We start from the raw sequence: 55,179 nt of genomic DNA, 5'->3' as shown, positions 1-55,179 counted from the left end.
GATGGCGTCGGCGCAGTGGGCGTTGACCATGTATTCGACGGAGTCGGCGATGATCTCGCGGCTCGGCAGCGAATACAACATGCCGTCGTGACCCATGGCGATGCCATCATCCACGGCGATGGTATTGAATTCTTTCGCGACGCCACCGGCGCGTTCGATCTCACGGGCGACCAGTTGACCGAGGTCTTTGAGGTGCACGTGGCCCGGCACGAACTGGGTAAAGGAGTTGGCAATGGCGATGATCGGCTTCTTGAAGTCGTCATCTTTCATCCCGGTGGCGCGCCACAGTGCGCGGGCGCCGGCCATGTTGCGGCCGTGGGTGGATGTTTTCGAGCGGTAATCTGGCATGGAGCACTCCGGGCGGCTAATCAGGTATCAAAAGGGAGTGAGCTTCTATTGACGTCTGGAACACTCAGAAATGGCCGTGTGTCCTGGATGTTGCCGATGACTTTGCGGGATCGCCGCTTGCCTCAGCCTGAGCTCATAAACCCGCCGGGGGATGAATGGCGATGAATCAGCCGATTCTACACCGCTGGCGTCTGGAGGGAATGGCGCAAAGCGTTGTTCCAGTGCCGACGGTGCGTATGGCATGACGACTGGCAGGCTCAATCGCTGCCAGAGGGCGTGACGGCGCCGTTTTCGATGACGCTGGCGCGATGGCTGATCCGCTTGTTCAACGCCAGCGCGATGCAACTGAGCAGGACAAAACAGTAGCCGAGGGTGGCTTGCAGGTTGCTTGGGCTCAGGCTGATCAAGGCGCTGATCAAGCCACCACAAATGAAAATGATCGTACTGCCGGCCGAAGCCGAGGTGCCGGCATTCTCGGGAAACAGGCTCATGGCCCGCGAGGTGGCTGCAGGGCGTGTGATAGTGGTGCCGGCGGTGCAGATCAACATCGGAATCAGCACTGTGGTCGCTGAGAGCGCAAGGTGCCTGGCCATGAACAGAATCACCAGCCCCGCCAGCAGGATCAGGCTCAGCCCCACCACCATTTGCTGTCCGGGCGAGATTAGCCGGCTCAGCAGAGTGGCGACGATCCCGCCAGCGACATAGGCCGCACCGTAGATCAGCAGGATCAGCGAGAAGTCGTAGGCGGACAACTGCAATTGATCCATGAAGATCAACGGCGAAATGACGATGAACGAGAAGTGGCAGGCGAATGCGAAAGCCGAAATCAGCCAGTAGCCGACGAACTCGAAATCCCTGAGCACCCGTCGATAGGCGCTGAGAAAATTGAGCGGTGTAGCCTTGACGGCTGGCCGCCCACCCTCCAGAAACAGCCAGGCTTTGAGCAACACCACTGCCGCCAAAACGATGAACACCCAGAAGCTGCCGCGCCAGCCCAGGGCCGCTTGCAGGAAGCTGCCAGCCAGCGGTGACAGGGAGATGAAGATCCCGGTGGCGGTCACCATCAGGATCCGCAGGCGATCGCGCTCCTTGCCATCGAACAGGTCCTGTACCAGCGCCTGCGACAGGACAAAACAGCCGCAACCGATGGCCTGCACGATGCGAAAAGCCATGAACAGTATGTAGTCACTGGTCATCACGCAACCGATGGCGCCGAGGATCGAGACTCCCATGCCGGCGAGTAAAAGTCCCTTGCGCCCGATGACGTCGGACAACGGCCCGATCACCAGTTGGGCAAAGGAAATGCCCACGGCGAACAGGCTGATCGACAGGGCAATATCGGCTGGAGTGCGGGCGAAGTGTTCGGCCAGCGCCGGGAACGAAGGCAGCAGAACATCCAGCGGAAACACACCCAGCAGCACCATGGCCAACAGCAGACTGACCGCCCCACGGCGTTGTCGGGTTGTTACTGCCTTTCTTCCTTCATGCATCGATCAGTCCTGCCTTGGCGAAAAGTTTGCGGTTGTTGGGTAGCGCGAAAAATCCGGCCCTTTCGAGTGCGGCAAGCGTGGCCACGGCTCCGGATCTGGCACGCTGGCGGCTGGCGTGCTCGTTGGTCAGGCCGTCGAGGATTTCCTTGATCGCACCTTCGCCGATACCGGCGCGGCGCAGGCTTTGGTGCAGCCATTGCTCGTCCACCTCGAAGAAGGTCGCCAGGGTCTCCAGCAAGGTTCTGGCAACGAAGGCGCGCTGGCGGCTGTTCAGGGTCAACCAGAGGTAGTGGAAGACTTCGGAAAAAAACCGGCTGTGGCGCGCTTCGTCAGCGAGGTGATCGCGCAACATGTCATTCACGCTGCTGACCAGCGTTTCCCGACACACATCCAGCAGCTCCCGTGCAATGATGGTTTCCGAGACGAAACCCAGCAGAAACCATGCCAGTGGGCGTTTACTCTCCGGCGTTCGGGCAATCTGACCGGTCAGGCGGGTGATGCGCAGCGGCATCTGCGGGCGACCGGTAAAACCATGCAGTTCGGCGATCTGTTCGGCCAGATGATGGGAGAACAGCGCGTGATAACCCTCGTCGGTATACAGCTGCAGCGCGGCGGTTTTCATCCGTGAAGGAATGTAGGCGGGCAACTCGCCGTGGACGATGGTTTCCACGGCGCGGTTGACGATGCGGTGTTCAAGCAGCGTGGTGTAGTCCAGGAAGTGCACCAGGTGGCTGGCTGCCAGCCGATGCATGACCTTGCTGCCTGCGGCTTCGATGGCCGGATGGGACAGATACGGCAGGAAGGCCGGCGGGAACCAGAAGCGGGTCTGCAGTTGCAGCTGCAGGTCTTCCGGCAACTGGTAGTCGTGCCGGCTGGTGCGTACCGAAGCGTGGTTGTTCCAGTCGCCGAGGGTGAATCGAAGCGCCCAGGACGTTGGCGCTTCGGGAAGATCCGTGGATGGCACGTTCATGTCCGCGTCTCCAGCAACAGCTCGCGCATTTCCTGACACATTGCCTGACCGTCGCTGGCACCGCAGCCGACAAAGAACAACGGTTGTTCAGCGCTGCCTTCGAGCTTGAGCAGGGCTTCGACCTGCCGATCAGCGAATGCCCCGGTCAGCCACGTTCCCAGGCCCAGCGCCGTGGCCACCAGTTGAAAGGTCTGCGACAGATGACCCGCCTCGACGAACGCCATGCGATAGGCGCGCGAGTGTTCATACTTCCACCAGAGCTTGTCGAAACGAGCGGTGATGAACAGGCCCAGAGGCAGGTTATTGATGAAATGCTGGCCCGCCAGCAAATGGCCGAGCGCAGGTTCGGGCAATGGGTTGACCCGGGTGAGCGCGTGTTCTGCCGGGTGATAGGCGTAGAGGCCTGGTTCAAGACCCTCGATATTGCGTGCCAGAAGAAAGCCTTCACAGGCATTCAGTCCACCCCCGGAGGGACTGCTGCGACGGGCGCCGAGGCCTTCGGCGATGCTTTCGTCGCGGTCATGGTCGCGATGGTGAAGAAAACCCAGTGTGAGATACATCAGCGTGCCGACGTCGCCGAGCGTGATCGCTTCGCCAGTAAAGGAGCGGCAGGTTTTTCTCAAGCGCAGGACATTACCCAGGCTGGCGACGGTCAGGGCCGCAGAGGCGGGGAGGGCGATTCGAGGTGCGTCTTCAAGTATCGGGCGATCTTGAGCGGGTGCCGGTGTGGTCAGCACCGCACTGCAATGGTTCAGGTATTGCCTGGACCACTCATGAATATTCTGGGGCGTCTGTTCGCAGGGAATGTTCTGGGTACCAATATGATAAATCTTCGACAGCTCGTCCCAACCCCATGGCGGACTGTCTATTTTTGCAACGGTTAATATGCCTGCGTTTAGAAGTTGTGAGTCTATTATGTTGCGTCTGTCGAACTGTCCCGGATTATTGATTAGTTGTGCAAGTCGACAAGAGTAATTCAGGTCCAGTTCATGTTGAGTGTGGTCTTTGTAGTTCCAGACTATTTGTCCGGGCGTGCGCGGCAATATGAATAAAAAAGGATTGATGTACATGTTGTATTCATCACTCTGGACGTAGTCGAAAGAACGCTGGGGTGCCGGCACTCCCCAGCGTTCAGGTTTACTTAGCGGGCTTTAGGCGCAACCAGAAAAGCCAGGTTTGCGATTTTGTTGGTTTCCAGAATAATTGCTTTCATAAGTATGAACTCCTTGTTCATTGAGAGTGAATGTCACCGTCGTGGTGACAACTTAATAATAGGTTGTAATGAATTATTGGCAAGCGATACTTGGGTAGGAAATTTCTATTAATTTTGTCGGAGTGGATGTGCTGCAAGGTCAAGTTTGTAAGTTTTGGATCTTGAAATTCAATGCGCAGGGAAATGTCCTGCGTACATGTAGGAAGTTAGTTGTAGGAAAAGGAAAGGAATTCGACGATATTGCATCGCCGTAAAGCAACGGGAAGCCCGCAGGCTCCCCGTTTCATGAGCCAATCAGCTGTTCGGCAGCAGACGGCAGGTGATGCTCTTGATGTAGCGAGTCTCGGCGATAGCCGGGTGTACCGGATGGTCCGGACCTTGACCGCCGCGTTCGAGCAACTGGATGTTGCGGTCCAGGTGACGGGCGCTGGTCAGCAGGATGTTCTGCAGATCGTCTTCCGGCAGGTGCATCGAGCACGAAGCGCTGACCAGAATGCCGTCTTTGGTCAGCAGGCGCATGGCTTGCTCGTTCAGGCGACGGTAGGCGCCTTCGCCGTTCTTCATGTCTTTCTTGCGCTTGATGAACGCAGGCGGATCGGCAACGATCACGTCGAAACGTTCTTCGCTGGCCTTGAGTTCCTTCAGCGCTTCGAAGACATCGCCTTCGATGCAGGTCATCTTGTCGGCGAAGCCGTTCAGCGCGGCGTTACGCTCGACGCCGTCGAGGGCAAAGCCCGATGCATCGACGCAGAACACTTCACTGGCGCCGAACGCCGCAGCCTGCACGCCCCAGCCACCGATGTAGCTATAGAGGTCTAGGACGCGTTTGCCTTTGGCGTAAGGGGCGAGGCGGGCGCGGTTCATGCGGTGGTCGTAGAACCAGCCGGTTTTCTGGCCGCCAATGACCGGCGCTTCGAATTTCACACCGTTCTCTTCCAGGGCCACCCACTCCGGCACCAGGCCGAACACGGTTTCGACGTAGCGGTTGAGGCCTTCGGCATCACGGGCGGCGGAATCGTTTTTGAACAGGATGCCGCTCGGCTTGAGCACTTGGGTCAGTGCAGCGATCACAGCATCTTTATGCGCTTCCATGGTCGCCGAGGCGATCTGCACGACGAGGATGTCGCCGAAACGGTCGACTACCAGACCTGGCAGCAGATCGGAGTCGCCGTAGACCAGGCGGTAGAACGGCTTGTCGAACAGACGCTCGCGCAGTGACAGGGCCACGTTCAGGCGGTGCACCAGCAGCGACTTGTCCAGCGGCAACTTGATGTCGCGCGACAGCAGACGCGCGCAGATCAGGTTGTTCGGGCTCATGGCGACGATGCCCAGCGGCTTGCCGCCAGCGGCTTCGAGGATCGCCTGATCGCCGGCCTTGAAGCCGTGCAGTGGCGTGGCGGCCACATCGATTTCGTTGCTGTAGACCCACAAGTGGCCGTTGCGCAGGCGACGGTCGGCGTTGGCTTTAAGGCGCAGGCTAGGCAGGGACATGACGTCGCTCCGGAAAAAAGAGCGGGAGTATAGCGTGTTGATGCGTGTGCAGGTTCAGCGCTGGACATGTGGCGAGGGAGCTTGCTCCCGCCGGGCTGCGAAGCGGCCCCAATTCATGCCACTCGATTCATCAGGAAGAACCGGTTGGCAGGGCTTGCGACTGCTGCGCAGCCGAGCGGGAGCAAGCTCCCTCGCCACAGAGGCGCGTCAGGCCGACAGTGCGTCGATCAACTCCTTGTTGAACGCCGGAATATCGTCCGGCTGACGGCTGCTGATCAGATGACCGTCCTTGACCACTTCCTTGTCGACCCAGTTGGCCCCGGCATTCACCAGGTCATCCTTGAGTGTCTTGAAACTGGTCATGGTTTTGCCGTTGACCAACCCGGCGGAAATCAGCAACCAGCCGCCATGGCAGATCACCGCAATCGGTTTGCCGGCGGAGGCCCCGGTTTTTACCAGATGCTGGGCGTCCTGGTCGATGCGGATGGTGTCGGAGTTCTGTACGCCGCCCGGCAGGACGATCGCGTCGTACTGCTCGCTGCTGGCACCTTGAAAGGTCTGGTCGACCTTGAACTCATCCGCCGGTTTGTCGTGGTGCCAGCCTTTGACCTTGCCGGCCTCGGCGGAAAGGATGTCGACCTGGGCGCCGGCCTGCTCGAGTGCCTGCTTGGGGCCGGTCAACTCGACCTGTTCGAAACCGTCTGTTACCAAAATGGCAACGCGTTTGCCGGTGAGGGAGGTAGTCATCGATAAGCTCCTGAGTCTGCGGGAAATTACCGCCGAGCCGGTGCTTGATTGTCCGGTCGGCCTTACAGAGTCCGAAGCCTGAGCGCGAATGAAAGTTCCTGACAATTGCCCACTGGTGTGTCGTCGTGCGGTTTTTAGAGGTTAGAATCGCCGCCTGTCCCAGAGTGTGTACTTATGTCCCAAGAGCTGACCACCGAACAGATTCAACAATCCCTGCAAGGCATCAGTGTGCCGGCGCAGCCGCAGATCATGGTGGATCTGCAAATGGAGCAGTACATGCCCGACCCGGACCTGGAGGTGATCGCCAAGCTGATCTCTCAGGATCCCGGCCTGTCCGGTTCGCTGCTGAAAATCGTCAATTCGCCGTATTACGGCCTGAGCAACAAGATCACCTCGATCCAGCGTGCGGTGAACCTGTTGGGCAGCCGTTCGATCATCAACCTGATCAACGCGCAGTCGATCAAGGGCGAGATGAACGACGACACCATCGTCACCCTCAACCGTTTCTGGGATACCGCCCAGGACGTGGCGATGACGTGCCTGACCCTGGCCAAGCGCATCGGCACCCAGGCCGGCGATGAAGCCTACGCCTTGGGCCTGTTCCACGATTGCGGCGTGCCGTTGATGCTGCAGCGCTTCCCCAACTACATGTCGGTACTGGAAAAGGCTTACGCCAACGCCAGCGCCGAATGCCGGGTGGTGGACACCGAGAACAGCGAGTTCAACACCAACCACGCGGTGGTGGGCTATTACACCGCCAAGTCGTGGCGCCTGCCGGAACATGTCAGCACGGCGATCGCCAATCACCACAATGCGCTGGCGATCTTCAGCGACGAATCCTCGCGCAACAGCCAGATGAAGAATCTGCTGGCGATCCTGAAGATGGCCGAACACATCTGTGCGTCGTATCGGGTGCTGGGCAATCAGACCGAGGACCACGAGTGGAACAGCATCGGTGCGCTGATTCTCGATTACGTGGGCCTGTCGGACTACGATTTCGAAACCCTCAAACAGACCATCCGCGACCTCGGCGCGCATTGATTCGAGGACGCCATGCCTGAACTGCCGGAAGTCGAAACCACCCGCCGGGGCATTGCTCCGCACTTGGAAGGCCAGCGCGTCAGCCGGGTGATCGTGCGGGATCGTCGGCTGCGCTGGCCGATCCCCGAAGACCTCGATGTGCGTCTTTCCGGGCAGCGCATCGTGCTGGTCGAGCGGCGGGCCAAGTATTTGTTGATCAACGCCGAAGTCGGTACGCTGATCAGCCACTTGGGCATGTCCGGTAACTTGCGGCTGGTTGAGGCCGGGATGCCGGCGGCCAAGCATGAGCATGTCGATATCGAGCTGGAATCAGGGCTTGCCCTGCGCTACACCGATCCGCGCCGGTTCGGTGCGATGCTCTGGAGTAGCGATCCGCTCAATCACGAACTGCTGATTCGCCTCGGGCCGGAGCCATTGACCGATCTGTTCGACGGCGAGCGCCTGTTCCAGTTGTCACGCGGGCGTTCGATGGCGGTCAAGCCGTTCATCATGGACAACGCGGTGGTGGTCGGCGTCGGCAACATTTACGCGACCGAAGCGCTGTTCGCCGCCGGGATCGATCCGCGCCGCGAAGCCAAAAGCATCTCCCGGGCGCGGTATCTGAAGCTGGCGATCGAGATCAAGCGCATCCTCGCTGCGGCCATAGAGCGTGGCGGCACTACGTTGCGCGATTTCATCGGCGGTGACGGGCAGCCGGGGTACTTCCAGCAGGAACTGTTCGTGTATGGTCGTGGCGGTGAAAACTGCAAGGTTTGCGGCACCGGCCTGCGCGAAGTGAAGCTGGGGCAACGGGCCAGTGTGTTCTGTCCGCGCTGTCAGACCTGAGGCAAAAAGCTGAAAAAGTCCTACGGTCTATAGTGAGTGGTCTCACTGTTCAGCCCGAAGGATCGTGCCATGAAGTCCTTGCAAGCCCTGTTTGTCACACTGCTGCTGTGTTCCAGCCTGGCCGTTCAGGCCACGGAAAACGGCAGCGGTGATCCGCGCTACGCCATCCAGAACCCTCCCGCCTACGCCATGATCGGCGATTTGCTGATTGCCCGACCTTTATTGGTGGTGGCAACGGTGCTGGGTGCGGGGGTGTTTGTGGTGTCATTGCCGTTTACCGCGCTGGGTGGCGGGGTGGGCGATGCGGGGCAGGCGCTGGTGGTGGATCCGGCGAAAGCTGCTTTTGTGCGGTGTCGGGGGTGTACGGGGGAGGGGTTTGAGCAGCGTGAGTGAGCTGATCCGAGATCAGCGGTGTCATTGATGGCCTCATCGCGGGCAAGCCCGCTCCCACAAGGATTTCGGTGTTCACACGATTTGTGTATCACCACACAACCCTGTGGGAGCGGGCTCGCCCGCGATGGCGTCGGAACAGGCGCTGAAGGACTCAGGCCTTGCCGGTGATCTTGCGGTACTTTTCCATCAACTGTTCTTCAGTCTCCGGATGCGCCTCGTCCAGCGGAATGCAATCCACCGGGCAGACCTGCTGGCATTGCGGTTCGTCGTAGTGGCCGACGCACTGGGTGCACAGGTTCGGGTCGATCACATAGATCTCTTCGCCTTGGGAAATGGCAGCGTTCGGGCACTCGGGTTCGCAGACGTCGCAGTTGATGCAATCGTCGGTGATGATCAGGGACATGCTAACTCCAGCCGGGGCGGCAGGCCCGGGCGCAATAAATCAATGCGCGCAATTGTGCCGCATTGGCGCCCGCAGTGCACGCGGGCGCCGTTTGAACGGTCGTTACTTCTTGAAGCGCAGGGTCAGGGCATCGGCCACGGCCGGGTGCACGAACTTGCTGATATCGCCGCCCAGCGCGGCGATTTCCCGCACCAGCGTCGAAGAAATGAACGAATAACGCTCGGACGGGGTGAGAAACAGGCTCTCGACGTCCGGGGCCAACTGGCGGTTCATGTTGGCCAGCTGGAATTCGTATTCGAAGTCCGACACCGCACGCAGACCGCGCAGGAACACATTGGCGTTCTGCTCTTTGGCGAAATGCGCCAGCAGCGTCGAGAAGCCGACCACTTCGACGTTGGGCAGGTGTTTGGTGACCTCGCGAGCCAGCTCAACCCGTTGTTCCAGCGGGAACAGCGGATTTTTCTTCGGGCTGGCGGCGACCGCAATGATCACGTGATCGAACAGGCGCGAGGCGCGTTCGACCAGATCGCCATGCCCTTTGGTAATAGGGTCGAAGGTACCTGGGTACAACACTCGGTTCATCGCGTCGTCCTGGCGGGAGTCCGTTGGGGAGTCGGATGGTATCGCAGCCGTCCCGGTCGGCCAAGTCGCCTGTTGGGTAAGAAAGCACTATAGACGACGCGATAAACCGTTTTTTTCACGGATTTCTCAGCCGATCGGCGAGGGATGTCGCCAGTTGTGCAGTCAGTCCATACACCGACAATTGCGGGTTGGCGCCAATGCTGGTGGGGAACAGCGAGCCGTCGTGAACCGAAAGATTGCTCAGTTGATGATGCCGGCCAAGGCTGTCGGTAACCGCGTTTTTCGGGTCTTCACCCATTGCGCAACCGCCCATCACGTGGGCACTGCCCAGTCGCGTGCGGTAAAGCTCAAGGCTCAGACCGTCGATCAATTTGCGCGCCTCGGCCAGGGTGTTTACGTAGCGCGCATCGGCGTGCATCGGCATTACCGCTTTCGCGCCGCCGGCGAACTGGATCTCGGCCATGCTGTGAAACGCGCGACGCAAGCCCTCCCAGGCGTAAGGCGAGACTTGATAGTCGAGCACTGGTGAGCCGTCGCCGCGCAATTCGACACTGCCGCCGGGGCTGTCCGGATGGAAACCGTCGCGCAGCAGCGCCAGCATCGCGTGGGTGCGCGGCAGATCAGCCATGTGTTCGGCGTTCTGCGTACCGAAACCGCCGAGCAGCGTCGCGGCCAACGCTGGTTGTAGCGGCGGCACTTCGAGTTTGTAGCCCATCGGCCCGCTGGTGCCGTCTTTCCACTGGAAATGATCCGAGTAAATCGACTGCGGCGCGCCGTAGAACGGATTGATCACCTCGTCGAAGCGCCCCGCAGACATGTTAACCAGATGCAAAAAGGTGCGTTTGCCGAGGCGCTGATGCGGGTCCGGCGCGTCTGAACGCAAGAGCAGGGCCGGGCTGTTGATGCCGCCGCCGGCCAGCACGTAATGCCGGGCCTTGACCGTGATTTTGCGTCCGGTCGGCGCGACGCAGCGCTCGTCCATCGCCACGCATTGCAGGCCGGTGATTTTGTCGCCGCTGATCAACAGTTTTTCCGCGCGGGCCAGGTACAGCAGCTCGCCGCCCTTTTCCAGGGTCGCCGGAATGGTCGTGACCATCATCGACTGCTTGGCATTGGTCGGGCAGCCCATGCCGCAATAGCCAAGGTTCCAGCAGCCACGGACGTTGCGTGGGATCACGTGCCAGCTGTAGCCGAGTTGCTCGCAGCCCTTGCGGATCACGTCGTTATTGGCATTGGGCGGGACCCTCCATGGCGCGACGCCGAGGCGCTGTTCCATTTTCTCGAACCACGGCGCCATCTCGGCCGGGCTGTGGCCTTTGACGTTGTGTTCCCTGGCCCAGTGTTCGAGGGTCGGCTCGGGCGTGCGGAAGCTCGACGTCCAGTTGATCAGCGTGGTGCCGCCCACCGCACGACCCTGCAGAATGGTGATCGCGCCGTCCTTGCTCATGCGGCCGATGCCTTCCTGATAGAGGCTGCTGTAGGCCTGGTCTTCAAGCATTTTGAAGTCGGAACTGGTCTTGAGCGGGCCTTCTTCGATCAGCAGCACTTTGTAACCGGCGGCGCTGAGGATTTCCGCCGTGGTGCCGCCTCCGGCACCGCTGCCGATGATGGCCACGTCGGTTTGCAGCGTCAGGTCGTCGGTCAGTTGTGCGCCGTTGTAGGTTTTCCAGCCACGGGCAAGGCCTTCGCGGAACGGGTCGGGTACGGGCATTGATCAGGTTCTCTTTATTATTCTGGGTACGCTGGTGTGCCGACTGGCGCCTTCGCGAGCAAGCCCGCTCACACATTGAAATGCATTCCCTTGTGGGAGCGAGCTTGCTCGCGAACGGCGCGACTCGATTTCAGACCGTGGGCGGGCCGGGGTAACCGCAATGCGCCCAGGACTCGGCGCGGGTGTACCAGGCCATCATCACCATCTGCTGCAAAGAACTGTGGCCCATGCGCAGCAGGCTCAATGAACTGTTCTGCCAACGGTCGAGGAAGTGACGCATCGCCTCGGGGCTGGCGTTTTCCCAACTGCCCCAGATGCCGGTGAGCGGCCCGCGGGTGACGGCCATGCCGAGCACGTCGAACAGTTGTCGGGTGAGTTTGAGCATCTCCGGCGACAGGTGATCGAGGCTGAAGTCCAGCGACTTCAGAGTGGCATCCACCGCACCGGGCATTTTCTCGGTGGCCACGGCGCCTTCGAGCATCACTGGAATCAGTGCGCGCAGAAACAGCAGGTCGCCGTCACGCAAGGTGGCGAAACCATTGGCCGCGACACTCGATGAACAACCACTGAGGCTGGCGCCAAGGCCAGCGGTGGCGAGGAACGCAGTGGCACCGAGGCTGAATTTCAGCAGGCCACGGCGCGACAGGGCAGGTGTTTCGGTCAGGCTTGGGTGCATTGTTGTTATTACCCGGCGGTGACGACGATTAGCGGATGAACAGCGTCTGGATCAGTTTCTGGATCGATTTGCCGTACGGCGGATAGATCAACTTCGCGGCGTTGAAGCGCTGTTTGATCAGTACGCCCTTGGCCTTGCTGAAAGTCAGGAAGCCTTCGTGGCCGTGATAGTGGCCCATGCCCGACGGGCCGATGCCGCCGAATGGCATGTCGTCCTGCGCTACGTGCAGCAAGGTGTCGTTCAGGCACACGCCGCCGGAGTGGGTTTCGTGCAGCACGCGGTTCTGTTCGCGTTTGTCGTAGCCGAAGTAGTAAAGCGCCAGAGGACGCGGGCGCTGATTGATGTAGGCAAACGCCTGATCGAGATCCTGATACGGCACGATCGGCAGCAGCGGGCCGAAGATTTCGTCCTGCATCACGGTCATCTCGTCGGTGACGTTCAGCAGCAGGCTGTGCGGCATGCGCCGGCCCTGGCCTTGTTCGAACAGCGGAATCAGCAGCGCGCCCTTGCTGGTGGCGTCGCTGACATAACTGTTGAGCCGGGCCAGTTGGCGCTCGTTGATGATCGCGGTGTAGTCCGGGTTGTCGGCGAGGGTCGGATAGAAATTGTTCACTACCTGGCGATAGGCTTCGACGAACGCGCCGACACGGTCTTGCGGCACCAGCACATAATCGGGCGCGACGCAGGTCTGGCCGGCGTTGAGGGTTTTACCGAAGGCGATGCGTTCGGCGGCGTCCTTGAGCGGTACGTCTTGGGAGACAATGGCCGGGGACTTGCCGCCCAGTTCGAGTGTTACCGGGGTCAGGTTTTCCGCCGCCGCGCGCATCACATGCTTGCCGATGCTGGTGGCGCCGGTGAACAGCAAGTGATCAAAGCGCAGACGGGAGAACGCCACGCCGATATCGGCCTCGCCGAGCACTACGCAGACCAGGTCTTCGGGGAAAATTCGTCCCAGCAGAGTTTTGAGCAACTGGCCGGTGGCCGGAGTCGATTCGCTGAGTTTGAGCATCACCCGGTTGCCCGCCGCGAGCGCACCGACCAATGGGCCGATGGCCAGATACAACGGGTAGTTCCACGGGACGATGATACCGACCACGCCGAGCGGCTGGTACACGACTTTCGCTGATGCCGGCTGAAAGGCCATGCCGACTTTGCGTCGCGACGACTTCATCCAGCCCTTGAGGTGGCGGCTGGCGTAATGGATACCGTGCAGGCTGGGCATCAGCTCGGCAAGCAGGGTTTCATCGGCGCTGCGATGACTGAAATCTGCGCTGATGGCGTCGATCAAGGCCTGGCGCTCATTGCTGAGCAAGTCGCGCAACGCTTTGAGCCATTGCTGACGCTGGGCCGCCGGTGGCATCGGGTTGGCTGTGTAGGCGGCGCGCTGTGCCGCGAACAGCCGATCCAGCTCTTCCAGGGGCTGTTGCAGCGTTTGCAGATAAGCAATGTCGGCAGTCATCGTCGGCTCCGGATTTATTGTAGTGAGGACTTTTTAGAGTCTATGCTCTAGAAAGTCAAATGACTTCCCGACACAGCTTTGTTTTATCCAATTCCGGTTAAGTCGTAAGATGCCCCTCACCGCACTCTGAATTAAAGCTCAAGCCATGGCCCCACGAATAAAAACCAGCGAGCGCATCGTGCAGAACAGCCTCGAACTGTTCAATCAGCAGGGCGAGCGCAGCATCAGCACCAATCACATTGCCGCGCACATGGAGATTTCTCCGGGCAATCTGTACTACCACTTCCCCAACAAGCAGGCGATCATCGCCGTGCTGTTCAGTGAGTACGAAAGTTTGGTCGACAGCTTTCTGCGCCCGCCGCAGGGGCGTGCCGCCACCGTCGAAGACAAACGCTATTACCTCAAGGAGCTGCTGTCGGCGATGTGGGGCTACCGCTTTCTGCATCGGGATCTGGAACACCTGCTCGACAGTGACCCGGATCTGGCCGCGCGCTACCGGCGTTTTTCCCAGCGCTGCGTGATCCAGGGCATGGCGATCTACGAGGGCTTTGTCGCCGCGGGCATTCTCAAGATGGACCGGGTGCAGATCGAATCCCTGACGATCAATGCCTGGATCATCCTCACCTCGTGGGTGCGCTTTCTGTGCACCACCCGGGAAAACTCCAACCACCTCAGCGAGCAGGCCATCAAGCGTGGCGTGTATCAGGTGTTGGTGCTGGAAGCCGGATTCGTCACCGATCAGGCCCGCGAAGAGGTGAATGCCTTGTTCGACGAGTTCTACGTACCGCTGGCCCAGGCCCTCGAGGAAGGGCGGTAACCCATTTCGAAGTCGCTCACAGGAGTCCGTCATGCCGATTGCGCAACTGCTCAGCCCGACCGCACTGGATGCCCGCAAGGAGCAGCCGGGGCTGGTGATTCTCGATTGTCGTTTTGCCCTCGAAGACCCGGACTACGGGCAGCGCAGCTATGCCGAAGGGCACATCGCCGGCGCCCGCTTCGCCGACCTTGAACGCGACCTCAGTGGCAAAGTGGTCAAAGGCGTGACCGGACGTCACCCGTTGCCCGAGCCGGCGGCGTTGATCGAGCGTCTGCAGGCGTGGGGCATCAATGCCGACAGCGACGTGGTTTTGTACGACGACGGCCCCGGTGCCTATGCGGCCCGGGCCTGGTGGTTGCTGGTGTGGCTGGGCAAGCGCGATGGCGTGTTCATTCTCGACGGGGGGCTCAAGGCCTGGCACGCGGCGGGTTTGCCGCTGAGCCTGGATGCGCCGTCGGTCAGCCGGGGCAACTTCAGTGGTCAGCCAGACATGAAACTGCTGCTGAGCGCCGAGCAATTGCACAAGCGCCTTGCGCAGCCGTCGCTGACATTGCTCGATGCCCGGGCCTTGCCGCGCTTCAAGGGTGAGGTGGAGCCGATCGATCCGATTGCCGGGCACATTCCAGGGGCGCAATGCGCGGCGTTTACCGAGAACCTCGGCAGCGACGGGCGCTTCCTGCCAGCGGAGCAGCTCAAGCAGCGTTTTGCGGCGAAACTCGGCGAGCGTTCGCCGACGGACCTGGTCGCTTATTGCGGTTCCGGGGTGACGGCGTGTCACAACCTGTTTGCGTTGTGCCTGGCGGGGTATCCGCTGGGTTCGTTGTATGCCGGGTCGTGGAGTGAATGGATCAACGAGCCTGCTCGGGGCATTGCCACAGGCGAATAAAATCAAAAGATCGCAGCCTTCGGCAGCTCCTGCATTGGAATGTATTTCCCTGTAGGAGCTGCCGCAGGCTGCGATCTTTTAGCGTTCCACGCGGGCACTGCGATACGCCGCCGGCCCAACCCCGTAAACCTGCTTGAACTGCCGGCTCAGATGACTCTGGTCGGCAAAACCCAACTGCATGGCGACTTCCACCGGCAGGCAACCACTCTGCAATAAACCCCGGGCCGTGGCGATGCGCTGCTGCATCAGCCAGGTGTGCGGCGGCATGCCGGTGGCGCGGCGGAAGACACGGGCGAAGTGGAAGGGCGACAGATTCACCGCAGCCGCCAGTTCTTCCAGCGATGGCGGCGCCGCCAGTTGCGCGTGCAGCAGCTCCTTGGCCATCACCACCGCGCGATGTTCCTTGCCCGGGCTGCCGTTGATCTGCACCGCTGCATGCCGCTGCAACAGCAGCATCATCATTTCGCGCCACACCGTCTGCTGTTGCAGTGCGGTGGCGGGGCTTTCCAGCAAGCGGTGCAACTGACAGAAGCCGTTGACCAGATCCGGGTCGCGGTACAGCGTCGCGCCAAACGCCGGCATCGGCGCGCAGGGCAGTTCCAGTTCTTCGAGCAAGGACACGATCTGTCCGGTATCGGGATAAAACGCCCGGTACAGCCAGCCATCCTCAGTGCCCTTGTGCCCGGTGTGCAATTCGTCCGGATTGATCAGCACCAGCGTGCCGCTGCCGGCCAGGTGTTCGGCGCCGCGATAGCGATAACGCTGGGCACCGGCCATGATCATGCCGATCACATAACCGTCGTGGACGTGCGGGGCGAAGCGATGCTCGATGTAGCGCGCCGACAGCAACTCGACCCCGGCCAGCGGCGCGGTTTGCCAGAAGCGGATCGACTCGCCCTGATCGCTCACGACGTCACACGGGCCAGCCATTGCGGAATGCGCCGTTCCAGGTAATAGCCGGGCTGGCGGAACGTGCCATCGACAAAGCCGACGTGCCCGCCCTTGGCCTGCAATTCGAACTGGGTGCTGGCGGACAGCTCCTCGGCAGTCGGCAAACTGTGCGGAAACACGAACGGGTCGTCAGCCGCCTGAATGATCAGGGTCGGGGTGCGGATTTCACCGAGAAAGTAACGACTCGACGCCCGTCGATAGTAATCCTCGGCATCGGTGAAACCGTGCAGCGGCGCGGTGACCCGGCCGTCGAAGTCCCAGAAGGTGCGCATGTTCTCCAGCGAACCGAGCGCCGCCAGGGCTGCCAGGCCATCCTCACGCCCGTCATGCTGGAACTGGCGCTGCTTGTTCTTGATGTAGGCGACCATCTCGCGCATGAAGTGTGCTTGATAGACCTTGGAGAAACCCTGGCCAATGCGGTCGGCACACTGATCAAGCCGAAACGGCACCGACACGGCCACCGCACCGAGCACGCCGCTGTCGCTGCCGGTCTCGCCCAGATGCTTGAGCAACACATTGCCCCCCAACGAATAACCAACCGCATACAGCGGCGCCAGCGGGCGCTTGGCGCGCAAGTGTTTGATGGCTTCGGCGAGGTCTTCGCTGGCACCGGAATGGTAACTGCGCGGCAGCAGGTTGGGCTCGCCGGAACAGCCGCGCCAGTTCAGCGCGACACTGGCCCAGCCTTGGGCGGCGAGCGCGGCCTGGATCCCGGCGACGTAAGGCGAATTTGAAGAACCGGTCAGCCCATGCAGCACCAGCACCAGCGGCGCCTCGGCGCTGTGCGGGCCATGCCAGTCGAGGTCGAGGAAGTCGCCGTCATCCAGCCACAGGCGTTCACGCTCGCGATCAAGGTGGACGGTTTTGCGCCACAGCGGCCCCCACAAGGTTTGCAGGTGCGGGTTGCCGAGGCCGAAGGCGGGGGTGAAGCGTTCAGTTTCCAGAGGACACACACCTTTTGTGGCGAGGGAGCTTGCTCCCGCTGGGGCGCGAAGCGGCCCTTTTTGGGGACTGCTGCGCAGTCCAGCGGGAGCAAGCTCCCTCGCCACAGGGTTTTTCAATATGTTCAGTTAACGGCCATACGTTGCCACAACGCGTAGTACACCCGCCCGGATTTCTGCTCGCGGTGCAGGCGCCAGTTGCCCGGCAGGCCCAGCGTCGAAGGCGCGGTCTCGCTTTCAGTGTAGATCCACGAATCCGGCGCCAGCCATTGGCGTTCTTCCAGCAAGGTGCAGACCGCTGGCAACAGGTTCTGGTTGAACGGCGGATCGAGAAATACCAGATCGAACGGCGTGGCGACCTGGGTCTCCAGATAACGCAGCGCGTCGGCGGTCTGCACCTGGCCGTTGGTGCAGCGCAGGGTGCCGAGGTGTTCCTTCAGGCTCGACACCGCTACGTGGCTGGCATCCAGCGCCTGGCCCATGGCCGCGCCACGCGACAGTGCTTCAAGAAACAGTGCGCCGCTGCCGGCGAACGGGTCCAGCACCTTGGCCCCGGCCACATACGGCGCGAGCCAGTTAAACAGGGTTTCGCGCACGCGGTCCGGCGTCGGGCGCAGCCCCGGCGCATCGGGGAAACTCAGTTTGCGGCTGCGCCATTCGCCGCCGATGATGCGCAGCTGGTTCACACCGTTGTGGACGTTCTGCGCAGGTTTTTTAGGACGAGTAGCCATTAATGCTCCGGAACCCCGAGCGGTTGCTCGGCAGGTTTATCAGATGGGGCCGGTAACGGCTTTTGCGGCACGGTCGGGCCAGCGCTGACGATGACCAGTCTGTCCGTGCTCAGGTGTTTGTTCATCGCGTCTTTGACCTGCTCGACAGTCAGGCTCTGGGACTGCCGCATGAAGTCATCCAGATAGCTCAGCGGCAGATTATAGAAGCCCATGGCGCCCAGTTGGCCGACGATATCGGCGTTGCTTGCGGTGGACAGCGGGAAGCTGCCGGCCAGTTCGCGTTTGGCGTCGTCGAGTTCTTTCTGGGTCGGGCCGGTTTTCAGGTAATCGGCGAGCACGTCCTGCACCAGTTTCAGCGTGCCTTCGCTCATTTCCGCACGGGTCTGCAGGTTGATCATGAACGGGCCGCGAGCCTGCATCGGGCTGAACCCGGAATACACGCCGTAAGTCAGGCCGCGCTTCTCGCGCACTTCGCTCATCAGCCGGGTGCCGAAACCGCCACCACCGAGGATCTGGTTGCCCATCGACAGCGCCGCGTAATCCGGGTCGTCACGGTCGATGCCCAGTTGCGCGAGCAGCAGGTTGGTTTGCTTGGACGGGAACTCGATGTGATTGACGCTGGCCTTCGGTTCCTGCGGCTGGGCGATTTTCGCCAGCGCCGGGCCTTTCGGCAGGGCGCCGGAGACCTGATTGGCAATCGCCTCCGCCTCGGCGCGCGACAGGTCACCGACCAGCGCGATCACCACGTTGCCCGCCGCGTAGGCCTTGGCGTGGAACTCACGCAGTTGCGCCAGAGTGATCTTCGGCACGCTCTGCGGGTTGCCGTCGCTGGAATGCGCGTAAGGGTGGTCGCCGTACAAACGTTTCATCAGCTCAAGGCTGGCGAGTTTGCCGGGGTTCTGTTTCTGGTACTCGAAACCGGCGAGCATCTGATTCTTGATGCGTGCGAAGGAGTCGGCCGGAAAGGTCGGTTTGCCCACCACTTCGGAGAACAGCTTCAGCGCCGGCTCGCGCTTGTCGGCGGCGCTCAGACTGCGCAGCGAAGCCAGCGCCATGTCCTTGTAGGCGCCGTTGCCGAAATCCGCGCCGAGGCTTTCGAAGCCCTGGGCAATGGCGCCGACGTCCTTGCCGGCCACACCTTCGTTGAGCATGGCATTGGTCAGGACTGCCAGGCCCGGCGCATTGCCGTCCTGACTGCTGCCGGCGGCGAAGATCAGGCGCATATCGAACATCGGCAGCTCATGGGCTTCGACGAACAGTACCTTGGCGCCTCCGGCGGTGTTCCAAGTCTGCACGTCGAGCTTGCGGCTGGCCGGGGCCTTGCCGTCGAGTTCGGCCAGCGATTGCAGCTTCTGGCTGGTCTTGGCGTTGTCCAGCGCTTCGCTGGCGTCGGTTTTGACACCGGGCATCAGATAGAACGCGGCAGAGCCGATCACGGCGATGGCGATCAAACCGAGCAGCAGGCGTGGGGATTTGCGCTCACTCATGAGTCGTCTCCAGTGGCAGGACATGGGCGACGCTGAGACGTTCGCGGGTGAAATACAGCTTGGCGGCGTTCTGGATGTCTTGCGGGGTCACGCTTTCCAGATCGGCAAGTTCGGTGTCCATCAATTTCCACGACAGACCGACCGTTTCCAGTTGGCCGATGGCGGTGGCCTGGCTGGTGATCGAATCACGTTCGAACACCAGGCCGGCAATAACCTGTGCCCGCACGCGTTCCAGCTCTTCGGCGGACGGTGCGGTGATTTTCAGTTGTTCCAGCAGTTTCCACAGACCGGCTTCAGCTTGCGCCATGGTCTTGTTCTTCTGCGTGTTCGGCGTCGCCGACAGGGTGAACAGGCTGTCGCCCCGGGTGTAGGCGTCGTAGCTCGACGAACCGCCGGAGACCAACTCTTCACCGCGCTCCAGTTGCGTCGGGATGCGCCCGCTGTAACCGCCGTCGAGCAGCGCCGAGATCAGGCGCAGGGCGTTGACCGAGCGCTTGTCCTCAGCAGTGGCAATGCTTGGCACGTTGAAGCCGAGCATCAGGCTGGGAAGTTGGGTCTGCACATGCAGGGTGATCTGGCGCTCACCCGGCTCGGCCAGTTCCAGCGGTTTCTTCGCCGGTGGCACGTCGCGCTTGGCAATCGGCCCGAAGTAGCGTTGGGCGAGGGTCTTCACTTCATCGGGGGTGACGTCGCCGACCACTACCAGCGTGGCGTTGTTCGGCACATACCAGGACTGATACCAGTGGCGCAGCTCTTCGACCTTCATCCGGTCCAGGTCCGCCATCCAGCCGATGGTCGGTGTGTGGTAGCCGCTGGCCGGGTAAGCCATAGCCTTGTAACGCTCGTAAGCCTTGGACATCGGCTTGTCGTCGGTGCGCAGGCGGCGCTCTTCCTTGATGACTTCGATTTCCTTGGCGAACTCGTCGGCCGGCAGGCGCAGATTGGCCATGCGGTCGGCTTCCAGTTCGAAGGCCACGCCCAGACGGTCGCGGGCCAGCACTTGGTAGTAGGCGGTGAAATCGTCGCTGGTGAAGGCGTTTTCTTCAGCGCCCAAGTCGCGCAGGATCAACGAGGCTTCGCCGGGGCCGACTTTCTCGCTGCCCTTGAACATCATGTGCTCGAGCGCGTGGGACAGACCGGTCTGGCCCGGAGTTTCGTAGCTGGAGCCGACCTTGTACCAGACCTGCGACACCACCACCGGCGCGCGATGGTCTTCGCGCACAACGACCTTCAGGCCGTTGTCGAGGGTGAATTCGTGGGTCGGTTGCGGGTCGGCCGCCAGGGCCGAAAGGGGCAGGCAGACTGTGCTGAGCAGCAGGCCTGCAGCGCGGCGGGCTAGAGCATTCATTCGTTTTTTAACCTGTTGGGCTGCCCGCTTGGTCTTAGCGTCGGCGGGCGAGAGGGTGCTAGGATACTGATCCGTTTTACCGGCGACCACGCCTATCAGGTTTTCAGGCCTGATGCGGTTGTATAGGTTGGCGGCAGAAAGCTGCGGTTTATCGACTAGACTTCGCTTTTTCGCCGATTTTGCCGGTTTAGTCCTTCGTTAATACGAATCTTTGGGGTGCCGCTGGCGCCTCGACAAAATGTTGCGCGTGAACAAGCTGGATGAAACACAGTCTGTTCTGCATCGAATATTTATTTGCCGGGGCGCCCTTATGGCGCGTCGCTACCGTGAGATAGCCGTCCTCCATGTTTGGTTCCAACGACGACAAGAAGACCCCAGCTGCGGCTGGCGAGAAGAAAAGCCTGTTCGGATGGCTGCGTAAGAAACCGCAGGAACCCGTCGTCGAACAGCCGCCCGCGATTCCTGAACCGGCTCCGACGCCAGCGCCTGCTATAGAAGAAGAGCCGGCGCCGATCGTGCTGCCGATTGCCGAGCCGGTGCTGCAACCGGTCGAGCCCGAGCCTGAAACCCCGGTAGCGGCCGAGCTGCCACTGACCCCGGCGGCCGAGCCGTGGCTGACCTTGCCGGTGGCGGAAGAGCCGGTAGCCTTGGTCGAAGAGGCCGCGCCGCATGTGACGCCGCCGATTCCTGCACCTGCCGCGTTCGTCTCGGAAGTCGCTCCGGCGCCAGTGGTTGAGCCGGTTGTCGAGCCTGCGCCGGTTGTTGCCGAGCCGGCGGCCCCGGTGTTCGTTGCCCCTGTTTCGCCGGTCGTTCAGCAGCCCGAGCCTGCACCTGCACCTGCACCTGCACCTGCACCTGCACCGGTCGTCGCTGCTCCGGTTGTGCCGGTGGAAGTGGTTGCTGAAACGCCAGTGGAAGCCCCGCGAAGCGAAGAAACCAAAGTCGGCTTCTTCGCCCGCCTCAAGCAAGGCCTGTCGAAAACCAGCGCCAGCATCGGCGAGGGTATGGCCAGCCTGTTTCTCGGCCGTAAAACCATTGATGACGATTTGCTCGATGAGCTGGAAACGCGTCTGCTGACCGCCGACGTCGGTGTCGAAGCCACTACGCAGATCATCCAGCGCTTGACTCAGAAGGTCGCCCGCAAGGAGCTGGCCGATGCCGACGCACTGTACAAGTCGTTGCAGGCCGAACTGGCGGCGATGCTCAAACCGGTCGAACAGCCGCTGAAAATTGCCTCGCAGAACAAGCCGTTCGTGATTCTGGTGGTTGGCGTCAACGGCGCCGGCAAGACCACCACTATCGGCAAGCTTGCGAAGAAGCTGCAGCTGGAAGGCAAGAAAGTCATGCTCGCCGCCGGTGACACCTTCCGCGCTGCTGCCGTTGAGCAGCTGCAGGTCTGGGGCGAGCGCAACAAGATCCCGGTGATCGCCCAGCACACTGGCGCGGACTCGGCTTCGGTGATCTTCGACGCCGTGCAGGCCGCCAAGGCCCGTGGCATTGACGTGCTGATCGCCGACACCGCCGGTCGTCTGCATACCAAAGACAACCTGATGGAAGAGCTGAAGAAAGTTCGCCGGGTGATCGGCAAGCTTGATGCCGACGCGCCGCACGAAGTGCTGCTGGTGCTCGACGCCGGCACTGGCCAGAACGCCATCAACCAGGCCAAGCAATTCAACCAGACCGTCGAACTCACCGGCCTGGCGCTGACCAAGCTCGACGGCACCGCCAAGGGCGGGGTGATTTTCGCCCTGGCCAAGCAGTTTGGCCTGCCGATCCGCTACATCGGCGTCGGTGAAGGCATCGACGATCTGCGTACCTTTGAAGCCGAACCCTTTGTCCAGGCACTGTTTGCCGAGCGGGAGCGTTCATGATTCGTTTCGAACAGGTCGGTAAACGCTACCCGAACGGTCACGTCGGCTTGCATGAGCTGAGCTTTCGAGTCCGTCGTGGCGAGTTTCTGTTTGTCACCGGCCACTCCGGTGCCGGTAAATCCACGCTGTTGCGCCTGTTGCTGGCGATGGAGCGTCCGACCAGCGGCAAATTGCTGTTGGCCGGGCAGGATCTGAGCACCATCAGCAACGCACAGATCCCGTTCCTGCGTCGGCAGATTGGCGTGGTGTTCCAGAATCACCAGTTGCTGTTCGATCGCACGGTGTTCAACAACGTCGCGCTGCCGCTGCAGATTCTCGGCCTGTCCAAGGCCGAGATCGCCAAGCGCGTCGATTCGGCGCTGGAGCGCGTGGCGCTGTCGGATAAAACCGATCTGTACCCCGGCGACCTGTCCACTGGTCAGCAACAGCGCGTCGGTATCGCCCGCGCCATCGTCCACCGTCCGGCGCTGCTGCTGGCGGACGAACCGACCGGTAACCTCGACCCGCGTCTGGCGGCCGAGATCATGGGCGTCTTCGAAGACATCAACCGGCTGGGCACCAGCGTGCTGATCGCCAGTCACGACCTGGCCCTGATTGCGCGCATGCGGCACCGCATGCTGACCTTGCAACGCGGCCGACTGATCGGCGACGGGGAGGCCGGCGTATGAGTGCGACACGCAGTCCGAAGGTTTCCGAGCGCGTGGCCCCGAAGGCCGCCGACCCGCAACCGCCGAAGAAGAAAAAACACGACGATGACGATGGCCCGGACTTCTCCACGCTGTTGCGTTCGTGGATTGAAAGTCACCGCGCCAGCCTGCTCGACAGCCTGCGTCGCCTTGGCAAGCAGCCGATCGGCAGCTTCTTCACCTGCATGGTGATGGCCGTGGCGCTGAGCTTGCCGATGGGCCTGTCGCTGCTGATCAACAACGTCGAGCGTCTCGGCGGTTCGTGGCAGCGGGCGGCGCAGATTTCGCTGTATCTGCAACTGGACGCCACGCCTGAGCAGGGTGAGTCGTTGCGCGAGCAGATCAAGGGTATTCCCGGTGTCGCTGATGCCGAATATGTTGGCCGTGACCAGGCGCTGGAAGAGTTCCAGCAGCAGTCCGGTCTGGGCGAAGCCCTGCGCGAGCTGCCGGAGAACCCGCTGCCGGGCGTGGTGCTGGTGACCCCGAACGAGGTCGACAAGCCGACCCTGGAAGCATTAAGACAAAAACTTTCCGAGCTGCCCAAGGTACAACAGGCGCAACTTGATCTAGTCTGGGTCGAGCGTCTGGCAGCGATCCTCAAGCTCGGTGACCGTTTTGTCTTCGGTCTGACGGTGCTGTTGGTTTCTGCATTACTTTTGGTGATAGGCAATACCATTCGTCTTCATATTGAAAACCGCCGCACAGAGATAGAAGTGATTAAACTCGTCGGCGGCACCGACAGCTATGTGCGTCGTCCCTTCCTTTATATGGGCGCGTTGTATGGCTTCGGTGCGGGTGTCTTGTCCTGGGGTGTGCTGGCGTTCGGCCTGAACTGGCTGAACGACGCGGTGGTTGGACTGGCCGGCTTGTACGGCAGTGATTTCGCGCTGGCCGGAGTGCCAGTTGCCGACGGTCTGTCGCTCTTGCTTGGCGCGGTGCTGTTGGGTTATATCGGTGCATGGATTGCAGTCGCACGTCATCTCAGGGAGCTGGCGCCGAAGTAGAATCTTTTTTGCGCGTGATTGACCTTGCGGTTTTTTTTGGGAACTTGCACTTGAATTCCCGGTCAATTTTTCGCAGTGCCGAGAGGCACGAGTATGTAAGTGGGAGGTTTTTTCGCATGACCAATTCTTTGCAACCTGCGTACGCGTTGGTTCCGGGTGCGAACCTGGAAGCCTATGTGCACACCGTCAACAGCATTCCATTGCTGACGCCGGAGCAGGAGCGTGAACTGGCCGAGAGTCTCTACTATGAGCAGGATCTTGGGGCGGCTCGGCAGATGGTGCTCGCCCACCTGCGATTTGTCGTACACATCGCCCGTAGCTATTCCGGCTACGGTCTGGCTCAGGCTGACCTGATCCAGGAAGGCAACGTCGGTCTGATGAAGGCTGTAAAGCGCTTCAACCCGGAAATGGGTGTGCGTCTGGTGTCGTTCGCCGTGCACTGGATCAAGGCGGAAATTCACGAGTTCATCCTGCGCAACTGGCGCATTGTGAAAGTCGCGACCACCAAGGCCCAGCGCAAGCTGTTCTTCAACCTGCGCAGCCAGAAGAAGCGTCTGGCGTGGCTGAACAACGAGGAAGTCCACCGTGTGGCGGAAAGCCTCGGCGTCGAACCGCGTGAAGTGCGCGAGATGGAAAGTCGCCTGACCGGCCATGACATGGCTTTCGACCCGGCTGCAGAGGCCGATGACGACAGTGCTTTCCAGTCGCCGGCCAACTACCTGGAAGACCACCGGTACGACCCGGCGCGTCAACTGGAAGATGCCGACTGGAGCGACAACTCCAACCACAACCTGCACGAAGCGCTGGAAGTGCTGGACGAGCGTAGCCGCGACATCCTCTACCAGCGCTGGCTGGCAGAAGAGAAAGCCACGCTGCACGACCTGGCGCAGAAGTACAACGTATCGGCCGAGCGGATCCGTCAGCTCGAGAAGAGCGCGATGAACAAGCTCAAGTTGTCGATCGCCGCATAACCGGCGCTCAGGCAAACAAAAACGCCCCGATCAGCGATGATCGGGGCGTTTTTTATGCGCATATGTCAGGGCGGCATTAATCCCTGTGGGAGCTGGCTTGCCAGCGATGGCGTCGGGTCATTCATGTAGATGGTGGCTGAACTACCGCTATCGCGGGCAAGCCCGCTCCCACAGGAATTTTCAGTGTCTATAAGAACAGTGAGGGCTATCGCGCCCAAGGCGCCCGACGCGAATCATCCAGCCCCAGCAAATAACTGGTTCCGCCCAACTGGCTCATCTGCTGCCGAATCCACCCGGCCCGGCGCGATACATAAGCCGTCGGATGGCTGGCGCTCCACACGCGCGGGTTAGGCAGCACCGCCGCCAGATAACGGGCCTGCTGCCGCGACAGTGACTTGGCGCTGACGCCGAAGTGATGGCGCGCCGCCGCTTCAGCACCAAACACCCCGTCATCCCACTCGACGCTGTTCAGATAAACCTCAAGAATCCGCTGCTTGGGCCAGAACACTTCAATCAGTGCAGTAAACCAGGCCTCCAGGCCTTTGCGCAGATAGCTGCGCCCCGACCACAGGAACAGGTTCTTCGACACTTGCTGGCTCAGGGTGCTGGCGCCGCGAATCGAACCGCCGAGTTCGTTGTGGGCCAATGCGGCCTGGATCGCGCCGAAGTCAAAACCCCAGTGCTCGGGAAACTTCTGATCTTCGCCGGCCATGACCGCGACCTTCAGATCGTCGGAGATCTCGTCCCACGGTTTCCAGGTGCGCTGCAGGTCAATCGGCTCGCTGTCGACCCAGGATTCAACCTTGCGCTCGACCATCAGCGCCGTGCCCGGCGGCGGCACGAAGCGAAACAGCAACACCAGCAATACACTGCCGCCCGCGAACCAGAGCAGGGCCTTCGTGAGACGACGCAAAAGTGAACGCAGCATAGAGATGGCTTGGCCGAACCGATGGAGCGGGCCATTATACAGACCCTGCCGAACGAGTCTGACTGGAGTTCCACATGCTGCGTGGCTTTCTGATGCTGGCCGCTTTCTTTGGTTTTACCGGTGTGGGCCTGGGCGCCTTCGCCGCTCATGGCCTGAAAAACCGCCTGACCCCCGAGTATCTGGCGATTTTCCACACTGGCGTGACCTATCAGCTGGTGCACGCTTTGGCGTTGTTTGGTGTTGCACTGTTGGCCTCGCAGATTCAGGGGCGTCTCGTCGCTTGGGCGGGGGCATCGTTCACCCTCGGTATCCTGCTGTTCTCCGGCAGTCTGTATGTGCTGACTACCACCGGCATCAGCAAGCTCGGCATCATCACCCCATTCGGCGGGCTGGCGTTTCTGGTCGGCTGGCTGTGCCTTGGGCTTGCCGCCTGGCGCCTGCAGTAAACCGCTTGACGCTTGGTGCTGACCTTTAGGTCATGATCGGGCTAGAATGCCACCCCCTAAAAATGATGGCGGCCTGGCGCATGCGCATTCAGTTGAACGGCGAATCCCTTGAACTGCCCGACGGTGAAACCGTTGCGGCCCTGATTGCCCGTATGGACCTGACCGGTCGGCGGGTGGCAGTTGAACTCAATCTGGATATCGTCCCGCGCAGTCAGCATGCCGACACCGTTCTCAATGACGGCGACCATGTTGAAGTGGTGCACGCCATCGGCGGCGGCTAGTCGCCCGGCCCGCAAGGGCACAGAATTCTGCAAGACCCTCACCCCTAAAGAGGATTCCCCATGAGCATCGTTCGCAGCGACAAGCCTTTTGTTCTGGCCGGTCGTACTTACCAGTCGCGTTTGCTGGTCGGTACCGGCAAGTACCGTGACATGGAAGAAACCCGTCAGGCCATCGAAGCCTCGGGTGCCGAGATCGTCACCTTCGCCGTGCGCCGTACCAACCTCGGCCAGATCGAAGGCGAGCCGAACCTGCTCGAAGTGCTGTCGCCGGATCGCTACACCTTCCTGCCGAACACCGCCGGTTGCTACGACGCTATCGAGGCCGTGCGCACCTGCCGCCTGGCCCGTGAGCTGCTCGACGGCCACAACCTGGTGAAGCTGGAGGTGCTGGCCGACCAGAAAACCCTGTTCCCCAACGTGATCGAAACCCTCAAGGCCGCGGAAACGCTGGTCAAGGAAGGCTTCGACGTGATGGTTTACACCAGTGATGACCCGATCATCGCCCGGCAACTGGCGGAAATCGGCTGCATCGCGGTCATGCCGCTGGCCGGTCTGATCGGTTCCGGTCTGGGGATCTGCAACCCGTACAACCTGCAGATCATCCTCGAAGAAGCGAAAATTCCGGTGCTGGTGGATGCCGGTGTCGGTACCGCCTCCGACGCCACCATCGCCATGGAACTGGGCTGTGACGCCGTGCTGATGAACTCGGCCATCGCCCACGCCCAGCAACCGGTGATGATGGCCCAAGCCATGCAACACGCGATCGTCGCGGGCCGTCTGGCCTACCTCGCCGGCCGCATGCCGAAAAAACTCTATGCCAGCGCCTCTTCGCCGCTGGATGGTCTGATCAAGTAAGAGCCATTGATGACTGAATCGAACGACACGCCTATCCAGACGGAAGAGGGCGACGAGCGCCAACACCGCCGCATCAAGAGCTTCGTGATGCGCGCCGGGCGCATGACCGAAGGCCAGCAACGTGGTCTGGACCAGGGCGCGCCGCTGTACGTGCTGCCGCTGGCCGACGCGCCGGTGGATTACGATCAGGTGTTCGGCCGTTCGGCACCGCGCTCGCTGGAGATCGGTTTCGGCATGGGCCACTCGCTGCTGGAAATGGCCGCGGCGGCACCGGATCAGGACTTTATCGGTGTGGAAGTGCACCGTCCGGGTGTTGGCGCGCTGCTCAATGGCGTGCTGACTCAGGGCCTGACCAACCTGCGGGTCTACGATTGCGACGCGATCGAAGTGCTCAACCGCTGCATCGCCGACAACAGCCTCGATCGCCTGATGCTGTTCTTCCCTGACCCGTGGCACAAGAGCCGTCACCACAAGCGTCGCATCGTTCAGGCGTCCTTCGCCGAACTGGTGCGCAGCAAGCTGAAGGTCGGCGGCATCCTGCACATGGCCACCGACTGGGAACCGTACGCCGAGTACATGCTGGAAGTGATGAACGTCGCCCCGGGCTACCGCAACCTCGCCGAAGACGGCAAATGCGTACCGCGCCCGGCCGAGCGCCCGATCACCAAGTTCGAACGCCGCGGCGAACGTCTTGGGCATGGCGTGTGGGATCTGAAGTTCGAGAAAATCGCTTAAGCAACATGCAATAAAAACGGTGGGAGCGAGCTTGCTCGCGAATGCGATGGATCATTCAACGCTGAGTTGACTGACACTACGCCTTCGCGAGCAAGCTCGTTCCCACAGTTGTTTTGGGTGTTCGAGAAATTACAGGGTAGAGATGAAGCGCGCCGGCACCTGTTCTGTCAGCCAGACGCCGTTTTCGGCCTGAAAGAACTTGAAGCCCTGTTCTTCCATCTGCCGTGCGGCGACTTGCAGAATCACCACGGTGCCATAGCGCTTCCCGACGGTCGAAGCGGTGCCGATGTCTTGGGAAAGGTGCACGTGATGGCGTGATCCCGGGATCAGACCCTGTTCTTTGATTGAATCAAGAAAGCGCGTTGCTGTGCCGTGATACAGCGTTTGCGGTGGCGGTTTCTGCTCGAACTGCAGATCCACGCTTTTCGTTGAGTGGCCCTGAACCGCACGAATCAGTTGGCCGTCCTCGGAAATCGAGAAGCGCTTCTTGTCGCTACTTGTCACGACCGCTTCAATCAGTTCGCGATCCAGTTCATGACCGTCACGCGCAGCGCCGCTGATCAGTGCGTCGATATTCGCCCAGCCTTCAGAATCCAGCACCAGACCGATCGCCTGAGGTTCGTGGCGCAATACGAAGCTGAGAAATTTGCTTGTCTCGTCCAACAGTTTTTTGCTCATGAACTTCCCTGTCTCTTGGCGCAATCGAATGTAGGAGCTGCGGCACGCTGCGATCTTTTGATCTTGATTTGAAGATCAAAAGATCGCAGCGTGCCGCAGCTCCTACAGTTGTTTTGGGGGTACTGAAAGATCAGCGGCGGTCAGCGACGACGCCGATCAGCACCAGCACCACCAGCAACACCGGCGCCAGGCTGTAGTTGTTGAACTGGCTCAGGCCCTTGACTACCCACGGCGTGGCGTAGATCAGGGCGGCGCCGCTGCCGATCACGCAGAGCAGGGCCATCAGTGGTACGCGCAGGGCGCCGGCGATGCTGCCCAGGCGTTGTTCGACCCAGCCTTTGAAGTCGGCGCCGAACAGCACCAGCAGGCAGCCCACCAGCGCCAGGGCGATTTCCGAGAGGTTGCTGCGGCTCCAGCGGGACACGGTGGCGAGCAGATCGAGTATCAAATCCATGCGTTTTCCCTTGGGGCTGAAATCAGTTCAGAAATTGTTGCAGCAAGTCGTTGAGGAACAACTGTCCGCGCTCGGTGGCCGCCAGACGTGACGGTTCGACCTGCAACAGGCCACTTTGTTCTGCCGCTGCCCGGCCTTCTGCGAGGCTTTCCAGCGGCAGGCCGGTGCGTTCGGGATACAGGCGTGATTCCACCCCGGCAGTCAGGCGCAGGGCGTTCATCAGGAACTCGAACGGCATCTCGTCATTGCTCAGGGCTTTCTCGCCGGCCTGGAAACTCTTGGCTGGGTTGAGATAGTCCTTTGGCAGGCGTGTCTTCCAGGTGCGCACGATGCGCCCGTCCGGATGGCTGAGCTTGCCGTGGGCGCCGGCGCCGATGCCGATGAAGTCGCCGAAACTCCAGTAATTGAGGTTGTGCCGCGCCGGCCGCCCGGGCTGGGCATAGGCCGAGACTTCGTATTGCGCGTAACCGTGCGCGGCCAGCAGCGCTTGTCCGGCCTCCTGAATGTCCCACAGCGTATCGTCTTCCGGCAGCACCGGCGGCTGGTTCCAGAACACCGTGTTCGGCTCCAGTGTCAGCTGATACCAGGAGATGTGCGTCGGTTTCAGTTCGATGGCCTGACGCAGGTCGCTCAAGGCATCGTCCAGCGACTGATCGGGCAGGCCGTGCATCAAGTCGAGGTTGAAGTTATCGAACCCGGCCTGACGCGCCATACCTGCCGCGCGCACCGCTTCGTCGCCGTTGTGGATACGTCCGAGGGCTTCGAGTTTCTGCTGCTGGAAGCTCTGGATGCCGATCGACAGGCGATTGATCCCCAGCTTGCGGTACGCGACGAACTTCTCTTGCTCGAAGGTGCCTGGATTGGCCTCCAGGGTGATTTCGATGTCATGCGCAAACGGGATGCGCTGCTCGACGCCTTTTAGCAAGCGCCCGAGCGCTTCGGCGCTGAACAGACTCGGCGTACCGCCACCGAAGAAGATCGAGCTGATTTCACGGCCATACACCGCGTGCAGGTCCTGATCCAGGTCAGCCAGCAACGCGTCGACGTATTCCTGTTCCGGCAGCACCGGGCTGGCGGTGTGCGAGTTGAAATCGCAATACGGGCATTTGCGTACACACCACGGGATGTGGATGTACAGCGCCAGAGGCGGCAGCGTCGGCAGCGGCGCCCGAGGCGAAGAGGCGGCGCCGCCGATGATCAGCGACGACGCGGAGGGGTTGTCGGTCATTTCAAACCCAGACGCTGGCGCAGCAGATCCATTGCACGGGCGCGGTGGCTGATCTGATTCTTGTCGGCCGGGCTCAGTTCGGCGCTGGACACGTCACGCTCCGGCACCCAGAACAGCGGGTCGTAGCCGAAACCGTGCTCGCCGCTGGCGGCGCTCAGGATGCGCCCGTGCCACAGGCCTTCGCAGAGGATCGGCAGCGGATCATCGGCATGCCGCACCAGTGCCAGCACGCAGACGAACTGCGCACCGCGCTCGGCTTGCGGCACGTCTTTAAGCGCGTCGAGCAGTTTGGCGTTGTTCGCCGCATCACCCTTGCCGTCGGCATAGCGCGCCGAGTAGATGCCCGGCGCGCCGCCAAGGAAATCCACCGCCAGACCCGAGTCATCAGCCAGTGCCGGCAGCCCGGAGATGCGCGCGGCATTGCGCGCCTTGAGGATCGCGTTCTCGACGAACGACAGACCGGTTTCTTCCGGTTCGACCTTGCTCCATTCGCCGATCGAGCGCAGTTGCACCGAATCGCCGAGCATGGCCTGGAGTTCCTTGAGTTTGCCGGCGTTATGGCTGGCCAGTACGAGTTGCGTGAGGTTCATCATTCGCCGGGAAAGAGTTCTTGGTTGAAGTTGATGGTGTTGATCTTGTCGCCGTTCTGCACCTTGATTTCAAAGGTGCGGGTTTCCTGCTGCTCCACCGGGTACTGCGCGATGTAGTAGATCGCGCCTTGTTCGGTGACCTGGCGGAAGTTCAGGGTCACGCTCTGGCTGGTCAGGTCTTTGATCGTGCCAGTGACGTTGGCGATCAGCGGTTTGCCGTCCTTGATCACCGAGACGTTGATCACGCCCTGGTTCTTGCTGCGGATCAGCTCGGCTGCCTTGGCAATCTCGGGTGTCAGGAAGGTCGAGTTGAAGGTGTTGTAATGCACGGTAACGTCACCGAACACTTCCTTGCGTTCGCCCTTGATGGCATCGGCGGCCACCGCCGACAGACTCAGGCAGGCGGCCAATAGCACAGTAATCAAGCGACCCATGATCGTTCTCCTCGAAATGTCGTGGTTCAGACCGCGACCCGATGATCTGCAAGCACCGGGCTGCTGACGCGGTAGATACCAATCTCACCTAACAGATTAGGCCATAGCTTACTGGCCCACCCGTGGCGGTGCTGTTGATCCACGGCAAGCCGATCAATGACCTTCGCATCACGTTCGCGACAAAGTTCTTCAAAGTCTTCGAAGGTGCAGAAGTGAATGTTCGGCGTGTTGTACCAGGTGTACGGCAGAAATTCCGACACCGGCATCCGGCCCTTGCTTGCCAGGTACCAGCGGCAGCGCCAGTGCCCGAAGTTGGGGAAGGTGATGATGCACTGACGACCGACCCGCAGCATTTCGTCGAGGATCTTGTCCGGGTAATGCACGGCTTGCAGGGCCTGAGTCATGACGACGATGTCGAAACTGTTGCTGGCGAAGTTGCCCAGGCCCTTGTCCAGGTCCTGCTCGATGACGTTGATACCCTTGGCCACGCATTCGGCGATGTTGTCGGCGTCGTTTTCCAGGCCATAACCGGTGACATTCTTGTTGTCGCGCAGCCAGGTCAGCAGTTCGCCGTCGCCGCAGCCGAGGTCGAGCACGCGGCTGCCGGCGGGGATCCATTCCTGGATGATTTCCAGATCAGCTCTCATGGCTTGTTCACACCGTAATTCGGTTCATGTAATTGCCGAACGCCTGCAAATAGCGCGGAATCGGAATCAGGAAGGCGTCGTGGCCCTGGGGTGCATCGATTTCCAGATAGCTCACGTCTTTGCGTGCCGCCATCAGCGCGTCCACCAGTTCTCGCGAGCGGGCCGGGGAGAAGCGCCAGTCGGTGGTGAATGACATCACGCAGAACTTGGCGGTGGCGTTTTCGAAAGTTTTTGCCAGGTTATCGTCGAAGTTCGCCGCCGGATCGAAGTAGTCCAGCGCCTTGGTCATCAACAGGTAGGTGTTGGCATCGAAGCGCCCGGAGAACTCTTCGCCCTGATAGCGCAGATAGCTCTCGACCTGGAACTCGACGCTGTGGAAGTCGTAGTTGAGCTTTTCACTCTTCAGGCCGCGACCGAATTTCTCGCCCATCGAGTCGTCGGACAGGTAGGTGATGTGCCCGACCATGCGCGCCAGCATCAGCCCGCGCTTGGGGATCACCCCTTGTTCCTGGAACGAACCACCGTGGAACTCCGGGTCGGTGAGGATCGCCTGACGCGCGACTTCGTTGAAGGCGATGTTCTGCGCCGACAGCTTGGGCGCCGAGGCGATAGCCAGGCAGTGACGCACGCGATCCGGGTAGGTGATGGTCCACTGCAAGGCCTGCATGCCGCCGAGGCTGCCACCGATCACGGCGGCGAACTGACGAATGCCGAGCCGGTCGGCCAGACGCGCCTGGCTGTGCACCCAGTCTTCTACGGTGAGCACCGGGAAGTCGGCGCCAAATGGCTTGCCGGTTTCCGGATTGATACTGCTCGGGCCGGTGGAACCGTTGCAGCCGCCCAGATTGTTCAGGCTGACCACGAAGAACTTATTGGTGTCGATCGGTTTGCCCGGGCCGATGCAGCTGTCCCACCAACCGGGCTTGCGGTCGTCGGCGCTGTGATAGCCGGCAGCGTGATGATGACCAGACAAGGCGTGGCAGATCAGCACGGCGTTGCTCGCCTGTGCGTTCAGCGTGCCGTAGGTTTCGTAGATCAGGTCGTAGGCAGGCAGCGAACGGCCACAGGCCAGAGCCAGAGGTTCACTGAAGTGCGCCGTTTGCGGCGTCACCAGACCAACAGAATCGGGGGGAAAGGCAGCTGGCATCGACCCTGCTCTCGTTGAAATGAGGCGTAAGTCTAAAGACCGGGGGGGTTAGCGGCAAGCGGCCCTCACCCTAGCCCTCTCCCAGAGGTAGAGGGGACCGACCGAGGTGTTCTTTTGAGCTACACCGACCTGATCTATCCGGGCTGAACTCAGTTTCTGAAAACACCCTGGATCGGCTCCCTCTCCAGGGGGAGAGGGCTGGGGTGAGGGGTACAGACGCCGCAAAACTCAAGACAAGCGCCCAAACAACCCTGGCAAATCCGGCAGCTTCTTCGGCGAGCAGATCTTCACCCGTTTCTGCCGGTTCAGCTCGCCGCTGAGCAAACTGACCTGGCTTTTGGACACCCCAAACGCCTTGGCCAGAAAGCCCATCAGATACGCATTGGCCTTGCCCTCGACCGGCGGCGCGGTCAGGCGTATCTTCAGGCGGTCACCGTGCAGCCCGGCGAAATCATCGCTGCGGGCTGCCGGTTGCAGATGACATTCGAGGATCAAATCGTCCCCGTCCCAGCGAAACCAGCTCACATCAGCAGGCGCAGGATTTCCGGCATCATCGTCATCGCCGCCAGATTGTTGATCACCAGCATGTCGATCAGCTTCAGCGCGAGGAAGGCGAAGATCGGCGACAGGTCCAGACCGCCGAGGTTCGGCAGAATCTTGCGGAACGGTGCCAGCGCCGGCTCGCAGATCTGGTTGACCAGTTCAGCGCCCGGGTTGTGGCTGCCTGGGGCGACCCACGACAGGATCACGCTGATGATAAGGGCGAAGAAGAAGATCTTCAGGAACAGCGCGGTCACGCCGATGATCGACCAGATGAACAGCTGCAGCGGGTTACCGGTGGTGCCGTAGGTCAGCAGCAGGGTCAGGGCCATCAAGGCCAGTTGCACCAGAATTGCCAGCACCAGCGATGACATATCCAGGCCGAACAGGCTCGGGATGATCCGGCGCAGCGGCTTGAGCAGCGGCTGGGTGGCCTTGACCACGAACTGGCACAGCGGGTTGTAGAAGTTCGCGCGCACCAGTTGCAGGACGAAGCGCAACAGCACGATCAGCAGGTACAGGCTGCCGAGGGTTTGCAGCACGTAAACCGCTGCGGTGTTCAATCCAATCATGTAAGGCTCCTTATTTGCCCAGTTGTTCGGCCATTTCGGCCGAGCGGTGCGCGGCGGCGCCGAGTGCTTTTTCCACCAGGGCTTCGAAGCCATTAGCCTGGAATGATTTGATCGCGGCCTCTGTGGTGCCATTTGGCGACGTCACGCGACGGCGTAGTTCGGCAGCGTCGACATCGCTGGATACCGCCATGTGCGCGGCGCCCAGCGCCGTTTGCAGGGTCAGTTGCTCGGCGATTTCTTTTGGCAGGCCGAGTTTGACGCCGGCAGCGGTCATCGCTTCGATCAGCAGGAAGAAGTACGCCGGGCCGGAGCCGGAGACGGCGGTCACGGCATCGAGTTGCTGCTCTTCGTCCAGCCACAGCGCAATGCCCACGGCGGACAGCAGCTCTTCAGCCTGCTGACGCTGTTCGGCAGTCACTTCGCTGGTGGCGTACAAACCGCTGACGCCCTGACGCAGCAGCGCCGGGGTGTTCGGCATGCAGCGCACGATCGGCTGCTCGCCGAGCCACGCAGTCATGCTCGCGCAGGTGATGCCGGCGGCGATCGATACCACCAGTTGCTGCGGTTTCAGGCTTGGACGGATGGCTTCGCACACGGCTTTCATCGCCTGTGGCTTGACCGCCAGCACGATCACGTCGACACCGTCGATGGCCTGCGCGTTGTCAGCGAAGGTTTCGATGCCGTGTTCGGCGCTGACGCGTTGGCGGGTTTCTTCACCCGGATCGCTGGCGCGGATGTGGCTGGCTTGCAGACCCTTGGCGCGCAGGCCGCCGATCAGACTGGCGGCCATGTTGCCGGCACCGATAAAGGCAATACGTGTGTTGCTCATGTCAGGTCCTTTTTCAGATGGCTGTCGGTCATTGCTGACCGTAATCTCTGGCACCAAACAGGGCGGTACCGATCCGCACCCAGGTGGCGCCTTGGGCGATGGCCGACTCGAGGTCGTGGCTCATGCCCATGGAAAGTGTGTCGAGCGGCAGATTCAGGCTGGCCTGCAAACGTTGCACGGCAGCAAAAGCGGCGTCTTGTTCGGCGCGATCTTCGGTCGGCTCGGGAATCGCCATCAGCCCGCGCAGTTTCAATCGGGGCAGGGCGCTGATGGCCTCGGCCAGCGCCGGTAGGTCGGCCGGGGTGCAGCCGGACTTGCTGGCCTCACCACTGACGTTGACCTGAATGCAGATGTTCAGCGGCGGCAGCTCGGCCGGGCGCTGTTCGGACAGGCGTTGGGCAATTTTCAGGCGATCCACGGAGTGCACCCAGTCGAAATGCTCGGCGATAGCGCGAGTCTTGTTCGATTGAATGGGGCCGATGAAGTGCCAGATCAAGGGCAGGTCGGCCAGTTCGAGCTGTTTGCCCAAGGCTTCCTGCAGATAGTTCTCGCCAAAGTCACGCAGGCCGGCGGCGTAGGCTTCACGCAGGTCTTGTGCGGGTTTGGTCTTGCTGACCGCCAGCAACTGCACGCTGTTTTCACTGCGCCCGGCCGCTGCGGTGGCAGCCTGGATGCGCGAACTAACCTGAAGAATGTTGTCTGCTATCGTGGACATCAAGAGGCGCCGGCGGTCTGAAGGTTCGCGGCATTCTACTGGAATTGAGGGACGCTATGGATATCACTGAACTGCTGGCGTTCAGCGCCAAACAGGGCGCTTCCGACCTGCACCTGTCGGCCGGTCTGCCGCCGATGATCCGCGTCGATGGCGATGTACGGCGGATCAATCTGCCGGCGCTGGATCACAAGCAAGTGCACGAATTGATCTACGACATCATGAACGACACCCAGCGCGTCGACTTCGAGAAACACCTGGAAACGGATTTCTCGTTCGAGGTTCCCGGCGTCGCGCGTTTTAGGGTCAATGCGTTCAACCAGAACCGCGGCGCCGGTGCGGTGTTCCGCACCATCCCGTCGAAAGTGCTGAGCATGGAAGACCTCGCCATGGGCGATGTGTTTCGCAAGATCACCGATGCGCCACGCGGGCTGGTGCTGGTGACCGGGCCGACCGGTTCCGGCAAGTCGACCACGCTGGCGGCGATGATCGACTACCTCAACACCCATCGCCATCATCACATTCTCACCATCGAAGACCCGATCGAGTTTGTCCACGAATCGCGCAAATGCCTGATCAATCAGCGCGAAGTCCATCGCGATACCCGCAGTTTCGCCACGGCATTGCGCTCGGCGCTACGCGAAGACCCGGACGTGATCCTGGTGGGTGAGATGCGCGACCTGGAAACCATCCGCCTCGCACTGACTGCCGCCGAGACCGGGCACCTGGTGTTCGGCACGCTGCACACGACGTCGGCCGCCAAGACCATCGACCGAGTTGTCGATGTGTTCCCGGGCGACGAGAAGTCCATGGTGCGTTCAATGTTGTCCGAGTCGCTGCTGGCGGTGGTGTCGCAAACGCTGATCAAGAAGATCGGTGGCGGGCGGGTGGCGGCGCACGAGATCATGCTGGGAACGTCGGCGATCCGGAACCTGATCCGCGAGGACAAGGTGGCGCAGATGTATTCGGCGATTCAGACCGGTGGGTCGTTGGGGATGCAGACACTCGACATGTGCCTGAAGGAACTGGTGACCAAGGGCTTGATCAGCCGCGAGCATGCGCGGGAAAAGGCGCGTACGCCGGATAATTTCTAAAGGCTGGAATGCACCTGTGGCGAGGGAGCTTGCTCCCGCTTGAGCGCGTAGCGCTCACAAGATTTTGGGGCTGCTGCGCAGCCCGGCGGGAGCAAGCTCCCTCGCCACAGTTGATCGTGTTTCAGCGCTGAACCACGCGCATCTGCTTGCCGCCCGGTTCTTTCGGCAGCACACGCTTGGCAACCACGTAGTGCTGTTCCCAGTACGGCTTGTTCAGCGTATCGATGCTGACCGCTTTGCCACGGCGTGGTGCGTGGATGAAGCGGTCGTTGCCCAGGTAGATGGCAACGTGGTTGACCCGGCGGCTCTTGATGTTGAAGAAAATCAGGTCGCCCGGTTTCAGGTCCTTGCGTTCGACTTTCTCACCATGCCCGCTGGCCATGGCGTTGGAGGTGCGTGGCAGGTCGAACGTGGCATCGTTGAACGCATATTTGACCAGACCGCTGCAGTCGAAGCCTTTACTTGGGCTGCTGCCGCCCCAACGGTAGGGAGTACCGAGGACGTTCACCGCACGGCTCAGGACGTTGCTGCTTTCCTTGTTGGCCATCGGTGGCACCAGCTTGCCGTGATTCTTGCTGGCGAGCGTGGTGTGTTTCGTTTGTTTGCTGCTCTTGCTCGAAGGAGCCGAAGCATGGGATTTAGGAGTGAAACCGTTAACGTTGGGAAGACGTTGCTCACGATTGGTGGCGTGGGCGGCCAGTGGCATTAATAGGCAAATAGTTAGCCATGTCTTGAAAAATGGTCGCATTAGGCGTGGCTCTTAGGTGGTAGCGCGCAACTTTATAACAGCTTTTTTGTCCCTTCCGAGGCCGTTGGTCGATTCAATCGGGAGGCAACGGAACCAAACAAGCGGCAAATGGACGCGATTGTCCGACAGAAGTCCGGTGGTATAAGGCTTTGACGGACGACACAGTATCATTTGCCGTACGTCGGCTCCCTGTAAAAAAGTCACAAAGAATTAAAGAAAATTTATCTATCGAGTGAATCGAGGTCTTCATGAACCGCTATCAGCAGGTCGCTGCACCGCAGGATACGCACAGCAAAATCATCGGTTATCTGCTGTGGATTTTTGGTTTCACTGGCGCTCACCGCTTCTATTACGGCAAGCCGGTGACCGGGACGATCTGGTTCTTCACCTTCGGTCTGCTGGGCATTGGCTGGCTGATCGACGTGTTCCTGATCCCGGCAATGGATCGCGAGGCGGATCTGCGTTTCACCGCAGGGCCGATCGAATACAACGTGGCGTGGATTCTGCTGACGTTCCTGGGCGTGTTCGGCGTGCACCGGATGTACCAGGGCAAGTGGATCAGCGGGTTGCTGTATCTGCTGACCGGCGGGTTGTTCTTTGTCGGGGTGCTGTATGACTTCTGGACCCTGAATGATCAGGTATCCGTGCGCAACGCGCAGAATCGCGGCGCTTTCCAGTAATTGTGGCGAGGGAGCTTGCTCCCGCTGGGTCGCGAAGCGGCCCCTCTCTTGATCCAAAAGAAGGTCTGCTGCGCAGCCCGGCGGGAGCAAGCTCCCTCGCCACAGCGTTACGCCTGGTGGCTGATCCGCCCGTCCACCAGCGTATAGCGCACCACTCCCGGCAGAGTGTGACCGAGGAACGGGCAGTTCTCGCCCTTCGACAGCCAGCCTTCGCCGGCCACGGTGGAGGCTTTCGGGTCGAACAGCACGATATCCGCCGCACCACCGACTTCCAGTTTGCCCGCCGGCAAACGCAGCGCGTCCGCAGGCCCAGTGCTCAGGCGCGCCAGCAGGGTCGGCAGATCCAGCAGACCATCCTCAACCAGCGTCATCGCCAGCGGCAGCAGCAATTCCACACTGCTGATACCCGGCTCAGTCGCGCCGAACGGCGCCAGTTTGGCGTCGCGCTCATGCGGCTGGTGATGGCTGGAGATCGCCGAAATCACCCCGGACTTCACCGCTTCACGCAGGCCGTCGCGGTCGGCGCGGGTGCGCAGCGGCGGTTGCACGTGATACAGGCTGCTGAAGTCGATCAGCGCTTCATCGGTGAGAATCAACTGATACAGGGCGACATCCGCCGTGACCTGCAAGCCACGGGCCTGCGCCTGAGCGATCAGGGCCACGCCGCGCGCGCTGGTCAACTGGCTGAAGTGCGCGCGCACGCCGGTCTGCTCGACCAGCAGCAGATCGCGAGCCAGAGCCACGGTTTCCGCAGTTTCCGGAATGCCCGGCAAGCCAAGGAAACTGGCAACGGCACCTTCATGGGCTAGACCGCCATCGGCCAGATCGTGATCCTGCGAATTGAAAATCACCGTCAGGTCGAAAGTGGCCGCGTAATCCAGTGCCCGGCACAGGGTGCGGGTGTTGCGGAAACTCTCCAGGCCATTGCCGAACGCCACACACCCGGCGTCGCGCAGCGCCACCAGCTCAGCCAGCTGTTCGCCGTCCAGGCCTTTGCTCAGCGCGCCGATCGGAAACACCTTGGTGTTGCCGGCTTCGCGGGCGCGGTCGAGGATCAGTTCGGCCACGGCCGAGGTGTCGAGTACCGGTTTGGTTTTCGGCGGGCAGCACAGACTGGTCACGCCGCCCGCCGCCGCCGCGCGGGTTTCGCTGACGATGCTGCCTTTGCGGCTGTAGCCCGGTTCGCGCAGGGCGACGTTCAGATCGACCAGCCCGGGCGCGGCAACGAGGCCTTGAGCGTCGATGGTTTCAACGGCAGTGAAACCGGCGGGTGCGGCGCCAAGGGCGACGATCTTGCAGGCTTCAACGTGGATATCGGTGATTTGATCCAGGCCGCTGCTTGGATCGATGACGCGGGCGCCGAGAATGCTGAGCTTCACTGGGCGTTCTCCTGCTCGAATTGACGTTGCGCTGTTTGCCCGCTCATGGCCATGGACAGCACGGCCATGCGGATCGCGATGCCGTAGGTGACTTGATTGAGGATCACCGAGTGCGGGCCGTCGGCCACCGCGGACTCGATTTCCACGCCACGGTTGATCGGCCCCGGGTGCATGACGATGCAATCGGGCTTGGCTCCGGCCAGACGTGCGGTGGTCAGGCCGAACAGGCGATAGAACTCGCCTTCACTCGGCAGCAGGCCGCCGCTCATGCGCTCGCGCTGCAGGCGCAGCATGATTACCACGTCGACGTCCTTGAGGCCTTCGTTCATGTCGGTGTAGACCTTGACGCCGTACTGCTCGATGCCGATCGGCAGCAGGGTCTTCGGCGCGATCACGCGGATGTCAGGGCAGCCCAGGGTCTTCAGGGCCAGCATGTTCGAGCGCGCGACCCGCGAGTGCAGGATGTCGCCGACAATCGCCACCGAGAGGTTTTCGAAACCGCCCTTGTGCCGACGGATGGTCAGCATGTCGAGCATGCCCTGGGTCGGGTGCGCATGACGGCCGTCGCCGCCGTTGATGATCGCCACCTGCGGGCAGACATGCTCGGCGATGAAGTGTGCGGCGCCGGAATCACCGTGGCGCACGACGAACATGTCGGCGGCCATGGCCTCGAGGTTGCGCAGGGTGTCGAGCAGGGTTTCGCCCTTGCTGGCCGACGAGGTCGACACGTTCAGGGTGATCACGTCCGCCGACAGCCGCTGGGCCGCCAGTTCGAAGGTGGTGCGGGTGCGGGTGGAGTTTTCGAAGAACACGTTGCACACGGTCTTGCCGCGCAGCAACGGGACCTTCTTCACCGCCCGGGCACCGACTTCGAGGAACGAGTCGGCAGTGTCGAGGATTTCCGTCAGCAACTCGCGGCGCAGGCCGTCGAGCGAGAGGAAGTGGCGCAGCTGGCCCTGATCATTGAGCTGCAGCGGGCGCTTGGTATCTAGAGGCGTCATCGCGAGGGGGACTCTCAATAAGGGCGGGTTAGGAATTCAGGTCTTGCAGTTCGAGCGTCAGCGGCTCCGGGCCGGACAGCTTGACCCGCTCATTGGCGGCCAGCGACAGGGTCGCGCCGACCACGTTCGGGCGGATCGGCAGCTCGCCGGCGTCCAGGTCGAGCAGGCAGACCAGGGTCACGCTGGCCGGGCGGCCGTAGTCGAACAGTTCGTTCATGGCGGCGCGGATGGTCCGGCCACTCATCAATACGTCATCGATCAGCACCAGATGCTGGCCTTCGATCTCGAAGGGCAGGGCCGACGGACGCACTTGCGGGTGCAGGCCGTTCTGGCTGAAGTCGTCGCGGTAGAAGGAAACATCCAGCGTGCCCAGCGGCGCGTCACTGCCCAGTTCCTTGAGCAGGGCCTGTGCGACCCAGATACCACCGGTGCGAATGCCGATGTAACGCGGTTCGCTGATATCACGCTGTGCAAGGTGCGCCTTGAGGCGGGTCGCCATCTGGCTGATCAGATCGGCGGGATTGGGCAGGCTCATGGATGCTCCTTCGTGATTCCGAGCCGCGTCCTGCCGGACGTGGCTGGGTTTATAACCAAAAGAAAAGCGCCGAAGCGCTTGTCAGGATTCAAACAATGCAGTGTTTTCATCGAGCCAGCCCTGCAGCAGCAGAGCGGCGGCGATGGCGTCCACCGGGTTGTCGCGGTAACTGCCTTTCTGCCCGCCACGCACCAGTCGCTCACCCTTGGCTTCAAAGGTGGTCAGGCGTTCGTCGTGGGTATAGAAGGGCACATTGAAACGGCCATTGAGACGGCGGGCGAATTTCTCCGCGCGCAGGCACATCTCGCTGGGCGTACCGTCCATGTTCAGCGGCAGGCCGACCACCACGGCGTCGGGTTTCCATTCCTTGAACAGCGCTTCGACCTGATTCCAGTCGGGCACGCCGTTCTGCGCTTTCAGGGTGCACAGCTCACGGGCCTGGCCGGTAATCACCTGGCCGACCGCAACGCCGATCTGTTTGGTGCCGTAGTCGAAGCCGAGAATCAGGCGCAGGGCCATCAGGCGTGCCCCGCCTGACTGGTCAGCAGGCTGAGGTTGATCCCCAGGTGCCGTGCCGCCGCTTCCAGACGCAGCTCGCTGCTGGTGTTGAACAGGATGTCGGCGTCGTACGGGCAGGTCAGCCAAGCGTTGTCGGCCAGCTCGGCCTCCAGTTGCCCGGCTTCCCAACCGGCATAACCAAGGGTGATTACGCTTTTCGCCGGGCCTACGCCGTCGGCGATGGCGAACAGCACGTCCTGCGAGGTGGACAGCGCCAGATCACCGTCCAGTTCGACGGTGGCCTGAAAGGTCTTGCCCGACGGGTGCAGGACGAAACCGCGATCGGTCTGCACCGGGCCACCGATGAAGATCGGCACATGCTGGCACAGCGCTGGCGGATCGATGTCCGGGCGCAATTGCTCGAGGATGTCAGCCAGATTCAGCTCTTGCGGTCGATTGACCACCAGCCCCATGGCGCCATTGGCCGTGTGCTCGACGATGTAGGTCAAGGTGTGGGCAAAGTTCGGGTCGGCCATGTGCGGCATGGCGATCAGGAAATGATGCTTGAGGTAGCTGGGGCTGACGTTTTTCATGAGCGATAGTGTGGCGTTCAAGGGGCGAACTGACAAGCTGGAGATGCGTTGCAAATGGTCTGCCCGCCCCCTGTGGCGAGGGAGCTTGCTCCCGCCCGGCTGCGCAGCAGTCGTAAAATCTGATATCCAGGTGTGTCTGAAAAATGCCAGGGGGCCGCTTCGCAGCCCAGCGGGAGCAAGCTCCCTCGCCACAAAAGCCCTTATGCCGGCGGTCAGTTGCTGGAAAGCTTGTCGCCCCGGGCGAATTTCCAGGTGCGGATGATTTCCAGTCGGTCGATATCCGACAGATCGCCGGTAAACGGCGCGAACGGTGCCGCCAGTCGGACGATGCGCTGCGCCGCCTGATCCAGCAGCGGCTGGCCGGAGGACTCGAGCACCAGCACTTCATACAGCGAGCCGTCGCGGTTGATCGAAACCATCAGGCGCAGGTTGCCGTAAATCTGCTTGCGCCGCGCTTCTTCCGGGTAATTGAGGTTGCCGATGCGCTCGACCTTCTTGCGCCAGTCGTCCTTGTACCAGGCGCCCTTGTCGCGCATGGTCGAGGCCGCGCTCAAGCGGTGAATCCGCGGGCGTTTGGCGTACAGCTGTTGTTCGTTGGCCAGTTCGGCTTCGAGGCTGGCGATGTCGCTGGACAGCTGCGAGCTGTCGAATGTCGGCGCGTTGACCGCAGGCTTGGTTTCGGTTTTGGTTTCTTCTTTCTTGGTCGGCGCCTTTTGCTGTTTCGGCGCCACCGTGGTCACCGCAGCTTTCGGCGCGGCCTCGCGTACTTCTGGCTTGGCGGCCGGAGGCGGGGTGACTTTCTTGACCTGATTGTCCTGGAACGGCGCGACCTCGGTGGTCTTGGGAATCGCCTTCTTGTCGAGGGTGCCGCTGCCTTCCTGGTTTTCCTGAGCGAGAAAATCCGCCTTTTTCGGCTTGGTTTCGCTCTTGAAGGTGGCGAGGGTGATTTCCAGGGTTTTGCTGATTTGCTTGGGCTCGACCATGGTGAAGCCCACGCCGAGCAGCAGCGCCAAATGAATCAGCGCCGCGAGAAACAGGGTAAAACCGAGGCGATCGGCCGGGCGCACGCCACGCTGGGCGAGTTCTGCGGGCAGATCGGACGGGAGGGTCATGACAAGAAAACCAACATCGCGTTTTTCAGAGGCTGCGCATGATAACGCAATGTTGGTTTCACGCCTTGGGCTTCACGCTTCAAGCGACAGACTGCATGTGACGTGCATCAAGCTTGTGGCTTTTTGCCGGCGGCTTGCAGCTTCTTGTCGATCGCGTCCATCAGCATGCCGCCGATGTCGGTGCCGAATGCGTTGTCGATTTCGCGGATGCAGGTCGGGCTGGTGACGTTGATTTCCGTCAGGTGCTCACCGATCACATCCAGACCGACGAACAGCAGGCCTTTCTCACGCAGGGTCGGGCCGACTTGCGCGGCGATCCAGCGATCCTTGTCGGTCAGCGGCCGCGCTTCACCACGACCACCGGCGGCGAGGTTGCCACGGGTTTCGCCCTGGGCCGGAATCCGTGCCAGGCAGTAATCCACCGGCTCGCCGTCGATCATCAGGATGCGTTTGTCACCATCGACGATGGCCGGCAGGTAACCCTGAATCATGATCTGCTGCTTGCCGTGCAGCGTCAGGGTTTCAAGGATCACCGACAGGTTCGGGTGACCGGCGGTATGACGGAAGATCGACGAACCGCCCATGCCGTCCAGCGGCTTGAGGATGACGTCGCCATGGTGGTCGGCGAATTCACGCAGCAAGTCCGGACGACGGCTGACGATGGTCGGCGGGGTGCACTGCGGGAACAGCGTGGCGAACAGCTTCTCGTTGCAGTCGCGCAGGCTCTGCGGTTTGTTGACCACCAGCACGCCGGCGGTTTCGGCCTGTTCCAGCAGGTAGGTGGAGTAGACGAACTCCATGTCGAACGGCGGATCCTTGCGCATCAGGATCACGTCCAGGTCGCTCAGCAGGTTGTCCTGCTCGGCGTCCAGTTCGAACCATTTTTCCGGGTTGGCGAAGACTTTCAGCGGCTTCATGCGCGCCCGGGCCTGACCTTCGGCCTGATACAGGTCGCGCTGTTCCATGTAGAACAGTTCCCAGCCACGTTTCTGCGCGGCCAGCAGCATGGCCAGCGAGCTATCCTTTTTATAGGAAATGCTGGCGATAGGGTCCATGACAATCCCGACGCGAACGCTCATTGGGTTTTCCTCGAAAATTGGCTACCGGATCGGTATTGAAAAAGTGCCGCCAGAGTGGCTCCGGGCGGGTTTTCGGTCAAGGAAAAACCCGTCGATAGATTGCATCTGGAGACTGTGCTAAAAAGGCTGGCATAGCGTGCTGGCCCTTGAGCATCAAGGGTTTCCAGCCATTACTCATCGCAAAACGGACAATTTGATTCGCAAAGGCGACGGTAGAGCCCCCTTATGGAACAGCAGTCCAGCGCCTTGAAGGTCATGGTGATCGACGACTCGAAAACGATTCGTCGCACCGCCGAAACGCTGTTGAAGAATGTGGGCTGCGAGGTCATCACGGCCATCGACGGCTTCGACGCGTTGGCCAAGATCGCCGACAACCACCCCGGGATCATTTTTGTCGACATCATGATGCCGCGTCTGGATGGTTATCAGACCTGCGCTTTAATCAAGAACAACAGTGCGTTCAAGGCCACGCCAGTGATCATGCTGTCGTCGCGTGACGGGCTGTTCGACAAGGCCAAGGGGCGGATTGTCGGTTCTGATCAATTTTTGACCAAGCCTTTCAGCAAGGAAGAACTGCTCGACGCGATTCAGGCCCACGTTCCGGGCTTTGCCGCCGTTTTGCCGCAGTAAGACACGTACAGTGACGCTCGGCCAGCGGGCCGGGAGTCGACAAGAAAAATGGGGAAGACCATGGCACGTATCCTGATCGTCGATGATTCGCCGACTGAAATGTACAAACTCACCGGCATGCTGGAAAAGCACGGCCATGAAGTGCTCAAGGCCGAAAACGGCGCCGACGGCGTGGCCCTGGCCCGTCAGGAAAAACCCGACGCAGTGTTGATGGACATCGTCATGCCCGGCCTCAACGGCTTTCAGGCCACCCGGCAACTGACCAAGGATGCCGAGACCAGCCATATTCCGGTGATCATCATCACCACCAAGGATCAGGAAACCGACAAGGTTTGGGGCACGCGCCAGGGTGCGAAGGATTACCTGACCAAACCGGTCGAAGAAGACATGCTGATCAAGACCCTGAACAACGTGCTGGCCGGTTGATCGCGCGGCCATGAACCAGTCGCTGACCGCGTTCGAGCTGTTGTGGCAGATCGACCAGCGCTGCCGTCTGCTGGCGGCGGACCTGCCGTCGCAGCCCGGCCGTCAGGATCGCTGGAGCGGCATCGGTTTTCGCCTCGGCGAGCATTGGTACGTGACGCCGATGGGCGAAGTCAGCGAAGTGCTGCACGAACCGCGCTGCACTCAGTTGCCCGGGGTCAAGCCGTGGGTCAAAGGGGTGGCTAACCTGCGTGGGCGCTTGCTGCCGATCATGGACCTGTGCGGCTTTTTCGGTCACGAACTGTCACCGCTGCGCAAACAGCGGCGGGTGTTGGTGGTGGAGCACAACGACGTGTTTGCCGGGCTGCTGGTGGATGAGGTGTTCGGCCTGCAGCACTTCGAGCAGGACAGCTTCGAACCGATCTCGATCAGCAAGCGCCAGGGCTCCAAGGCCGAGTTCGTCAAAGGCTATTTCCGGCGTGAGCAGAACTGGCGGGTGTTCAGCCTGTTTGCGCTGGCCAAATCGCCGGTGTTCATGAGCGTCGCGATTTAGTCGAAACACCACCCAAATCTGTGGGAGCGGGCTTGCCCGCGATGGCGTCAGATCAGTCGCCATAGATGTCGGATGTGCCGGCCTCATCGCGGGCAAGCCCGCTCCCACAGGGTTTTCGGTGAGCATTAAATGGCGCGGGAATAGGCGAGGACCGATGACAAAGGCAAAAACAGGCAAGTCGGCAGAAGGGTCGCGCAGTCGTTCGCAGATCATCGTGCTGTTCATCGCACTGATCGTGTTCATCATGCTGCTGTTCGCCAACTTCGCCTACCTCAACACCCAGGCCAATTACGACAAGCAGTACATCGGCCACGCCGGTGAGCTGCGCGTGCTGTCGCAACGCATCGCCAAGAACGCCACCGAGGCCGCCGCCGGCAAGGCCGCCGCGTTCAAGCTGCTGAGCGATGCGCGCAACGATTTTGCCCAGCGTTGGGGTTATCTGAAAAAGGGCGACCCGGCCACCGGCCTGCCACCCGCACCAGCCGCCGTGCGCCCGGAAATGCGCGCGGTGCAGCTGGATTGGGAACGCCTGCTGAAAAACACCGACGCGATTCTCTCCAGCGAACAGACCGTACTCTCGCTGCATCAGGTCGCCGCGACCCTGGCCGAAACTGTGCCGCAGTTGCAGATCGAATACGAAAAAGTCGTCGAAATTCTCCTGCAACGCGGCGCCCCGGCGGCGCAAGTGGCGATGGCCCAGCGCCAATCGCTGCTGGCCGAACGCATTCTCGGCGCGGTCAACACCGTGCTTGCAGGCGACGAAAACTCGCAGCAGGCCGCCGACGCTTTTGGCCGCGACGCCACCCGTTTCGGCCAGGTGCTCAACGGTATGTTGCAGGGCAACCCGACCCTGAAAATCAGCCAGGTCGAAGACCGCGATGCCCGTGCGCGCCTGAGTGAAATTTCCGAGCTGTTCCAGTTCGTCTCCGGCTCCGTGGACGAAATCCTCGAAACCTCGCCGGAGCTGTTCAAGGTCCGTGAATCGGCGAGCAACATCTTCAGCCTGTCGCAGACCCTGCTTGATGAGGCTTCGCACCTCGCCAGCGGTTTCGAAAACCTTGCCGGCGGGCGCAGCACCGACACCATTGGCGGCTACGTCCTGGGCTTGCTGGCACTGGCCTCGATCATCCTGATCGGCATGGTCATGGTCCGCGAAACCAACCGCCAGTTGCGCGAGACCGCCGAGAAGAACGAGCGTAACCAGAACGCGATCATGCGCCTGCTCGACGAGATCGAAGACCTCGCCGACGGTGACCTGACGGTGACCGCCTCGGTGACCGAAGACTTCACCGGGACCATCGCCGACTCGATCAACTACTCGGTCGACCAACTGCGCGATCTGGTTGCGACCATCAACCTCACCGCCGGCCAGGTGGCTGCCGCCGTGCAGGAAACCCAGGCCACTGCCATGCACTTGGCCCAGGCCTCGGAGCATCAGGCGCAGCAGATTTCCGAAGCCTCGACCGCGATCAGCGACATGGCCCAGTCCATCGATCAGGTGTCGGCCAACGCCGCTGAGTCCTCGGCGGTGGCCGAGCGTTCCGTGGAAATCGCCAACAAGGGCAACGAGGTGGTGCACAACACCATCCACGGCATGGACAACATCCGCGAACAGATTCAGGACACCGCCAAACGCATCAAGCGCCTCGGCGAGTCGTCCCAGGAAATCGGCGACATCGTCAGCCTGATCGACGACATTGCCGACCAGACCAACATCCTTGCGCTCAACGCGGCGATTCAGGCGTCGATGGCCGGGGACGCCGGGCGCGGCTTTGCCGTGGTTGCCGATGAAGTGCAGCGGCTGGCCGAGCGCTCGTCCGCCGCCACCCGGCAGATCGAAACGCTGGTGAGGGCGATTCAGACCGACACCAACGAAGCGGTGATTTCCATGGAGCAGACCACCACCGAAGTGGTGCGTGGCGCGCGACTGGCGCAGGATGCCGGTGTGGCGCTGGAAGAAATCGAAGGTGTTTCGAAAACCCTTGCGGCGCTGATCCAGAGCATCTCCAACGCGGCACAGCAGCAGACCTCGTCGGCCGGGCAAATCTCGCTGACGATGAACGTGATCCAGCAGATCACCTCGCAGACTTCGTCTGGCTCGACCGCCACCGCCGAGAGCATCGGCAACCTGGCGAAGATGGCCAGTCAGCTGCGCCGTTCGGTATCCGGTTTCACCTTGCCGTCGGCGTCCGCGACGGACAAGGCGTGAGTGGAGTGGTTATGGGTGACCGGCACGACTACGTGGCCCTCGAATGGGTCAAGGGTGAAATTGCCGAAACGCTGAGGCAGGCGCATCAAGCGATTGAAACCGTGCTAGATGACCCGCAGGCCGCGCCGGGGCTGGATGAGTGCCTGGGCTATATCCATCAGGTGCACGGCAGTTTGCAGATGGTCGAGTTCTACGGCGCGGCGTTGCTCGCCGAAGAAATGGAGCATCTGGTCGAAGCCTTGCAGCAGGGGCGCGTCGCCCATCGCGATGAAGCCCTGCACTTGCTGCTGCAAGCCCTCGGGCAACTGCCGATTTACCTCGATCGGGTGCAGAGCGCCCGCCGCGACTTGCCGCTGGTGGTGCTGCCGCTGATCAACGACCTGCGCAGTGCGCGCGGCGACAGCCTGCTCTCGGAAACCAGCCTGTTCAGCCCGCCACTGCCGGACTTGCCGCCGTTGAGCGCAGAAGCGCTGGCCGCGCTGGAGCCGGCCGAGTGGCCCAACATGCTGCGCAAGTTGCGCCAGATGCTGCAAATGGCGCTGGTCGGGTTGCTGCGCGAGCAGGACGACCAGACGCACCTCGAATACCTGGCGAAAGTCTTCCAGCGCCTCGAAGCGCTCAGCGGCGATGCGCCGTTGAGTCCGCTGTGGCAGGTCGCTTCAGCGCTGGTCGAAGGCATGCGCGAAGGCTCCATCGCCAACAGTCCGGCACTGCGCAGCCTGTTCAAGGACGCCGACAAGGAACTCAAGCGCCTGCTTGAACAAGGCCCGCGCGGCCTCAATCAGCCGGCCCCGCCGGAGCTGCTGAAAAGCCTGCTGTTCTATATTGCCAAAGCCGAACATCCCACCGGGCAGATGCTGACCATGAAAGATCGCTACTCCCTGGACGACGCGTTGCCCGACAGCGCGATGGTCGACGAAGAACGCGCGCGCCTGGCCGGCCCCGACCGCGATGCGATGCGCTCGGTGCTGGCGGCGCTGTGCGAAGAGCTGGTGCGGGTCAAGGAGCGCCTCGACCTGTTCGTGCGCAGCGACCGTCAGCACACTGCTGATCTGGAGAGCCTGCTGGCGCCGCTGCGGCAGATCGCCGACACCCTTGCGGTGCTCGGTTTTGGTCAGCCGCGCAAAGTCATCATCGATCAACTGGCGGTGGTCCTCAGCCTCGCTCAGGGCCAGCGCGAACCGAATGACGCGACCCTGATGGACGTTGCCGGCGCGCTGCTCTACGTCGAAGCCAACCTTGCCGGAATGGTCGGCACCGTAGAGCCGGAAAGTCCCGAAGACGCGCGCCTGCCGACCACCGACCTGACACAGATCCACCAGATCGTGATCAAGGAAGCGCGCATCTGCCTGCAACAGGCCAAGGACATGATCGTCGATTACATCGACGCCGACTGGGATCGCCAGCAACTGCAACCGCTGCCGGAGTTGCTGACCCAGGTGCGCGGCGCGCTGGCGATGATTCCGCTGAGCCGCGCGGCGAGTCTGGTCGAGGCCTGCAATAGCTTCATCCGCGAACACCTGCTGCTCGATCCGCATGAGCCGGGCTGGCAGCAACTGGATCACCTCGCCGACGTCATCACCAGCCTCGAGTATTACCTCGAACGCCTGAGCGACGACCCGCAAGCGCCGAATGAACAACTGCTGGATGTTGCACAGAAGAGCCTCGCCAGCCTCGGTTTCTTTCCTGACGAGCCCCCCGGCGAACCTCACGTGCCGTTGCTCGACGATGTACTCAGCCCCAGCGAAGCGCTGGTGATGCAGGATCTGCAGGCGCTGGACGATCCGCAGACCGTGCAGTCACTGGCGGAGGTGCTGGCCAGTCCGGTATCGGCAGTCAACCCGCCGGCCTTGATCACCCCCGGCAGCCTGATGCCGCCGCCGCTCGATGAAGCACCGGTGGACGATGAACTGCGCGAAGTGTTCCTCGAAGAGACCGACGAGGTGCTCGAAGTCCTGCACGAATACCTGCCGCGCTGGACGGCTGACACTCACGACCGCGCCGCCCTGACCGAACTGCGCCGCGCTTTTCACACCTTGAAGGGCAGCGGGCGCATGGTTCGTGCGCTGATCCTTGGCGAGCTGGCCTGGGCCGTGGAAAACCTGCTCAACCGCGTGCTGGAACACAGCGTCGAGCCCGGTGCGCAGGTGCAGCAGTTGCTCACCGACACGGTGTTGCTGCTGCCGGAACTGATCAGCGAATTCGCCACTCAGCGCCAGCGGCAGCGCAGCGATGTCGATCAACTGGCAGCCCGCGCGCATGCGCTGGCCAAAGGCGTCGAGCCGCTGGCAGCCGAAGACGTCGACGATGTGGCGGCCCTCGATCCGCTGTTGCTGGAGATATTCCGCAACGAGGCCGAAACCCACCTCGCCAGCCTCAACCGCTTCCTCGATCAGGCCGCCGAGCATGTGCCGCTGCCGGCCAGCGACGAATTGCAGCGCGCCTTGCACACGCTCAAGGGCAGTGCGTCGATGGCCGGCGTATTGCCGATTGCTGAACTGGCCGCGCCGCTGGATAAACTGGCGCGCGAGTTCAAGGCGCATCAGTTGCCACTGGATCTGGATGAAGTGGAATTGCTCCTCGAAGCCGAAGGCCTGTTCCGCGTTGGTTTGCGCCAGCTCAAGCACGATCCGCTGGCGCCGATTGTCGGTGCGCAGTCGCTGATCAAACGCACCGAAACGCTGCAGGCCGAACGTCTGGAAGCGATCCTTAACGCGCCGAACACCGGCCTGCGGATCAAGCGCGATCCGCAACTGATCAACAACTTCCTCGCCCAGGGCATGGACATCCTGCTCGATGCCGAAAGCCTGTTGCAACGCTGGCAGCAACACCCCGGCGAGCGCCAGGAACTCAGTGCGCTGCTGGATGAGCTGACCACGTTGGGCGAAGGCGCACACCTCGCCGATCTGCTGCCGGTGGATGTGTTGTGCGAAGCCTTGCTCGACCTTTATGGCGCCGTCGAAGAAAGCAGCCTGGCGGTCAGCGACAGGTTTTTCCACGAAGCCCAGAGCGCCCACGAAGCGCTGATCAACATGCTCGACGAACTGGCTGCCGGCCAGGAAATTACCCCGCAGCCGCAGCGCATCCGCGCCTTGCACGAACTGCTCGATGAAAGCCTCGACCCGTCAGCGATGGGGCTGATCCGCAGCGACGGCAGCCGCACTTTGAGCATCAGCGAACTGGGTGCCGCCACCGCCGAACTGTCCCGCGCCAATGTCGAGACTGCGCCGGACGACGAGATCGTCGAGATTTTCCTCGAAGAGGCGGTAGACATTCTCGACAGCGCAGGGCAAGCCTTGCAACGCTGGCTGAGCGACCCGGACAACGCTGCGCCGCTGTCGTCGTTGCAGCGCGATTTGCACACGCTCAAGGGTGGCGCGCGGATGGCCGAGGTCGACGCCATCGGCGATCTGGCCCATGAGCTGGAAAGCCTTTACGAAGGGCTGGTGGATCGTCGCTACAGTCACAGCGATGCGCTGGGCCGCTTGCTGCACAAGGGCCATGACCGCTTGGCCTTGTTGCTGGAGCAGTTGCAGGCGCATCAACCATTGCGCCCGGCGCAGGATCTGATCGAGACGATCCGCCAGTTCCGCCAGGGCGCCGCCGGTACTGCCGAAGCGGCGCAACCGACGGCTGAATCCGACAGCGCGGCGCATGATCCGGAGCTGCTGGACATCTTCCTCGAAGAGGGTTTCGACATCATCGAAAGCTCCGGCGCGGCGCTGCTGCGCTGGCAGGCCGAGCCGGGCAATCGGCAGGAAGTGGAAACCCTGCTGCGCGATCTGCACACGCTCAAGGGCGGCGCGCGGATGGTCGAGATCGGCCCGATCGGCGACCTCGCCCATGAGCTCGAATTCCTTTACGAAAGCCTCGCCACCGGCGTGCTGCAACCGTCCGCTGAACTGTTCGCGCTGGTGCAGCGCGGGCATGACCGCCTGGCGCAAATGCTCGACGGCGTGCGCGCCGGGCAGCCATGCCCGCCGGCGGATCGGCTGATCAACGCGATCCAGAATTTCAGCCATCCGGCGACCCCCGACACGCCGCCGTTGCTGCCGATTCCGGCCAAGACCGAACCTGCCGCACCCGCCGCCGATGCTGGCGCGGACATGGTCAAGGTCTCCGCCGAACTGCTTGATGAACTGGTCAATCTGGCCGGCGAAACCTCGATTTTCCGTGGGCGTATCGAGCAGCAAGTCAGCGATGCGCAAACCGCGCTGAACGAGATGGAAACCACCATCGAACGCATGCGCGATCAGTTGCGCCGGCTCGACACCGAAACCCAGGGGCGGATCCTCAGCCGTCAGCAAGTCGATGCCGAACGCCTCGGTTACGAAGAATTCGACCCGCTGGAAATGGACCGTCATTCGCAGTTGCAGCAACTGTCGCGGGCGCTGTTCGAATCCGCTTCCGACTTGCTCGATCTCAAGGAAACCCTCGAGCGCCGCAACCACGACGCCGAGAACCTGTTGCAGCAACAGGGGCGGATCAACACCGAGTTGCAGGAAGGCCTGATGCGCACGCGCATGGTGCCGTTCGAACGGATGTTGCCGCGCCTCAAACGCATCGTGCGGCAGGTCGCCGAAGAGCTGAACAAAGACGTCGCGTTCATCATCGGCAACGCCGAAGGCGAGATGGATCGCAACGTGCTGGAGCGCATGGCCGCGCCGCTGGAGCACATGCTGCGCAACGCCGTCGACCATGGCCTGGAGTCGGCCGAAGTGCGGCTGGCGGCGGGCAAACCGGCGCAGGGCACGATCACCCTCGACCTGACCCGCGAGGGCGGCGACATCGTTTTCGATATCCGTGACGATGGCGCCGGGGTGCCGCTCGAAGCGGTGCGGCGCAAGGCGATCAAGCGCGGCCTGCTGGCACCGGACGCCGAGATCAGCGACCGCGACGTGCTGCAGTTCATCCTGCAGCCGGGCTTCTCCACGGCGGAAAAGATCACCCAGATTTCCGGACGCGGCGTCGGCATGGACGTGGTTCACGAAGAAGTCCGCCAGCTCGGCGGCACCATGAGCATCGACTCGGTGCCGGGGCAGGGCGTGCATTTTCGCATTCGTCTGCCGTTCACCGTGTCGGTCAACCGCGCGCTAATGGTGCAGTGCGGCGAGGATCAGTACGCGATTCCGCTGAACACCATCGAAGGCATCGTCCGGGTGTTGCCGAATGATCTGGAAGGGCACTACCGCAATGATCCGCCGAGCTACCACTACGCCGGTCAGCGCTACGAGTTGTGCTATCTGGGCGAGCTGCTGAAAACCGCGCCACGCCCGAAACTGCTCGGCCAGAGCCTGCCATTGCCGGTGCTGCTGGTGCAGTGCAATGATCGGCACATCGCGGTGCAGGTCGATGCGATGGCCGGCACCCGCGAGATTGTGGTCAAGAGCCTCGGCCCGCAGTTCGCGGCGGTGCAGGGCGTGTCCGGGGCGACGATTCTCGGCGATGGCCGGGTGGTGCTGATTCTTGATTTGCTCGCGCCGATCCGCGCGATGCAGGCGCGGATCGCCCAGCATCCGGCGCAGGCGGACATCGACAGTGAGCCGCAGAAACCCCTGCTGGTACTGGTGGTCGACGACTCGGTCACCGTGCGCAAGGTCACCAGCCGTTTGCTCGAACGCCACGGCATGAACGTGCTGACCGCCAAGGACGGCGTCGATGCCATGCTGCTGCTGGAAGAACACATGCCCGACCTGATGCTGCTCGACATTGAAATGCCGCGCATGGACGGCTTCGAAGTCGCCACCCAGGTGCGCCACGACGAACGCCTGCAACACCTGCCGATCATCATGATCACCTCGCGCACCGGGCAGAAACACCGCGACCGTGCGATGGCCATCGGCGTCAACGACTACCTCGGCAAGCCGTATCAGGAATCGGTGCTGCTCGAAAGCATTGCCCACTGGAGCAAGAAACATGCATGAGCGCCGCCACAACGCGCGCAGCAGCCAACTCACCGGCCTGCTGCTGCCACTGGCCGACCGCAACCTGATCCTGCCCAACGTCGCCGTCGCCGAGCTGATCGACTACCAGGCCAGCGCCTTCGACCTCGATACCCCGCCGTGGTACCTAGGGCGGGTGAGCTGGCGGGAGCGGCAGATTCCGCTGCTGAGTTTCGAGTCGGCCTGCGGGCAGAAAATCGTTATCGGCGAACGCGCGCGGATCGTCATCCTCAACGCCCTCGGCGGCTTGCCGCAGCTGAAATTCATTGCGCTGCTGGTGCAGGGGATTCCGCGCTCATACAAGCTCGACAGTCAGTTGAGTTATGTCGATGTGCCGTTGTGTGCGCTGGAGCAGGCGGCGGTGCAGGTCGGGGAACAGGTGGCCAAGGTGCCGGATTTGTTGGGGTTGGAGCAGTTGTTGGTGGAGGCTGGGCTGGTTCACTGATTTAGAGGTTTGTGGTGCTTTGACTGGCCTCATCGCTGGCAAGCCAGCTCCCACAGTGTCCGCGTCGTATTCGGATTTTGTGAATCACACAAAACCCTGTGGGAGATTCTATGGTTGAGGAAAAGCCCTCAACCGGCCTT

57 protein-coding genes (1 of these 57 only partly in view) are annotated in these 55,179 nt (G+C 61.6%); 21 read left to right on the top strand and 36 right to left on the bottom strand.

The genetic code is table 11. The features are described 5' to 3' along the window. The 6 genes from ilvD to B1722_RS09595 form a co-directional block, all read right to left on the bottom strand. A protein-coding gene (gene ilvD, locus B1722_RS09620) for a dihydroxy-acid dehydratase (protein WP_086792292.1) crosses the window boundary here: on the bottom strand, positions 1-348 show its beginning. 1,494 nt of this gene lie to the left of the window's left edge; the window shows 348 of its 1,842 coding nt (coding positions 1-348); its start codon is at positions 346-348; the stop codon falls past the left edge of the window. A 257-nt stretch (positions 349-605) separates the two neighbouring features. Beyond that, a complete protein-coding gene (locus tag B1722_RS09615; RefSeq protein ID WP_086792290.1) occupies positions 606-1,838 on the bottom strand; it encodes a multidrug effflux MFS transporter in 1,233 nt (410 codons plus the stop codon). Beyond that, positions 1,831-2,808 (bottom strand): diiron oxygenase, encoded by a 978-nt coding sequence (locus B1722_RS09610; protein WP_041063628.1) that lies wholly within the window; start codon positions 2,806-2,808, stop codon positions 1,831-1,833. The genes B1722_RS09615 and B1722_RS09610 overlap by 8 nt, the downstream gene beginning before the upstream one ends. Further along, the gene (locus B1722_RS09605) at positions 2,805-3,878 is read right to left on the bottom strand and encodes a SagB family peptide dehydrogenase (RefSeq protein WP_086792288.1); all 1,074 of its coding nucleotides are present in this window, start codon (positions 3,876-3,878) and stop codon (positions 2,805-2,807) included. The genes B1722_RS09610 and B1722_RS09605 overlap by 4 nt, the downstream gene beginning before the upstream one ends. Positions 3,879-4,315: 437 nt before the next feature. Continuing rightward, a complete protein-coding gene (locus tag B1722_RS09600) occupies positions 4,316-5,512 on the bottom strand; it encodes a class I SAM-dependent rRNA methyltransferase (RefSeq protein ID WP_041063621.1) in 1,197 nt (398 codons plus the stop codon). Between the two features lie 207 nt (positions 5,513-5,719). After that, entirely contained in the window at positions 5,720-6,259 is a 540-nt protein-coding gene (locus tag B1722_RS09595) for a type 1 glutamine amidotransferase domain-containing protein (protein WP_086792286.1), read from the bottom strand. A gap of 228 nt (positions 6,260-6,487) precedes the next feature. Between B1722_RS09595 and B1722_RS09590 the strand changes: the two genes are divergently transcribed. The 3 genes from B1722_RS09590 to B1722_RS09580 all read left to right on the top strand — a co-directional run bounded on the left by B1722_RS09590 (position 6,488) and on the right by B1722_RS09580 (position 8,518). Continuing rightward, on the top strand, positions 6,488-7,300 hold the full coding sequence (locus tag B1722_RS09590; protein ID WP_174377003.1) for an HDOD domain-containing protein: 813 nt from the start codon (positions 6,488-6,490) through the stop codon (positions 7,298-7,300). A 12-nt stretch (positions 7,301-7,312) separates the two neighbouring features. Beyond that, positions 7,313-8,125: a bifunctional DNA-formamidopyrimidine glycosylase/DNA-(apurinic or apyrimidinic site) lyase gene (gene mutM / locus B1722_RS09585; RefSeq protein WP_041063613.1), complete on the top strand. Its 813-nt coding sequence runs from the start codon at positions 7,313-7,315 to the stop codon at positions 8,123-8,125. 69 nt (positions 8,126-8,194) lie between these two features. Then, entirely contained in the window at positions 8,195-8,518 is a 324-nt protein-coding gene (locus B1722_RS09580) for a multidrug transporter (protein ID WP_086792284.1), read from the top strand. Between the two features lie 151 nt (positions 8,519-8,669). Here the strand turns inward: B1722_RS09580 and B1722_RS09575 are convergent, their stop codons facing one another. The 5 genes from B1722_RS09575 to B1722_RS09555 form a co-directional block, all read right to left on the bottom strand. Beyond that, complete coding sequence (locus B1722_RS09575) at positions 8,670-8,921, bottom strand: YfhL family 4Fe-4S dicluster ferredoxin (RefSeq protein ID WP_003195146.1); 252 nt, start codon at positions 8,919-8,921, stop codon at positions 8,670-8,672. A gap of 102 nt (positions 8,922-9,023) precedes the next feature. After that, positions 9,024-9,503, bottom strand: coding sequence for a pantetheine-phosphate adenylyltransferase (gene coaD, locus B1722_RS09570; RefSeq protein ID WP_003229157.1), 480 nt, complete (start codon positions 9,501-9,503; stop codon positions 9,024-9,026). A gap of 115 nt (positions 9,504-9,618) precedes the next feature. Beyond that, entirely contained in the window at positions 9,619-11,214 is a 1,596-nt protein-coding gene (locus tag B1722_RS09565; RefSeq protein ID WP_041063588.1) for a GMC family oxidoreductase, read from the bottom strand. Positions 11,215-11,344: 130 nt separating this feature from the next. Further along, complete coding sequence (locus B1722_RS09560; RefSeq protein WP_086792280.1) at positions 11,345-11,890, bottom strand: twin-arginine translocation pathway signal protein; 546 nt, start codon at positions 11,888-11,890, stop codon at positions 11,345-11,347. Between the two features lie 28 nt (positions 11,891-11,918). Then, the gene (locus B1722_RS09555) at positions 11,919-13,349 is read right to left on the bottom strand and encodes a coniferyl aldehyde dehydrogenase (RefSeq protein ID WP_041063582.1); all 1,431 of its coding nucleotides are present in this window, start codon (positions 13,347-13,349) and stop codon (positions 11,919-11,921) included. A 145-nt stretch (positions 13,350-13,494) separates the two neighbouring features. Here B1722_RS09555 and B1722_RS09550 point away from each other — a divergent pair, with 145 nt between their 5' ends. Both B1722_RS09550 and B1722_RS09545 read left to right on the top strand, forming a co-directional pair. Next, complete coding sequence (locus tag B1722_RS09550) at positions 13,495-14,166, top strand: TetR/AcrR family transcriptional regulator (RefSeq protein ID WP_007964152.1); 672 nt, start codon at positions 13,495-13,497, stop codon at positions 14,164-14,166. A 31-nt stretch (positions 14,167-14,197) separates the two neighbouring features. Next, a complete protein-coding gene (locus tag B1722_RS09545; RefSeq protein ID WP_086792278.1) occupies positions 14,198-15,052 on the top strand; it encodes a sulfurtransferase in 855 nt (284 codons plus the stop codon). A 78-nt stretch (positions 15,053-15,130) separates the two neighbouring features. On the opposite strand, the gene B1722_RS09540 is transcribed toward B1722_RS09545, so the two are convergent. The 5 genes from B1722_RS09540 to B1722_RS09520 form a co-directional block, all read right to left on the bottom strand. Further along, positions 15,131-15,982: an AraC family transcriptional regulator gene (locus B1722_RS09540; protein ID WP_174377000.1), complete on the bottom strand. Its 852-nt coding sequence runs from the start codon at positions 15,980-15,982 to the stop codon at positions 15,131-15,133. Further along, complete coding sequence (locus B1722_RS09535) at positions 15,958-16,956, bottom strand: hydrolase (RefSeq protein ID WP_086792276.1); 999 nt, start codon at positions 16,954-16,956, stop codon at positions 15,958-15,960. The genes B1722_RS09540 and B1722_RS09535 overlap by 25 nt, the downstream gene beginning before the upstream one ends. Positions 16,957-17,069: 113 nt before the next feature. After that, complete coding sequence (gene rsmD, locus B1722_RS09530) at positions 17,070-17,675, bottom strand: 16S rRNA (guanine(966)-N(2))-methyltransferase RsmD (RefSeq protein ID WP_041063575.1); 606 nt, start codon at positions 17,673-17,675, stop codon at positions 17,070-17,072. Further along, the gene (locus B1722_RS09525) at positions 17,675-19,162 is read right to left on the bottom strand and encodes a pitrilysin family protein (RefSeq protein WP_041063572.1); all 1,488 of its coding nucleotides are present in this window, start codon (positions 19,160-19,162) and stop codon (positions 17,675-17,677) included. Before B1722_RS09525 ends, rsmD begins: the two co-directional genes overlap by 1 nt. Beyond that, the gene (locus B1722_RS09520; RefSeq protein ID WP_086792274.1) at positions 19,155-20,510 is read right to left on the bottom strand and encodes a pitrilysin family protein; all 1,356 of its coding nucleotides are present in this window, start codon (positions 20,508-20,510) and stop codon (positions 19,155-19,157) included. Before B1722_RS09520 ends, B1722_RS09525 begins: the two co-directional genes overlap by 8 nt. A gap of 344 nt (positions 20,511-20,854) precedes the next feature. Here B1722_RS09520 and ftsY point away from each other — a divergent pair, with 344 nt between their 5' ends. The 4 genes from ftsY to rpoH all read left to right on the top strand — a co-directional run bounded on the left by ftsY (position 20,855) and on the right by rpoH (position 25,042). Next, complete coding sequence (ftsY, locus tag B1722_RS09515) at positions 20,855-22,381, top strand: signal recognition particle-docking protein FtsY (protein ID WP_086792273.1); 1,527 nt, start codon at positions 20,855-20,857, stop codon at positions 22,379-22,381. Beyond that, positions 22,378-23,049: a cell division ATP-binding protein FtsE gene (gene ftsE, locus B1722_RS09510; protein WP_003229148.1), complete on the top strand. Its 672-nt coding sequence runs from the start codon at positions 22,378-22,380 to the stop codon at positions 23,047-23,049. The genes ftsY and ftsE overlap by 4 nt, the downstream gene beginning before the upstream one ends. After that, on the top strand, positions 23,046-24,071 hold the full coding sequence (gene ftsX, locus B1722_RS09505) for a permease-like cell division protein FtsX (protein WP_086792271.1): 1,026 nt from the start codon (positions 23,046-23,048) through the stop codon (positions 24,069-24,071). Before ftsE ends, ftsX begins: the two co-directional genes overlap by 4 nt. 116 nt (positions 24,072-24,187) lie before the next feature. Further along, positions 24,188-25,042: an RNA polymerase sigma factor RpoH gene (rpoH, locus tag B1722_RS09500; protein ID WP_003229146.1), complete on the top strand. Its 855-nt coding sequence runs from the start codon at positions 24,188-24,190 to the stop codon at positions 25,040-25,042. 205 nt (positions 25,043-25,247) lie between these two features. On the opposite strand, the gene mtgA is transcribed toward rpoH, so the two are convergent. After that, the gene (gene mtgA, locus B1722_RS09495) at positions 25,248-25,970 is read right to left on the bottom strand and encodes a monofunctional biosynthetic peptidoglycan transglycosylase (protein WP_086792269.1); all 723 of its coding nucleotides are present in this window, start codon (positions 25,968-25,970) and stop codon (positions 25,248-25,250) included. Positions 25,971-26,044: 74 nt separating this feature from the next. Between mtgA and B1722_RS09490 the strand changes: the two genes are divergently transcribed. The 4 genes from B1722_RS09490 to trmB all read left to right on the top strand — a co-directional run bounded on the left by B1722_RS09490 (position 26,045) and on the right by trmB (position 28,287). After that, on the top strand, positions 26,045-26,416 hold the full coding sequence (locus B1722_RS09490) for a DUF423 domain-containing protein (RefSeq protein WP_041063556.1): 372 nt from the start codon (positions 26,045-26,047) through the stop codon (positions 26,414-26,416). A gap of 80 nt (positions 26,417-26,496) precedes the next feature. Then, positions 26,497-26,697 (top strand): sulfur carrier protein ThiS, encoded by a 201-nt coding sequence (thiS, locus tag B1722_RS09485; protein WP_161794890.1) that lies wholly within the window; start codon positions 26,497-26,499, stop codon positions 26,695-26,697. Between the two features lie 60 nt (positions 26,698-26,757). Next, positions 26,758-27,552 carry a thiazole synthase gene (locus B1722_RS09480; protein ID WP_007964131.1) on the top strand — a complete coding sequence of 265 codons (795 nt, stop codon included), beginning with the start codon at positions 26,758-26,760 and terminating at the stop codon, positions 27,550-27,552. Positions 27,553-27,561: 9 nt separating this feature from the next. Beyond that, on the top strand, positions 27,562-28,287 hold the full coding sequence (gene trmB, locus B1722_RS09475; RefSeq protein ID WP_027610572.1) for a tRNA (guanosine(46)-N7)-methyltransferase TrmB: 726 nt from the start codon (positions 27,562-27,564) through the stop codon (positions 28,285-28,287). Between the two features lie 129 nt (positions 28,288-28,416). Here the strand turns inward: trmB and B1722_RS09470 are convergent, their stop codons facing one another. The 11 genes from B1722_RS09470 to B1722_RS09420 all read right to left on the bottom strand — a co-directional run bounded on the left by B1722_RS09470 (position 28,417) and on the right by B1722_RS09420 (position 36,121). Further along, positions 28,417-28,965 carry an RNA 2'-phosphotransferase gene (locus tag B1722_RS09470; protein WP_041063550.1) on the bottom strand — a complete coding sequence of 183 codons (549 nt, stop codon included), beginning with the start codon at positions 28,963-28,965 and terminating at the stop codon, positions 28,417-28,419. 130 nt (positions 28,966-29,095) lie between these two features. Continuing rightward, the gene (locus B1722_RS09465) at positions 29,096-29,419 is read right to left on the bottom strand and encodes a DUF3392 domain-containing protein (protein ID WP_003229134.1); all 324 of its coding nucleotides are present in this window, start codon (positions 29,417-29,419) and stop codon (positions 29,096-29,098) included. A gap of 22 nt (positions 29,420-29,441) precedes the next feature. Continuing rightward, the gene (hemW, locus tag B1722_RS09460; protein WP_086792267.1) at positions 29,442-30,647 is read right to left on the bottom strand and encodes a radical SAM family heme chaperone HemW; all 1,206 of its coding nucleotides are present in this window, start codon (positions 30,645-30,647) and stop codon (positions 29,442-29,444) included. Beyond that, positions 30,644-31,240, bottom strand: a complete 597-nt coding sequence (gene rdgB, locus B1722_RS09455) for an RdgB/HAM1 family non-canonical purine NTP pyrophosphatase (RefSeq protein WP_086792265.1) — start codon at positions 31,238-31,240, stop codon at positions 30,644-30,646. Before rdgB ends, hemW begins: the two co-directional genes overlap by 4 nt. Beyond that, on the bottom strand, positions 31,237-31,671 hold the full coding sequence (locus B1722_RS09450) for a DUF4426 domain-containing protein (protein WP_086792263.1): 435 nt from the start codon (positions 31,669-31,671) through the stop codon (positions 31,237-31,239). The genes rdgB and B1722_RS09450 overlap by 4 nt, the downstream gene beginning before the upstream one ends. Before the next feature lie 26 nt (positions 31,672-31,697). Then, a complete protein-coding gene (gene metW / locus B1722_RS09445) occupies positions 31,698-32,318 on the bottom strand; it encodes a methionine biosynthesis protein MetW (protein WP_003229126.1) in 621 nt (206 codons plus the stop codon). Positions 32,319-32,325: 7 nt separating this feature from the next. Next, entirely contained in the window at positions 32,326-33,465 is a 1,140-nt protein-coding gene (locus B1722_RS09440; RefSeq protein WP_086792261.1) for a homoserine O-acetyltransferase, read from the bottom strand. Positions 33,466-33,693: 228 nt separating this feature from the next. Next, a complete protein-coding gene (locus B1722_RS09435) occupies positions 33,694-33,990 on the bottom strand; it encodes a DUF167 domain-containing protein (RefSeq protein WP_086792259.1) in 297 nt (98 codons plus the stop codon). Continuing rightward, positions 33,987-34,577, bottom strand: coding sequence for a YggT family protein (locus B1722_RS09430; protein WP_041063533.1), 591 nt, complete (start codon positions 34,575-34,577; stop codon positions 33,987-33,989). The genes B1722_RS09435 and B1722_RS09430 overlap by 4 nt, the downstream gene beginning before the upstream one ends. Before the next feature lie 10 nt (positions 34,578-34,587). Beyond that, positions 34,588-35,406 carry a pyrroline-5-carboxylate reductase gene (proC, locus tag B1722_RS09425; RefSeq protein ID WP_027610579.1) on the bottom strand — a complete coding sequence of 273 codons (819 nt, stop codon included), beginning with the start codon at positions 35,404-35,406 and terminating at the stop codon, positions 34,588-34,590. A gap of 28 nt (positions 35,407-35,434) precedes the next feature. Next, a complete protein-coding gene (locus B1722_RS09420) occupies positions 35,435-36,121 on the bottom strand; it encodes a YggS family pyridoxal phosphate-dependent enzyme (protein ID WP_041063527.1) in 687 nt (228 codons plus the stop codon). A 56-nt stretch (positions 36,122-36,177) separates the two neighbouring features. Here B1722_RS09420 and B1722_RS09415 point away from each other — a divergent pair, with 56 nt between their 5' ends. Further along, positions 36,178-37,212 (top strand): type IV pilus twitching motility protein PilT, encoded by a 1,035-nt coding sequence (locus B1722_RS09415; RefSeq protein ID WP_041063525.1) that lies wholly within the window; start codon positions 36,178-36,180, stop codon positions 37,210-37,212. A gap of 121 nt (positions 37,213-37,333) precedes the next feature. On the opposite strand, the gene B1722_RS09410 is transcribed toward B1722_RS09415, so the two are convergent. Next, complete coding sequence (locus B1722_RS09410; RefSeq protein WP_086792257.1) at positions 37,334-37,960, bottom strand: C40 family peptidase; 627 nt, start codon at positions 37,958-37,960, stop codon at positions 37,334-37,336. A gap of 248 nt (positions 37,961-38,208) precedes the next feature. Here B1722_RS09410 and B1722_RS09405 point away from each other — a divergent pair, with 248 nt between their 5' ends. Then, complete coding sequence (locus B1722_RS09405) at positions 38,209-38,640, top strand: TM2 domain-containing protein (RefSeq protein WP_041063521.1); 432 nt, start codon at positions 38,209-38,211, stop codon at positions 38,638-38,640. Positions 38,641-38,747: 107 nt separating this feature from the next. Here B1722_RS09405 and B1722_RS09400 read toward each other — a convergent pair whose 3' ends face one another. The 7 genes from B1722_RS09400 to gshB all read right to left on the bottom strand — a co-directional run bounded on the left by B1722_RS09400 (position 38,748) and on the right by gshB (position 44,837). Beyond that, positions 38,748-40,019, bottom strand: a complete 1,272-nt coding sequence (locus B1722_RS09400) for a dihydroorotase (protein ID WP_086792255.1) — start codon at positions 40,017-40,019, stop codon at positions 38,748-38,750. Beyond that, entirely contained in the window at positions 40,016-41,020 is a 1,005-nt protein-coding gene (locus B1722_RS09395; RefSeq protein ID WP_041063517.1) for an aspartate carbamoyltransferase catalytic subunit, read from the bottom strand. Before B1722_RS09395 ends, B1722_RS09400 begins: the two co-directional genes overlap by 4 nt. Before the next feature lie 28 nt (positions 41,021-41,048). After that, positions 41,049-41,555 carry a bifunctional pyr operon transcriptional regulator/uracil phosphoribosyltransferase PyrR gene (pyrR, locus tag B1722_RS09390; RefSeq protein WP_007964111.1) on the bottom strand — a complete coding sequence of 169 codons (507 nt, stop codon included), beginning with the start codon at positions 41,553-41,555 and terminating at the stop codon, positions 41,049-41,051. Between the two features lie 81 nt (positions 41,556-41,636). Then, positions 41,637-42,074 carry a Holliday junction resolvase RuvX gene (ruvX, locus tag B1722_RS09385; RefSeq protein WP_003229101.1) on the bottom strand — a complete coding sequence of 146 codons (438 nt, stop codon included), beginning with the start codon at positions 42,072-42,074 and terminating at the stop codon, positions 41,637-41,639. Beyond that, positions 42,074-42,646 carry a YqgE/AlgH family protein gene (locus tag B1722_RS09380; protein WP_041063515.1) on the bottom strand — a complete coding sequence of 191 codons (573 nt, stop codon included), beginning with the start codon at positions 42,644-42,646 and terminating at the stop codon, positions 42,074-42,076. The genes ruvX and B1722_RS09380 overlap by 1 nt, the downstream gene beginning before the upstream one ends. A 212-nt stretch (positions 42,647-42,858) precedes the next feature. Further along, positions 42,859-43,758, bottom strand: coding sequence for an energy transducer TonB (locus B1722_RS09375; protein ID WP_041063513.1), 900 nt, complete (start codon positions 43,756-43,758; stop codon positions 42,859-42,861). A gap of 107 nt (positions 43,759-43,865) precedes the next feature. Beyond that, complete coding sequence (gene gshB / locus B1722_RS09370; protein WP_086792252.1) at positions 43,866-44,837, bottom strand: glutathione synthase; 972 nt, start codon at positions 44,835-44,837, stop codon at positions 43,866-43,868. 225 nt (positions 44,838-45,062) lie between these two features. Here gshB and pilG point away from each other — a divergent pair, with 225 nt between their 5' ends. From pilG to B1722_RS09340, 6 genes are all read left to right on the top strand, one after another. Continuing rightward, positions 45,063-45,467: a twitching motility response regulator PilG gene (pilG, locus tag B1722_RS09365; RefSeq protein WP_041063509.1), complete on the top strand. Its 405-nt coding sequence runs from the start codon at positions 45,063-45,065 to the stop codon at positions 45,465-45,467. A 60-nt stretch (positions 45,468-45,527) separates the two neighbouring features. Further along, positions 45,528-45,893, top strand: coding sequence for a twitching motility response regulator PilH (pilH, locus tag B1722_RS09360; RefSeq protein ID WP_025109154.1), 366 nt, complete (start codon positions 45,528-45,530; stop codon positions 45,891-45,893). Between the two features lie 10 nt (positions 45,894-45,903). Beyond that, positions 45,904-46,443 (top strand): chemotaxis protein CheW, encoded by a 540-nt coding sequence (locus B1722_RS09355; RefSeq protein ID WP_007964098.1) that lies wholly within the window; start codon positions 45,904-45,906, stop codon positions 46,441-46,443. A 154-nt stretch (positions 46,444-46,597) separates the two neighbouring features. Beyond that, a complete protein-coding gene (locus tag B1722_RS09350; protein ID WP_041063506.1) occupies positions 46,598-48,652 on the top strand; it encodes a methyl-accepting chemotaxis protein in 2,055 nt (684 codons plus the stop codon). Positions 48,653-48,663: 11 nt separating this feature from the next. After that, a complete protein-coding gene (locus B1722_RS09345; RefSeq protein WP_086792250.1) occupies positions 48,664-54,576 on the top strand; it encodes an Hpt domain-containing protein in 5,913 nt (1,970 codons plus the stop codon). Next, positions 54,569-55,039: a chemotaxis protein CheW gene (locus B1722_RS09340; protein ID WP_086792248.1), complete on the top strand. Its 471-nt coding sequence runs from the start codon at positions 54,569-54,571 to the stop codon at positions 55,037-55,039. Before B1722_RS09345 ends, B1722_RS09340 begins: the two co-directional genes overlap by 8 nt. Positions 55,040-55,179: the final 140 nt, after the last annotated feature.

The sequence above is a fragment of the Pseudomonas sp. SCPG-7 genome (assembly GCF_002156405.1).
In the GTDB taxonomy this organism is placed as follows: domain Bacteria; phylum Pseudomonadota; class Gammaproteobacteria; order Pseudomonadales; family Pseudomonadaceae; genus Aquipseudomonas; species Aquipseudomonas parakoreensis.
Note: the sequence above shows the minus strand (reverse complement) of the source record. Positions and strands in the feature narration are given on the sequence as shown.

Excerpts from the sequence above, each read along its gene's own strand:
- B1722_RS09615 (WP_086792290.1), bottom strand. The coding sequence starts at position 1,838 with ATGCATGAAGGAAGAAAGGCAGTAACAACCCGACAACGCCGTGGGGCG.
- B1722_RS09610 (WP_041063628.1), bottom strand. The coding sequence starts at position 2,808 with ATGAACGTGCCATCCACGGATCTTCCCGAAGCGCCAACGTCCTGGGCG.
- B1722_RS09605 (WP_086792288.1), bottom strand. The coding sequence starts at position 3,878 with ATGTACATCAATCCTTTTTTATTCATATTGCCGCGCACGCCCGGACAA.
- B1722_RS09600 (WP_041063621.1), bottom strand. The coding sequence starts at position 5,512 with ATGTCCCTGCCTAGCCTGCGCCTTAAAGCCAACGCCGACCGTCGCCTG.
- B1722_RS09595 (WP_086792286.1), bottom strand. The coding sequence starts at position 6,259 with ATGACTACCTCCCTCACCGGCAAACGCGTTGCCATTTTGGTAACAGAC.
- mutM (WP_041063613.1), top strand. The coding sequence starts at position 7,313 with ATGCCTGAACTGCCGGAAGTCGAAACCACCCGCCGGGGCATTGCTCCG.
- B1722_RS09580 (WP_086792284.1), top strand. The coding sequence starts at position 8,195 with ATGAAGTCCTTGCAAGCCCTGTTTGTCACACTGCTGCTGTGTTCCAGC.
- B1722_RS09575 (WP_003195146.1), bottom strand. The coding sequence starts at position 8,921 with ATGTCCCTGATCATCACCGACGATTGCATCAACTGCGACGTCTGCGAA.
- coaD (WP_003229157.1), bottom strand. The coding sequence starts at position 9,503 with ATGAACCGAGTGTTGTACCCAGGTACCTTCGACCCTATTACCAAAGGG.
- B1722_RS09565 (WP_041063588.1), bottom strand. The coding sequence starts at position 11,214 with ATGCCCGTACCCGACCCGTTCCGCGAAGGCCTTGCCCGTGGCTGGAAA.
- B1722_RS09560 (WP_086792280.1), bottom strand. The coding sequence starts at position 11,890 with ATGCACCCAAGCCTGACCGAAACACCTGCCCTGTCGCGCCGTGGCCTG.
- B1722_RS09555 (WP_041063582.1), bottom strand. The coding sequence starts at position 13,349 with ATGACTGCCGACATTGCTTATCTGCAAACGCTGCAACAGCCCCTGGAA.
- B1722_RS09550 (WP_007964152.1), top strand. The coding sequence starts at position 13,495 with ATGGCCCCACGAATAAAAACCAGCGAGCGCATCGTGCAGAACAGCCTC.
- B1722_RS09545 (WP_086792278.1), top strand. The coding sequence starts at position 14,198 with ATGCCGATTGCGCAACTGCTCAGCCCGACCGCACTGGATGCCCGCAAG.
- B1722_RS09540 (WP_174377000.1), bottom strand. The coding sequence starts at position 15,982 with ATGGCTGGCCCGTGTGACGTCGTGAGCGATCAGGGCGAGTCGATCCGC.
- rsmD (WP_041063575.1), bottom strand. The coding sequence starts at position 17,675 with ATGGCTACTCGTCCTAAAAAACCTGCGCAGAACGTCCACAACGGTGTG.
- B1722_RS09525 (WP_041063572.1), bottom strand. The coding sequence starts at position 19,162 with ATGAGTGAGCGCAAATCCCCACGCCTGCTGCTCGGTTTGATCGCCATC.
- B1722_RS09520 (WP_086792274.1), bottom strand. The coding sequence starts at position 20,510 with ATGAATGCTCTAGCCCGCCGCGCTGCAGGCCTGCTGCTCAGCACAGTC.
- ftsY (WP_086792273.1), top strand. The coding sequence starts at position 20,855 with ATGTTTGGTTCCAACGACGACAAGAAGACCCCAGCTGCGGCTGGCGAG.
- ftsE (WP_003229148.1), top strand. The coding sequence starts at position 22,378 with ATGATTCGTTTCGAACAGGTCGGTAAACGCTACCCGAACGGTCACGTC.
- ftsX (WP_086792271.1), top strand. The coding sequence starts at position 23,046 with ATGAGTGCGACACGCAGTCCGAAGGTTTCCGAGCGCGTGGCCCCGAAG.
- rpoH (WP_003229146.1), top strand. The coding sequence starts at position 24,188 with ATGACCAATTCTTTGCAACCTGCGTACGCGTTGGTTCCGGGTGCGAAC.
- mtgA (WP_086792269.1), bottom strand. The coding sequence starts at position 25,970 with ATGCTGCGTTCACTTTTGCGTCGTCTCACGAAGGCCCTGCTCTGGTTC.
- B1722_RS09490 (WP_041063556.1), top strand. The coding sequence starts at position 26,045 with ATGCTGCGTGGCTTTCTGATGCTGGCCGCTTTCTTTGGTTTTACCGGT.
- thiS (WP_161794890.1), top strand. The coding sequence starts at position 26,497 with ATGCGCATTCAGTTGAACGGCGAATCCCTTGAACTGCCCGACGGTGAA.
- B1722_RS09480 (WP_007964131.1), top strand. The coding sequence starts at position 26,758 with ATGAGCATCGTTCGCAGCGACAAGCCTTTTGTTCTGGCCGGTCGTACT.
- trmB (WP_027610572.1), top strand. The coding sequence starts at position 27,562 with ATGACTGAATCGAACGACACGCCTATCCAGACGGAAGAGGGCGACGAG.
- B1722_RS09470 (WP_041063550.1), bottom strand. The coding sequence starts at position 28,965 with ATGAGCAAAAAACTGTTGGACGAGACAAGCAAATTTCTCAGCTTCGTA.
- B1722_RS09465 (WP_003229134.1), bottom strand. The coding sequence starts at position 29,419 with ATGGATTTGATACTCGATCTGCTCGCCACCGTGTCCCGCTGGAGCCGC.
- hemW (WP_086792267.1), bottom strand. The coding sequence starts at position 30,647 with ATGACCGACAACCCCTCCGCGTCGTCGCTGATCATCGGCGGCGCCGCC.
- rdgB (WP_086792265.1), bottom strand. The coding sequence starts at position 31,240 with ATGATGAACCTCACGCAACTCGTACTGGCCAGCCATAACGCCGGCAAA.
- B1722_RS09450 (WP_086792263.1), bottom strand. The coding sequence starts at position 31,671 with ATGGGTCGCTTGATTACTGTGCTATTGGCCGCCTGCCTGAGTCTGTCG.
- metW (WP_003229126.1), bottom strand. The coding sequence starts at position 32,318 with ATGAGAGCTGATCTGGAAATCATCCAGGAATGGATCCCCGCCGGCAGC.
- B1722_RS09440 (WP_086792261.1), bottom strand. The coding sequence starts at position 33,465 with ATGCCAGCTGCCTTTCCCCCCGATTCTGTTGGTCTGGTGACGCCGCAA.
- B1722_RS09430 (WP_041063533.1), bottom strand. The coding sequence starts at position 34,577 with ATGATTGGATTGAACACCGCAGCGGTTTACGTGCTGCAAACCCTCGGC.
- proC (WP_027610579.1), bottom strand. The coding sequence starts at position 35,406 with ATGAGCAACACACGTATTGCCTTTATCGGTGCCGGCAACATGGCCGCC.
- B1722_RS09420 (WP_041063527.1), bottom strand. The coding sequence starts at position 36,121 with ATGTCCACGATAGCAGACAACATTCTTCAGGTTAGTTCGCGCATCCAG.
- B1722_RS09415 (WP_041063525.1), top strand. The coding sequence starts at position 36,178 with ATGGATATCACTGAACTGCTGGCGTTCAGCGCCAAACAGGGCGCTTCC.
- B1722_RS09410 (WP_086792257.1), bottom strand. The coding sequence starts at position 37,960 with ATGCGACCATTTTTCAAGACATGGCTAACTATTTGCCTATTAATGCCA.
- B1722_RS09405 (WP_041063521.1), top strand. The coding sequence starts at position 38,209 with ATGAACCGCTATCAGCAGGTCGCTGCACCGCAGGATACGCACAGCAAA.
- B1722_RS09395 (WP_041063517.1), bottom strand. The coding sequence starts at position 41,020 with ATGACGCCTCTAGATACCAAGCGCCCGCTGCAGCTCAATGATCAGGGC.
- pyrR (WP_007964111.1), bottom strand. The coding sequence starts at position 41,555 with ATGAGCCTGCCCAATCCCGCCGATCTGATCAGCCAGATGGCGACCCGC.
- ruvX (WP_003229101.1), bottom strand. The coding sequence starts at position 42,074 with ATGGCCCTGCGCCTGATTCTCGGCTTCGACTACGGCACCAAACAGATC.
- B1722_RS09380 (WP_041063515.1), bottom strand. The coding sequence starts at position 42,646 with ATGAAAAACGTCAGCCCCAGCTACCTCAAGCATCATTTCCTGATCGCC.
- B1722_RS09375 (WP_041063513.1), bottom strand. The coding sequence starts at position 43,758 with ATGACCCTCCCGTCCGATCTGCCCGCAGAACTCGCCCAGCGTGGCGTG.
- gshB (WP_086792252.1), bottom strand. The coding sequence starts at position 44,837 with ATGAGCGTTCGCGTCGGGATTGTCATGGACCCTATCGCCAGCATTTCC.
- pilG (WP_041063509.1), top strand. The coding sequence starts at position 45,063 with ATGGAACAGCAGTCCAGCGCCTTGAAGGTCATGGTGATCGACGACTCG.
- pilH (WP_025109154.1), top strand. The coding sequence starts at position 45,528 with ATGGCACGTATCCTGATCGTCGATGATTCGCCGACTGAAATGTACAAA.
- B1722_RS09355 (WP_007964098.1), top strand. The coding sequence starts at position 45,904 with ATGAACCAGTCGCTGACCGCGTTCGAGCTGTTGTGGCAGATCGACCAG.
- B1722_RS09350 (WP_041063506.1), top strand. The coding sequence starts at position 46,598 with ATGACAAAGGCAAAAACAGGCAAGTCGGCAGAAGGGTCGCGCAGTCGT.
- B1722_RS09345 (WP_086792250.1), top strand. The coding sequence starts at position 48,664 with ATGGGTGACCGGCACGACTACGTGGCCCTCGAATGGGTCAAGGGTGAA.
- B1722_RS09340 (WP_086792248.1), top strand. The coding sequence starts at position 54,569 with ATGCATGAGCGCCGCCACAACGCGCGCAGCAGCCAACTCACCGGCCTG.